Source organism: Lysobacter arseniciresistens ZS79 (assembly GCF_000768335.1).
Taxonomy (GTDB): domain Bacteria; phylum Pseudomonadota; class Gammaproteobacteria; order Xanthomonadales; family Xanthomonadaceae; genus Novilysobacter; species Novilysobacter arseniciresistens.
On sequence record NZ_AVPT01000005.1, the window covers coordinates 56844 to 112109 of the forward strand.

A 55266-nucleotide genomic window follows, 5' to 3' on the forward strand; every position below is an offset into this window, starting at 1 on the left:
TTTCCTGCCCGTCGCGCAGCAGCTCGGCGATCGGCGGCGTCGGCGTCGGCGGCAGCGCGGCCGCCTCGTCCCCGGTGTTGCCGACCGGCGGCGGCCGGGCGATGTCGGCCGCATGCAGGAACGCCGCGCGCTCCAGCCCGACGTCGACGAAGGCCGCCTGCATGCCGGGCATCACCCGCTGCACGCGGCCCTTGTAGATGTTGCCGACCACCCCGCGCCGCCAGCCGCGCTCGATGTGCAGCTCCTGCAGCATGCCGTTCTCGACCACCGCCACGCGGGTCTCGCGGGGGGTGACGTTGACCAGGAGCTCCTCCGTCATGCCGGCACCGCCAGCGGCCCGAGACCGACCCGCGCCAGCAGCCCCGCGGTCTCGCGCATCGGCAGGCCCATGACCGCCGAATGGCTGCCGTCGAGCCGGGTGACGAATGCTTCGGCGACGCCCTGGATGGCGTAGGCGCCGGCCTTGCCGAAGGCGTCGCCGCCGGCGACGTAGGCCGCGATCACCGCGTCGTCGAGTTCGGCGAAACCCACCTGCGACACCGCGACCGCATGGTGGCCGCCGTCGTGCGACAGCAGCGACACCGCCGACACCACCTCGTGCGTGCGGCCCGACAGCCGGCGCAGCATCGCGGCCGCGTCGTCGGCGTCGGCCGGCTTGCCGAACACCTCGTCGTCGAGGATCACTTCGGTATCGGAACCGAGCACCAGCGCGTCGCGGTCGCCGGCCACGCCGGCCAGCCCGGCCTGCGCCTTCTCGCGGGCGACGCGCGCCACGTAGTCGCGCGCCGGCTCGCCGGGACCGCGCTGCTCCGGGATGTCGAGGTCGATCAGCCCGAACTCCACGCCCAGGCGGGCGAGCAGTTCGCGACGACGCGGCGATTTGGAAGCGAGGTACAGCATCGGGTCGCGGGTCCGGTGGGTGGCGACGGCGGGCATCGGATGGGCGGCATGCGCGCGGCGCGACATGCGGCCCGGCGACACCGCCCCCACGCGTCGCCGGTGCACTGTTCAGGTAGCCGAAAGCATAACCCGCACTGACTGAGCGCCAGCCGACGCCAAGCCGCCCAACCCCGACCTGGCTCACGGTTCGTTCACCCCGATCGCCAGACCCTCACGGCGCCCACAAAGGACCCCTTCATGCGTCTTCCCAACACCCGCTCCATCCCCTCGCACGGCCTGCGCGCGCTGGCCCTGGCCACCGCCCTCGCACTCGGAGCCGCCGCCATGCCGACCCACGCCCAGTCCCTGCCCGCCGCCGCGATGAGCACCGACGGCACCCTGCTTTCAGTGTCGGCGCAGGCCGAAACCACCCGCGTGCCGGACATCGCCCACCTGTCGACCGGCGTGGTGACCCAGGCCGCCGACGCCAACGCCGCGATGCGCGCCAACGCCGAGCAGATGACCCGCGTGGTCAAGGCGATCCGCGACGCAGGCATCGCCGAGCGCGACATCCGCACCAGCGGCGTCAACCTCAGCCCGCAGTACCGCTACGCCGACAACCAGCCCCCGGCCATCACCGGCTACGAGGCGCGCAACACGGTCGACATCACCGTGCGCGAGATCGGCGAGCTGGGCGAGATCATGGACGCGCTGGTCGCGGTCGGTGCCAACCAGATCCACGGGCCGACCTTCGAGGTCGACGACACGGAGGGCGCCTACGACGAGGCCCGCCGCGCCGCGATCGAAAAGGCCCGCGCCCGCGCCGCGATGTACGCGCAGACACTGGGGATGCAGGTGCGCCGCATCGTCAGCATCAGCGAGGGCAACGGCGGCTTTGGTCCGCCGGTGCCGATGATGGCGATGGCGCGGATGGAGAAGGCCGACGCCAGCACACCGGTCTCGCCCGGCGAAAGCACGCTGTCGGTCAACCTCGACGTCGTGTTCGAACTCGGGCGCTGACGACCGTCCGTCGTCCCCCGCGCGCCGCTCTTCCGCCCGCGCTTGCCGTGCGCATGCGTACGGAGCAGGTTCGAGGCGTGGGCGCGGGGGACTTCCTCCACCAACCAACACCCGCAACCCCGCCCGCCGCGTCCGCACGTTTGCATCCCACAACGGCTGACTGAGGAGGTGGACCATGACCCATGCAATGGCTTCCCGTTCGCGCGGCAATGGATTGTCCGGGCGACTGGACGGACCGCGGATCGCCGCCGGCGCCGGCGCGATCGCGCTCAACGTGGTGCTGCTGATGCTGTTGATGGTGCCGTTGCGGATCGTCGCCCCGACGCCGGACACCACCCGCACCGAAGTCGACTGGCTGCCGACGGTGCCGGAGAAGCGGGTCGAACCGGTACCGGTGCCGGTCGAGCAACCGCGCACCGTCCCCCGGCCGACCACCGCGCCGACGCCACGGGTGCAGCAGCCGCCATCGCCGCAGCCGGTGGTCGAACCGCTGGCGGGCGACCTGCCGGCGACGCCGCCGGTGGCGGTCGCGCCCCGGGACGCCGCCGTGGCCGGGCCGGTCGAGGTGATGACCGGCGCGGTGCTGCGCTACGCGGCCGCCCCGCCGCCGCCCTACCCGCGCCGCGCCCTGCGTGCCGGCATCGAGGGCACGGTGCTGCTGGAAGTGCTGGTCGACATCGACGGCCGCCCACTCACGGTCGACGTGATCGGCAGCAGCGGCGACCGCGAGCTGGACCGGGCCGCCCGGCGCCAGGTGCTGGAGCAGTGGCGGTTCCAGCCCGCGGTGCGTGAAGGCCGGCCGGTACAGGCGATCGGCCGGGTGCCGGTGTCGTTCTCGCTGGAGTGAGGTGGCGGCGGCGTCGCGGTCACCGCCGCGGCGCCGCCAATTCGTGTGACACCGCCCGCGACAGGCCGGCGGGGTGACGTCAGGCGCGGTGGTACGGGTGGTTGGCCAGCATCGCCGCGGCGCGGTACAGCTGCTCGGCCGCGACCAGCCGCACCAGCATGTGCGGCAAGGTGAGCGGCCCCAGCGACCAGGACTCGTCGGCGCGCGCCAGCACCTCGCCGGCGTGGCCCTCGGGGCCACCGATCAGCAATGCGAGGTCGCGGCCTTGGCCACGCCAGTGTTCCAGCCGCTGCGCCAGCTGCTCGGAACTCCACGGCTTGCCGCGGCCGTCCAGCGTCACCACCAGCGGCGACTTCGGCAGTGCCGCCAGCACCCGCGCACCCTCGTCGGCGGTGGCGCGGGCGACGTCGCGGTTCTTGCCGCGCACACCCGGCTCGACCTCCACCAGCTCCAGCGGCAGCCAGTGCGACAGCCGCTTGCGGTACTCCTCGAACCCTTCGGCCACCCAGTGCGGGGCGCGCTCGCCCACTGCGATCAGCTTCGCTTTCATCCGCGCATGGTACCGGCAGGGTCGCGCCGGCCGCCGCGACGGTTTGTCATCCGCCGGTTACGGTCGCCCCCCAGCATCGGGCACTCCCCCGACAAGGAGTTGCACGATGGACCAGCTCGACCTTCCCCGTCGCCAGGTGCTCAAGGGCGCGGCCGCCGCGATGGCGGTCGGCGCGATCGGCAGCCTCGGTGCCCTGTATTCGCGCCAGAGCCTCGCCGCCGTCGGCCACCCGATCCGGACCGGCCCGGTCGCCGGCCCCTACGGCCCGCTGGCACCCGTCGCCGACCGCGCCACCGGGCTGGCGCTGCTGCAATTGCCGGCAGGTTTCAGCTACGAGTCCTTCGGCTGGTCCGGCGACCTGATGGACGACGGCCAGCCCTGCCCCGACCGCCACGACGGCATGGCCGTGCTGCCGCAGGCGCCGGGCCGACACGGTCGCGGACGCGGCGGCGAGCGCGGACGCGGCCACGAACTGGTGCTGATCCGCAACCACGAACGCGGTGCCGGCCAGGCCTTCCGCGCGCCGGCCATGTACGACACCGGCGACCTCGGCGGCGGCCGCGTCGCCGGCGGCGGCACCACCACCCTGACCTGGCGCAAGGGCCGGCTGGAAGGCATCGAGGCCAGCCTCGGCGGCACCCTGGTCAACTGCGCCGGCGGCCCCACGCCGTGGGGCACCTGGCTCAGCTGCGAAGAGATCAAGAGCAACCAGGTCTCGGCCAGCGGCCGGCGCCACGGCTACGTGTTCGAGGTGCATCCCGACCCCGCGCGCACCACCGGCCAACCGCTGGTGGCGATGGGCCGGTTCAGCCACGAGGCGGTGGCGGTGGATCCATCGACCGGCGCGGTCTACCTGACCGAGGACGACCGCAACAAGTCCGGCCTCTACCGCTTCATCCCCAATGACCGCAGCGACCGCCACGGCGCGCTGGAGAACGGCGGCCGCCTGCAGGCCGCGCGCGTGCGTGGCCGCCCCAACGCCGACCTGACGGTGCCGCAACCCGGTGCGGCCTACGCGCTGGAATGGGTCGACATCGCCGATCCCGACCTCGACAACCTGCCCGCACCCGCCGGTTTCCCCGACATCGGCGAGGGCGACACCCTCAGCGGCCCGTTCGCGCAGGGCTGGGCCGCCGGTGGCCTGCGCATGAGTCGCGGCGAGGGGATCTGGCAGGCGGCCGGCAAGATGTTCATCGTCGACACCTCGGCCGGGGTCGATGCGCGCGGCCGCCGCGGCCGCGGCAACGGTGCGGTGTGGGTGCTCGACCTCGCCAGCCAGCACCTGTCGCTGCTGTTCGCCAGCGGCAACCAGCTGGCCGCGCACAACCCCGACAACATCACCGTCAGCCCGCGCGGCGGCGTGGTGCTGTGCGAGGACGGCGGCGAAAGCCCGGACCACTACGGGCCGGGCTCGCGGCTGCTCGGGCTGACCCGCGGCGGCGAGTCGTTCTACCTCGCCAAGAACAACGTCGAGCTGCACCGCCAGCAGATCGCCGATGCGGGCAAGGTGATCGACGAGGGCGACTACCGCGGCAGCGAATTCTGCGGCGCCTGCTGGGACCCGCGCGGGGAAACGCTGTTCGTCAACATCCAGTCGCCGGGCATCACCGTCGCGATCACCGGTCCGTGGGTGCGCGGGCGGCTGTAGCGCGTTACCGGGTTGCGGATGCGACAACGGCGCCCCCGGGCGCCGTTGTCGTTGCGTCCGCCGCGAGCCTCAGAGCTCGTCTTCGGCGTCGGTCTCGCCGCGGTGGTCGTCACCGTACTCGTCGATCGCGTCCGGCGGCTGGTCGCCGACCGTCCACAGCCGCTCCAGCGCGTAGAACTCGCGCACCCGCGGCAGCATGACGTGGACCACCACGTCGCCCAGGTCGACCAGCACCCACTCCGCTTCGCGCTCGCCCTCGACACCCAGCGGCATCACGTCGAGCTTCTTGGCGAACTTCACCACCTCGTCGGCGATCGACTTGACGTGGCGCGACGAGGTGCCCGATGCGACCACCATGAAATCGGTGACGCTGCTCTTGCCGCGCACGTCGATCTCGACCGTGTCCTTCGCCTTCAGCTCCTCGACCGCTTCGCGCACCGCTTTCAGCAGGTCCTCCACGGCGGGCGGGGGGCTGGGCAGGCGGGTCTTGATGACTTGGGCGGGTGTGGTCAAAGGGCAGCTCTGGGACGGGGGCAAGGGGCGGATTATAGCGAAGCCGAGGATGCGGCCCCGCCTGCATACAGCCAGTGACGGGCGATGTAGGCGGCGACGGCGTCCGGCACCAGCCCGGCCAGCGGCCGCCCGGCCGCGACGCGGGCGCGGATGGCGGTGGCCGAACCCTCGTGCAGCGGCTGCCGCAACCGCAGCACTCGGCCGCCCGGCGCCCGGTTCAGGGCGGCGACCGAATCGGTCCAGCGGCCGTCGAGCCAGCCGGCCAGCGGCCCGGGCAACACCGACGGTGACAGGTCGATGCCTGGGCGCTCGGCGACGACGAAGTGCGACAACTCGAACAGCGCCTGCCAGTCCTTCCATTGCGGCAGGCCGAGCAGGCTGTCGGCACCGACCAGCAGCGCCACCGGGGCGGCATCGCCGAGCTCGCGGCGGATGCCTTGCAGGGTGTCGATGGTCCACGAGCGGGTCGTGCGCGACAGTTCGCGCCGGTCGACCTTCAGCCGCGGCTCGCCGGCCACGGCGAGGTCGAGCATGCGCGCGCGGTGGATCGCGCCGGCGCCGGGAGTGTCGCGGTGCGGCGGGTCGGCCGCCGGCATCAGCCGGATCGTGGCGTCGAGCCGGTCGCGCGCGTGGCGGGCGACGCCGAGGTGGCCGTTGTGGACGGGGTCGAACGTACCGCCGTAGAACACGGTCAGCGGTGCGGTCGCGGTGGCGACCTCAGGCACGCGCCAGCATCCGGGTCGCGCGCGGCTCGGCGACCGCCAGCAGCAGCCGCTCCAGCGCCAGCCAGGCGTCGGCCGGGTCCTCGCCGCGGACGCCGCGGCCCTTGGCGATGCGGTCGACCCGCCCGGCCTGCGAGACGAACGCGTCCCAGCGCGCGGCGGGGTGGCGCTGCAGCGCGCGCTGGTACATCGGCTGCTTCGAGTCCCAGATGCGCTGCGCCTTGAACTCGGCCGACAGGTTGCCGCCGCCGGCCTTGATCCGGGCCAGCGCCGCGGTGCGCTGCAGCTCCATCACCACCATGCCGAGCAGCGCCGGCACCGCCTCGCCCTCGGCGCGCAGGCCGGCCAGCATCCGCGCCACCTGCGCGGGCTGGCCGTTCATCGCCGCATCGAGCACGCGGAACACGTCGAAGCGCGCGGCGTCGGCGACCAGCGCATCCATCCGCGCCGCATCCAGCCGGCCGCCATCACTGAGCAACGCGAGCTTGTCGACTTCCTGCGCGGCCGCCAGCAGGTTTCCGTCGACCCGCTCGGCCAGCCGCAGCACCGCCTCGCGGTCGGCCTGCAGGCCACGCGCGTGCAGGCGCCGGCTGATCCAGTCGGGCAGTTCGTGCGGCTTGACCTGCCAGCCGACGGCGACCCGGCCGACCTTGCCGATCGCCTCGCTCCACTTGCCGGCGTGCTTGCGGCTCCACTCGGTGGTGGTGACCAGCAGCACCACGTCGGCCGGCGGCGACTGGCAGAAGTCGACGATCATCTGCGCGCCCTGCTTGATCGGCTTGCCCGACGGGATCCGCAGCTCGATCAGGCGACGGCTGGCGAACAGGCTCGGCGCCGCGAGGCTGGCGTGCAGCGCGTTCCAGTCGTCCTCGCTCTGCTTGCCCTCGAACTCGAACACCTCGCGCTCGGTGATGCCCTGCGCGCGCGCGGCGGCCCGGACCGCGTCGGCGGCCTCCAGCACCAGCAGCGCCTCGGCGCCGGCGACGAGGTAGGCCGGCAGCAGCGGGCCCGACTCGAGCTGGGCCGCCAGCTGTTCCGGCTTCAGTTCCATCTCAGGGGACGGGCTCGGGCGCCGGCTGGGGGTCGTCCTGCGCCGGCTCGGGCGCGGGTTCCGCGGCGGGTGCCGGCTCCGCGTCCGGCACCGGGTCGGCGCCCGGCAGCGGCATCGCGTTGGCCGCCTCCATCGCCGCCTCGGCAGCATCGGTCAGTTCGATGAAGACCTTGTCGGCACCGACCACGCCGCCCTCGGACGAGGCCGCGTCGATCCGGCGCAGCACCGAGGCCGCCATCTCGCGGCGCATCTCGCGCACCAGGATGTCGCGCTCGCCCTCGGTGCCGATCGAGGCTTCCGGGACCGAGATGTAGTCGCGCGACAGCTCGATGTTCTGGCGCGGTACCAGCAGCGTGCCGTCGCCGTTGCGCAGCTCGAACACCACCGCGTAGCGCAGGCTGAACTCCTGCGCGCGGCCGCGCTCGTCGACGCTGACCGGGGTGCTGCCCCAGCGCTCGGCCAGCAGTTCCAGCACCGCCGGGTTCTCGGTCGCGGCCGTGGCCGGCGTCGCGCCGGCGCGGGTCAGCGCCTCGGCCAGCGTCGCCGCCAGCGGACTGTAGCGGTCGGTCGAGACCACCTTCACCGGGTCGAGGTTGGACGGCAGCGCCATCGCGCCGCGCAGGTGGAAGCCGCAGGCCGACAGGGCCAGCACGAGGAAGACGGCCGTGAGCCGGGGAATCGTCAGGCGAAGTGTCATGCCGGGAGTCTGTATGAGGGGGATGGGGGCGGCAAGCAGCAGAACCGGGCCCGGCTGAACCGGGTGCGAAGCTCAGCTCGCCTCGCCGCCGCGCGCCGGCGTGCCGAAACGGCCCAGCGGCGCGCCGGCCAGCAGGTGCAGGTGGATCTGGAACACGGTCTGCCCGCCATGCTCGTTGCAGTTCATGACGACGCGGTAGCCGTCGTCGGCGAAGCCCTGCCGTTTCGCGTACGCGGCGGCGGCGACCGCCAGCCGCCCGACCACCTCGGCCTGCGAGGGCTTCAGGTCGTTGAGCGTGGCGACCGGCGTCTTCGGCACGAACAGCACGTGCACCGGCGCCTGCGGGGCGATGTCGCGGAACGCGATCAGGTGCTCGTCCTCGTAGACGATGTCGGCGGGGATCTCGCGGCGGATGATCTGGTCGAAGATGGTCATGGCCGGCTCCGTGGTGGTGTGCCTTGTTGTAGGAGCGACGTCAGTCGCGACCTGTACATCGTTTCGGGCGCTCGGCGGGTCGCGACTCACGTCGCTCCTACCAGGCGCTAGGTCATTTCGCTGCGGGTGCCGAAGGCGTGCGACAGGGTCCCGCGGTCGACGTATTCGAGCTCGCCGCCCAGCGGCACGCCGTGGGCCAGCCGGCTCGGGCGGACGCCGTGCTGGCGCGCAAGCTGGCCGAGGTAGTGCGCGGTGGCCTCGCCCTCGACGGTCGGGTTGGTGGCGATGATCATCTCCGACACCTCGCCCTCGCCCAGCCGCGCACCCAGGCGGTCGAGCCCGAGTTCGCCCGGGCCGATGCCGTCGAGCGGGCTCAGCCGGCCCTGCAGCACGTAGTACAGGCCGCGGTAGCCGGTCGCCTGCTCGATCGCGAGGCGGTCGGCCGGGGTCTCGACCACGCACAGCTGGTGCACGTCGCGCGCGGCGCTGGCGCAGGTGGCGCAGACCTCGTCCTCGCTGAAGTCGCGGCAGCGCGCGCAGTGGCCGATCTTCTCGACCGCCGCGGCCAGCGCATCGGCCAGCCGCCGGCCACCGGCGCGCTCTCGTTCGAGCACGTGGTAGGCCATGCGCTGGGCCGACTTCTGGCCGACCCCGGGCAGCACCCGGAAGGCTTCGACCAGTTGTTCGAGCAGGGGCGAGGTCATCGCGACGCGGCGCCGATCAGAACGGCATCTTCATCCCGGGCGGCAGCTGCATGCCGGCGGTGGCCGCGCCCATCTTCTCCTGCGAGGCGGCGTTGACCTTGTTGACCGCGTCGTTGATCGCGGCGGCGACCAGGTCCTCGGTCATCTCGGCGTCGCTGATCACGCTGGGGTCGATGCGGACCTTGCGGCACTCCATGCGGCCGGTCAGGGTCACGCTGACCATGCCGCCACCGGCGTTGCCGGTGACCTCGATGTTGGCCAGTTCTTCCTGCGCACGCTGCATGTTTTCCTGCATCTTCTGCGCTTGCTGCATGAGTTGGGCGATGTTTCCGCGCATGTCGTCTACTCGGTTCGGATTGAAAGGTGCGTCAGGCGTCGTGGGGCCGGATCGAGTCCGGCACAAGGCGGGCGCCGTGCTGGTGGATCAGGCGCTGCACCTCGGGGTCGCCGAGGAAGGCGTCCTCGGCCGCGGCCTGGCGTTCGTCGCGCGCGCGCTCGTTGCGCTGGCGCAGGGATTCGGACGGCGCGCCGGCGCTTTCGAAACGCAGCTGCGGGCGGGCGCCGAACAGCGGCGTGAGCGCTTCGGCGATGTCGTCGACCAGCGCAGGCAGCTTCAGCATTTCGTCGTCGGCCGACAGGCTCAGGCGCAGCAGGCCGTCCCCGCAACCGACAAAGCCGGCGTGCTCGGCCAGCATCCGCGCGGGGCCGCGCAGCGGGCTGCGGGCGACCCAGTCGAGCCAGTCGTCGGCGGTGTCGAGGCCGGGGTTGGCGTTGGCATGGGTGGACGGGGCCGGCGGCGAAGGTGGCGTGGGCGTGGCCGGGACTGCGACTGCGGCCGGCTTCGATGCGGGTTCCCGCTCCAGCTCGGGTTCGGGTTCCGATACCGCGATCCGCACCGGTTCACGCACATGCTCCCGGGCGGGCGTCGCAACCGCCGGTGGTTCCATGCCGGCAGCCGGGCCACCGGTCGATCCGTGCGGCTCAGCGGCGCTGGCCGCGGCAGCCGCCGGCGCACCGGTCGCCTCGCGCCGGGCATCGCTCCGCGACGGGGCAGCACGCACGCCCTCCCCGCCCGCCGGACGGAACGCGAGCATCCGCAGCACCGCCATCTCGAAACCGGCGCGCGGGCTCGGCGCCAGCGGCAGGTCGCGGCGGCCGTGCAGCGCCATCTGGTACCACAGCTGCACCAGCTCGGGCCGCAACGCGTCGGCCAGCCCGTCGAGGTCCACGCCCTCGGCTTCGTTCGCGGCGGCCGGCACCAGCTGGCGCACCTGCACGCGGTGCAGCGCGTCGGTCAGGGCCTCCAGCACGCTCGACCAGTCCGGCGAGAACTCGGCCAGCCCGGCGACTTCCGCCATCAGCGCCTCGCCGTCGCCGTCGGCCAGCGCCTGCAGCAACGCGCCGACGCGGGTGCGGTCGACGGTGCCGAGCATGGCCGCGACCGCGGCGTCGGTCAGCCCCCCGCCGGCGGTGCCCGACCCGGTGTAGGCGATCGCCTGGTCCAGCAGCGACAGCCCGTCGCGCAGGCTGCCGTCGGCGGCGCGGGCCAGCTGGCGCACCGCGCCCGGCTCGGCGACGATGCCCTCGGCCGCGAGGATTTTGTTGACCTGGCCGGTGATCTGGTCCTCGTCCAGCCGCTTGAGGTTGAACTGCAGGCAGCGCGACAGCACCGTCACCGGCAGCTTCTGCGGGTCGGTGGTGGCCAGCAGGAACTTCACGTGCCCCGGCGGCTCCTCCAGCGTCTTCAGCAGCGCGTTGAACGCCGCCTTGGAGAGCATGTGCACCTCGTCGATCAGGTACACCTTCATGCGCCCGCGCGACGGCATGTACTGGGCGTTCTCGATCACCTCGCGGACGTCGTCGACACCGGTGTTGCTGGCCGCGTCGATCTCCAGCAGGTCGAGGAAACGGCCGGCGTCGATGTCGCGGCAGGCGCTGCACTCGCCGCAGGGCTCGGCCGAGGTGCCGCGCTCGCAGTTGAGCGACTTGGCGAAGATCCGCGCGATGGTGGTCTTGCCGACGCCGCGGGTGCCGGTGAACAGGAACGCGTGGTGCACCCGGCCGGTGTCGAGCGCGTTGGTCAGCGCGCGCACGACGTGTTCCTGCCCGACCAGTTCGGCGAAGCGCCGGGGGCGCCATTTGCGGGCGAGGACGAGGTAGGACATCGGGATCCCTGGTTGCTGCGTGGTCTGCGGCGCCGGCGCGTCGGGCGGCCCCGGGCGGGCCGCCGGACCGGCTCGGGGCATTGTGCCACGCCCGTCCAGACGGCCCGTGCCCGGGGCCGCCACGTATCCGCGACCGCGGCGTCGCCCTTGTCCACAGCCCCCGCGACCGCTAGAATTTGCGGCCCTGTTGGCGGCCGGATGCCGCGCTCGGGGTTGCGTGACCCAGGTGCGGAGAGGTGTCCGAGTGGTTGAAGGAGCACGCCTGGAAAGTGTGTAAGCGTCTAAACCGCGCTTCGGGGGTTCGAATCCCCCTCTCTCCGCCAGATTCACCGCAAGATTCCATGGTGGCCCCGTCGGCCCCTCGCGACGCTAGGTCGAAAACCCCGCCAGGGCCGGAAGGCAGCAACGGTATCGACTGACGCGGGTGCCGAGGCCAGCCGGCGGGGTCATCGCCATTTCGGGCGCCGCCCGCACCTACGTCTGCGCCGAGCCACGCCGTGTCGCACCGCTCAGCGGCCGGTACCGACCTGCATCGAGGTCGTCGCGCGCAACTCGACCCTCTCGCCCGGCCGGCCGATCCGGTAGCCGCGCGCTTCCAACTGCCGCCCTTCTTCCTCGCTGGCGTAGTGGTATAGCAGGCAGCGCGCGAGCAGTTCGCGCGGGTACTCGTGCTCCAGGTCCTCGATGCCGCTGTGCGACGGGTTGCCGTGCAGCGCGCAGTCGTGCGCGACCAGTTCGCCGTCGTCGGCAACGCGGGCCAACACCTCGGGGATCGGCCGGGTGTCGCCGGTCCACACCACGCTGCCGCGCAGGCGCAGGCCGAACGAGGTGTCGGGCCAGTGGTGGCGGGTCGGGAACACCTCCAGCCGCACGCCGTCGTGCCAGAACGCATCGCCGACCGGGATCACCTGGAACGCGTCCCAGAAGTTGGCGCCGCCCTCGGCCAGCGGATTCGGGTAGTCGCCGACACGCTGGTGCAGCAGCGGCACCAGCTTGGCGGGTACGTACAGGCTCACCCGCCCGCGGCGGGACTCGTCGAAGTAGCTCTCGACGAACAGCCGCTCGAAACCGGCGACGTGGTCCAGGTGGGTGTGGGTGATGAACAGCGCGCGCGGCGCCTCGCCGTATTCGCGCAGGCAGGCGGTCAGGCCCTCGCCGCCGCAGTCGATGGTCAGCCACGGCCGGCCGTCGCGCTCGAGCGTCGCCATCGCCGAGCCAAGCTCGACCGCCGACGCGTTGCCGACCCCGTGCAGTCGCAATGCCCACGCCATCTCAGACGCCCCTCGCCCAGACGCGGTCGTAGGCGTCGCGCAGCCGCGCGAAATCGCGCTCGACCGCCTCGACCGTACGCTCGCCGCGCAGCTTCAGCAGTGAGCGCTTCAACCGCACGAGGTTGCGCTCGCGCCAGCCGGTCGCGGGGATGCGCAGCCGGCCGCGGTCCAGGTCGATCACCCAGCCACGCCCGGTCGGGTCGAACATCAGGTTGTGGGCGTTGAGGTCGGCGTGGTCCAGCCCGGCACGGTGGGCGCGCGCGACCAGCCGGCCGGCCTCCTCCCACGGCGCGCCATCGCCGGCGACCGCGGCGCGGTCGGCCAAGGTGCGGACGCCAGGCAGCCGCTCGATCAGGATCGCCGCGCGGTAGTGCGCGCCCTCGCGCCGGTAGTACGCGGCGATCGGCGCCGGCACCGGCACGCCCTTCGCGGCGGCGGCGCGGGTCAGGCGGAACTCGGCGAAGCTTCGGGTGCGCGTCGCCCCGTGCCACAGGTAACGGTCGTGGTTGAAATGCGCCACGAGGCCGCCGCGCAGGTAGCGCCGCAACACCGCCTCGCCGAAGTCGGCATCGATGAACCAGGCGCCGCCGCGGCCGCCGCTGGCCACCGGGCGCGCGCGGTCTTCCCACCACGCAGGCGAAAACCACTCCGGCTCGACTTGCCGCACCCGAGTCTGGTCGAACAGAATCGCGCCGAACCCGCTGTCGTCGCGGAACGGCGTCAGTCCTTCAGCGGCGTCATACCCCGTCATCCGCCGGAGCATAGCAATTCACATCCCGCCCGCACCTGCTTCCATCTGCCTGCTGCGGCTTTCCGCGCTGGGCGACGTGACCCACGTGGTGCCGCTGGTGCGCACCCTGCGCGCGGCATGGCCCGACGTGCCGCTGACCTGGGTCATCGGCAAGGGCGAACACCGCCTGCTGCAGGGGCTGGAAGGGGTGGAGTTCGTCGAATACGACAAGAAGTCCGGGCTGGCCGGCATGCGGGCGTTGCGTCGCGAACTGCGCGCGCGGCACGGGCGGTTCGACGTGCTGCTGCAGATGCAGGTGTCGGCGCGTGCCAACCTGCTGTCGGCATTCATCCCGGCGCGGCTGCGGGTGGGCTACGACCGCAGCCGCTCGAAGGATGGCCACGGGCTCTTCATCAACCGGCGGATCGCCGACCGCCCGGGCATCCACGTGCTCGACGCGATCGGCAGCTTCAGCGAGCCGCTCGGCCTGCGGCAGGAGCACGTGCGCTGGGACCTGCCGGTGCCGGACGACGCCCGCGCCTGGGCCGCGGCGCAGTGGCCCGCCGACGGCGCTCCGGTGCTGATGATCTCGCCGTGTTCCAGCCACGTCCGCCGCAACTGGATGGCCGACCGCTACGCCGCGGTGGCCGACCACGCCGCCGACCGGGGCTGGCGCGTGGTGCTGTGTGGCGGCCGCAGCCAGCTGGAGCGCGACACCGCCGACGCGATCATCGCCGCGATGCGCGGACCGGTGCTCGACCTGGTCGGCAAGGACACGCTCAAGCAGTTGCCGGCGCTGCTGGAACGCGCCGACCTGGTGATGACGCCGGACTCCGGCCCGATGCACATCGCCAACGCGATGGGCAGCAAGGTGCTGGGGCTGCACGCGGCCAGCAACCCGGCCCGCAGCGGCCCGTACTCGGACCGCCGCTACTGCGTCGACCGCTACGACGACGCCGCCCGCCGCTACCTCGGCAAGCCCGCGGCGGAACTCGCCTGGGGCACCAAGATCGAGCACGACGGGGTGATGGAACTGGTCACGGTCGACGACGCCGTCGCCGCGTTCGAGCGCTACCGCGCGGACCACCCCGCACGGCCACCGGCCTAGCGCCGGCGCTGCGCGTCAGGGCGCGTCGCCACCGGTGTAGTCCTCGTACGACTTCTCCTCGACGTACGCCGAGCCAAGCGCGGTGTTGATCTCGCGCTTGAGGCGGGCGCGCTCGTCGTTCTGGAAGTACACGCTGCGGGCGAGCTTGACGAAGCCCTCGTCGAAGGCCTGGGCCTTCTCCTTGAGCCGGATGTCGTCCTCGATGTCCCACAGCCGCTCGTTGACGGCCTTCAGGTCCGCACGCAGGCGGACGATGTCGGTGCCGGCGGCCGGGTGCGCCAGCCAGGTCTTCTCCAGCGCGGAGAGTTCGTTGCGGACGTTGGCCAGCTTGGCCGGATCGCTCATGCGCTCGGACTTGATCTGCAGGATCGCGATCTTGTCGAGCAGTTCGCCAAAGGACACCGGGACCAGGATTTCGGACATGACGCCGCCGTTCAGCCAAAGGGGGTGGGCAGTGTACCGCCGCGGCGACGGCGTGCGTCCGGGATATTGCCGGGGCGGCCGGTCACCCGTATCATTCCCGGCTCGACTGCAACCGGAGAGGTGGCAGAGCGGTTGAATGTACCTGATTCGAAATCAGGCGTACGTTAATAGCGTACCGGGGGTTCGAATCCCCCCCTCTCCGCCAGATCGCAAGGGCTGCTCCGGCAGCCCTTTTTTCGCCCGGTGCTTTCGCCGCACCCCGCCGGCCGCGACGCGACGCCGCGCGCGCCTTGCCTCGCGGCCGCACGGCCCCGATGATTCCGTTCTACGCATTGGAAGAGCCGACGCCGCGACAGGCATGACCGACCCATGATCGAATTCGGACACCTGACGCACGTCGGCCTGCGCCGCGAGCTCAACGAGGACAGCTATTACGGCGACAGCGAACTCGGGCTGTGGCTGGTGGCCGACGGCATGGGCGGCCACGAGTACGGCGAAGTGGCCAGCGCGCTGGCACGCGAGACGATCGTCCGCGAGGTCCGCGACGGCACCCCGCTGGCGCAGGCGATCCGGATCGCCGACGAGGAGATCATGCGCACCTCGCGCCGCCGCCACGACGCGCTGCCGATGGGCACGACCGTGGTCGCCGCGCGGATCAGCGGCAACCGCTTCGAGGTCGCCTGGGTCGGCGACAGCCGCATCTACCTGTGGCGCGACGGCCAGCTGGCGCAGCTGTCGCAGGACCACAGCTACGTGCAGGAGCTGATCGCCAATGGCGCGATCACCCACGAACAGGCGCGCAGCCACCCGCACCGCAACGTGGTCACCCAGGCACTGGGCGTGACCGACCCGCGCAACCTCAACGTCGAGACCATGACCGGCGAGTTGCGCCCCGGCATGCAGCTGCTGCTGTGCAGCGACGGCCTGACCGAGGAGGTCGACGACCGCAGCATCGCGCGGGTGCTGGAGCACGACGACTGCAGCGCGCAGGAGTGCGTCGACCGGCTGGTGGCGGCGGCACTCGATGGTGGCGGCTCCGACAACATCACCGTGGTGCTGGTGCGCCGTCACTGAGCGACACTCCGGCGGGCACTGACCACCCCGCCGCGGCGCCTCAGCCTGCGACCGCCTCCGCTTCGCCGTCCGCGAAGGCACGGTCCCACAGCGCCACGCCGGCCTTTTTGCGCAGCGTCGCCAGGCGTGCCTCGTGCGCCGCCAGGTCGGCCGCTTCCACCTCGACCCGCGGCCGCGGACGACTGGTGTCGAGCTTGAAGCGCGGCACCGCGACTTCCTCGACCTGCGCCTCGGCGGCGTCGAAGCCGATCTCCTCCTGGCCCGAGGTCAGGCCGATGTAGACCTCGGCCAGCAACTGGGCGTCGAGCAGCGCGCCGTGCAATTGGCGGTGGGCGTTGTCGACGCCGAGCCGGCGGCACAGGGCGTCCAGCGAGTTGCGCTGGCCCGGGAAGCGCTGGCGCGCCAGCAACAGCGAGTCCTCCACCCGGCAGCGGTCGCCGAGACAGCCGTACTGCGCGCCCGCCATCCGCAGCTCGTTGTCGAGGAAGCCGACGTCGAACGCGGCGTTGTGGATCACCAGCTCGGCGCCGTCGATGAACTCGAGGAACTCGTCGACCACCTCGGCGAAGCGCGGCTTGTCGGCGAGGAACTCCAGCGTCAGCCCGGTGACCTCCTGCGCGCCCTGCTCGAACTCGCGGTCCGGGTTGAGGTAACGGTGGAAGGTCCGCCCGGTCGGCCGGCGCTCGACGAACTCGACGCAGCCGATCTCGACCACGCGGTTGCCGCGCTCCCAGCTCAGGCCGGTGGTTTCGGTATCGAGGATGACCTGGCGCATGGCGGTCAGTGTAAGCGAGCGCGGCGCAGCGGCTGCGACTCAGCGCGCATGGACCGCGGCGGCGGTGCGCAGCTTGATCGCCTCGTCGCGCGCGAGCACGTCGACGCGCTCGTTGTCGGGGTTGCCGGAGTGGCCCTTCACCCAGCGCCAGTCGACCGCGTGGCGCTGCGCGGCCGCGTGCAGGCGCTCCCACAGGTCGCGGTTCTTGACCGGCTCGCCGGCGGCGGTCTTCCAGCCGCGACGCAGCCAGTTGGCCATCCACGTGGTGATGCCCTGGCGCACGTACTGGGAGTCGGTGTGCAGGACCACCTCGCATGGCGCGGTCAGCGCCTCAAGCGCGGCGATCGCCGCCATCAGCTCCATCCGGTTGTTGGTGGTGTCGACTTCGCCGCCGACCAGTTCGCGCTCGCGTTCGCCGTAACGCAGCAGCGCGGCCCAGCCGCCGGGTCCGGGATTGCCGAGGCAGGCGCCGTCGGTGTGGATCTCGACCTGTTTTTTCGCATTCGTCATCCGCGCATTATCGGCGTTGCCGGCTGGCGGTGCGCGTCGGCGTGGGCCGGGTTCCGCCCGGCCTGCCAGCGCAGGCGCTGCAGGCGCGCGGGCGGCACCACGGCGCGCTCGCGCTTGTTGACCGTCAGCGCGAAGCTCGCGCGCAGGCGGTCGGTCGCGCCGACGCCGGCACCGCCTGAACCCTCGCGCCAGTGCGAGCCGATCCACTGCAGGCTGACCGCACCGGCCGGGAAACCGGAGCGCCGCAGCGCCGCCTGCCAATGGCCCGGGTCGCGCGCACGCAGGCCGCTGCGGGCCCAGCGCAACCGGTACGGCGTCCACGGGTTGAGCGCGGCCAGCCACAACGTGCCGCCGGGCGCGAGGATGCGGGCGCATTCGCCCAGCAATTCGTCGGGCGCCGCGGCGTCGTCGAGCACGTGCTGCAGCAGTACCGCGCCGAACGCCTCGCTGGCCAGCGGCAACGGCAACCGGCAGTGCAGTGAGCCGTTCCACCGGTCGGGGCCGTGCCGCAGCAGCAGTCCGCGCGCGCCCGCGTTCGGCAGCGGCGCGGCATCGACGCCGAGCCAGATCCGCGGCAGCGCCGGGCAGCCACTGATGACCCGCTGCACCGCGCGCGCCTCGTCGTCGAGCAGACGCTGGCCGGCCACGCCGGCGAACCAGTCGAAGGGCGAGCCGGTGGGCCCGGTTTGACGATCGGACAGGGTCAGGGGCATGGTCGCGAAGCCTCGCCACCGATGGCGACCCGGCCATTCTGCGCCAGACCCGGCGCGCCCCCAAGGAGCCGCCATGCAACTGCAAGCCTTGCCCGCGCTGGCCGACAACTACATCTGGTTGCTGCGCACCGGCGACGGCGCGCTGGTGGTCGACCCCGGTGACGCGGCGCCGGTGCTGGCGGCGGCCGATGCCGGAGGGTTCGCGGTCGACGCGGTCCTGCTGACCCACCACCATCACGACCACGTCGGTGGCACTGCTCAACTGCACGCGCGCTGGCCCGGGCTGGAGGTCCACGGCCCGCACGACACGCGTATCACGACCACGACCCGCCGGGTCGGCAACGGCGATACCGTCCGTGCCGCCGGCCTCGCTTTCGACGTGATCGAGGTCCCGGGCCACACCACCAGCCACATCGCGTTTTTCCACGAGGCGGGCGCGGAAAGCCTGCTGTTCTGCGGCGACACCCTGTTCAGCCTCGGTTGCGGCCGTCTTTTCGAGGGTAGCGCGGCGCAGATGCACGATTCACTATCGCGCCTGGCCGCCCTGCCGGGCCCCACCCGGGTCTGCTGCGGCCACGAATACACGTTGTCCAACGCCGCCTTCGCGCGCGTGGTCGACCCCGACAACCCGGCGCTGCGGCGCCGAACCGAAGAGGCCAAGGCCATGCGCGACGACGCCCGCCCCACCCTGCCCGGCACGCTTGCCGAAGAACTCGCGTGCAATCCGTTCCTGCGTTGCGACCAGCCGGCCGTGGTCGCCGCGGTCGAGCGCCACGCCGGCCAGCCGCTCGCCGACGCGACGGCGGTGTTCGCCGGGCTGCGTCGCTGGAAGGACGGGTTCGCCGGATGACCCGGCGCACACGCGGGTTCCCGTTGGCGGCCGCATGCGCGTTGGCGATGTTGCTGCCGGTGGCGGCGGCCAGCGATGCCCCGGCAGGCGCCACCGCCAGCAGCACCGCCCCCGGCAGCGCCGTCATCGAAACGCCGCCGCAGCCCCGCAACGGCCACGACATCTACCGCCAGTTCCGCGAAGGCCTCTCCGGCCCCGCCTGCACCGCCGGCGTGAGCGAGCGCTGGCGCAAGCACTTCGCCGGCGCGCCGGGCCGCCTCGCCGAAGCCGACGAGGGCACCCTCGCCCTGTTCGGCTACGTCGTCGACGCCCTGCAGGAGGCCAGCCTGCCGACCGAGTACGCGCTGATCCCGTTCGTCGAAAGCGGCTACAAGCCCGACGCCCGCAGCCCGCTCGGCCCGACCGGGCTGTGGCAGATGATCAAGCTCACCGCGCGCGCCCAGAAGGTGCCGATCCGCAGCGGCTACGACGGCCGCCTGTCGCCGATCGACTCGACCCGCGCCGCGGTGCGCTACCTCAAGACCCTGCACGGCATGTTCGCCGGCGACTGGCGCCTGGCGGCAATGGCCTACAACGCCGGCGAGTACCGGATCCTCGGTGCGCTCCGGAAGGCCGGCCAGGTCGCGCGCGACGCCCGACCGGAGGAGTTGCCGGGCGTCTCCGGCATCACCCACGCCTACGTGCGCAAGCTGCAGGCGCTGGCCTGTTTGCTTGAGGAAGCCGAGGATGGCGAACAGTGGATGCGAGCGCTCGACCGGCCGGTGCCGCGGCTGGTGCCGGTCGACGTGGCACCCGACGTCACCCGCGTCGAAGGCTGGGCGCAGGCCAACGGCCGCGACCCCAGGCACCTGCGACGGCTGAACCCCGCCTTCGTCGCCGGCCGTATCCGCCACGACGGCAACATGGTCCGGCTGCTGGTGCCCACGCCGGCGTACGCGGCGCTGGAACCGGTGGACGCTCAAGGGCAAGGCACCGGCGACGCCCCGGCCGCCGTCGCCCAGACGCGGGGCCCGGCCCCCGTCGCCGACGATCCGCGGGGGCGCGGCGCCGGCAGCGACTGACGGCCGCCGCGGCCCATCGATCCCTCGCCGGGTGGTTAAACTAGCGGATTGCCGGCCACGCCCGGCCGCAACGAGCATCGAGGAGCAACCATGGGTTTCCTGCAAGGCAAGCGCGCACTCATCACCGGCATCGCCAGCGACCGCTCGATCGCCAGCGGCATCGCCGAGGCCATGCACCGCCAGGGCGCGGAACTGGCCTTCACCTACCTCAACGACAAGCTGCGCCCGCGGGTCGAGAAGGCCGCGGCCGCGCTGGGCAGCGACATCGTTCTGCCGCTGGACGTCTCCAGCGACGAGCAGATCAACGCCTGCTTCGAGCAGCTCGGCCAGCGCTGGGACGGCTTCGACATCCTCGTCCACGCGATCGCCTACGCCCCGCGCGAGGCGATCGAGGGCGAATTCCTCGATGGACTGACCCGCGAGAACTGGAACACCGCGCACGAGATCTCGGCGTTCTCGCTGGCGGCGATGGCCAAGGCCGCGCGCCCGCTGATGAAGGACCGCAACGGCTCGATCCTGACCCTGAGCTACCTCGGTGCCGAGCGCGCGCTGCAGAACTACAACGTGATGGGCGTGGCCAAGGCCAGCCTCGAGGCGACGGTTCGCTACCTCGCGCTCAACCTCGGTCCGGAGGGCACCCGCGTCAACGCGATCTCGGCCGGCCCGATCAAGACCCTGTCGGCCGCGGGCATCGCCAACTTCCGCAAGATGCTCGGCCACTTCGAGCAGTACGCGCCGCTGCGCCGCAGCGTGACGATCGAGGACGTCGGCAACACCGCCGCGTTCCTGTGCTCGGACCTGGCCGCCGGCATCACCGGCGAGGTCACCTACGTCGACTCGGGCTACAACATCCTCGGCATGACCGGCATCGGCGACGAGGACTGAGCGGCAGTCAACCTCCGCCCACGAAAAAGCCCGGCGCGAAGCCGGGCTTTTTCGTGTCCGGGGCGAATCCGGTCGGTGGATCAGAGGTTCGCCTCGACCACTTCGATCTTCATCCCCGCGCGCAGCGCCGACACCAGCGCCTGCACGTCGTTCATGCCGGCGAACTGGGCGATCTGCCCCGCCAGCATCTCGCGCTGGGCGGCCGGCACCTCGGCGACGTCGCCCGGCACCACCTTCTCCACCGCGAACAGCACGATGGTGCCGTCGTCGAGGATCCGCACGCCGTGGGCCGGCTTGCCGTCGGCGGCGGGCCGGGTGGCGAAGATCGCCTGCGACACCGACTCGTCGATCAGCGGTGCGCCGCGCGGCACGCCGGGCACCGACTGCGGCGCCGGCAGCGATTCGGCCTCCGCCAGTGCCGCCAGGGTGGTGCCGCCGTCGAGCTTCGCCAGCAGCGCGTCGGCGCGCTCGCGGGCGGCCGTGCGGGCGCGGTCGGAACGCAGGTCGGCCACCACCTGCTCGCGGACCTCGGCCAGCGGCCGCGCGGCGGCCGGCAAGTGCTCGGTGACGCGGATCCAGGCGGTGCGGCCCGGCGCGATCTCGATCGGGTCACTGACGGTCCCGTCCTCGATCAGCACATCGGAGAACGCCGCCTGCCGCAGTGCCGGATTGGCCGCCAGCCCGTCGCTCGCATCGCGCGGGAACGGCCCGAGTTTCTGCACCTGCACCCCTGCGACCTCGGCCGCCGGCGCCAGCGCACCCGGGTTGGCGAGGACCGCGTCGACCACCTGCGAGGAGATGTCGTTGAACGCCTGCTCACGGTCGGCCTCGGCCTGCTCGGCGGCAAGGGTCTCGCGCACCTGCTCGAACGACTCGCTCGCGCCGGCCTTGACCTCGCGCAGCTGGATCACGTGCCAGCCGAAGTCGCTCTTGACCGGTTCGCTGACCTGCCCCGGCTCGAGCGCGAACAGCGCCTCGGAGAACGGGCCGGGCATCATGTCGCGGCTGATCCAGCCGAGGTCGCCGCCGGCGGTGCTGGAACCGGTGTCGTCGCTGTACTCGGCCGCCAGCGCCGCGAAGTCCGCGCCCTCGGCGCGCGCCAGCCCCGCGACCTTCGCCGCTTCGGCCTGGGCCGCCTGCTGCGCGGCGGCATCGGCGTCGGCCGGCACCTCGATCAGGATGTGCGAGGCCAGCCGCTGCTCCTGCGACGCGAACTTGTCCTGCTCCTCCTGATAGCGCGCGCGCAGGGTCGCCTCGTCGGCCGGCTGCGGCGCCGGCAGCGCCGACATGTCCAGCTCGATGTACTCGATCGCGACGCGCTCGGGCGCCCGGTAGTCCTCGAGGTGGGCTTCGTACCAGGCCTGCACCTCGGCAGCGGCCGGCGCGGCCGCGGGATCGGTCGCCGGCGGCGGGACCACCATCAGGCTGACATCGCGGCGCTCGCCCATCAGGCGGATCAGGCGGTCGAGTTCGGCGTCGGTGACGAAGTTGCTGTTGGCGATCGCGGTCGACACCAGGCTCTGCTGCAGGCCCTCGCGCACCAGCTGGTCGAACTGCGCCGGGCTCTGCGCCGGCACCTGCGAGGCGAGCGCGAGCTGGTAGCGCTGCGGGTCGAAACGGCCGTCGACCTGGAACGCGGGGATCGCCTGGATCGCATCGCGCACCATCGCGTCGCTGACCACGACGCCGGCCTGCTCGGCCGCCATCGCCTGCACGCGCTGGTCGATGAGCGTCTCCAGCACCAGGCGCTTGTTCTCCACGCTCTCGAACTCGCGCGCGTCAAACGCGTCGCCCAGTTCGGCGCGTTGCTGCTGGCGCACCTGCTCGAAGCGCTGGCGGAACTCGTCGACGTTGATCTCTTCGTGGCGCCAGAACACCGACACCGGCCAGAACGACGGCGCGCCCGCCCACCAGGTCGGTGGCGCCTGGATCGTCGCCACCGTGGTGTTGCTGCGCTGGACCATGTACTGCTCAAGCCCGAAGAAGGCGAACGGAACGATCAGCAGCCCGAGGATCACCGTGGCGATCCATCCGGAGGTCTTGTCGCGGAGTTTCTGCAGCATGGGAACGGTCAGTCGTCAGGCGGAAGCCGCACAGTCTAGCGCGGTTGCCGGGTCGGCTGGCTGGACCATAAAAAAAGGCGCCGTTTCCGGCGCCTTGGACAACTCGACGATGGCGGAGCGGACGGGACTCGAACCCGCGACCTCCGGCGTGACAGGCCAGCATTCTAACCAACTGAACTACCGCTCCACGTCGTGCAACCATGTTGCCGGCGGCGCTGCAAGGCAGCAACCGCGGCGGCAACGAGCCATGCGAAAAACGACGGCTCTCATAAAAAGAGAAGCGCCGGACGGATCCGGCGCTTCGGTGTTACTGGCGGAGTGGACGGGACTCGAACCCGCGACCTCCGGCGTGACAGGCCAGCATTCTAACCAACTGAACTACCACTCCGCACTTCGAACACTTTGGAACGTTACCCGGTGCTGGTGGGTGCTGAGGGTTTCGAACCCCCGACCCTCTCCGTGTAAAGGAGACGCTCTACCACTGAGCTAAGCACCCTGTATCACAGGACCGGCGCGATGTTCAGCGTCGGCGGGTGAGCTGCTTAGTTTACAGCGTCCTTCAGGGCTTTGCCAGCCTTGAACGCAGGATTCTTCGACGCCTTGATCTTGATGGTCTCGCCGGTCTTCGGGTTGCGGCCCTGGCGGGCGGCGCGCTTGCGGACCTCGAAGGTGCCGAAGCCGACCAGCGTCACGGTGTCGCCCTTCTTCAGTGCCTTGGTGATGACACTCACCATCGCGTCGACGGCACCGGCGGCATCGGTCTTGGACAGCTCTGCAGCGTCGGCGACGGCGCTAACAAACTCACCCTTGTTCATTCGTGTGGACTCCCTGTGCGGATTGGTACCGCGGTGTGCTGAGAATCGAAGTGCCACCGCGCACGGTGGACCTTCGACCGACTTTGCCGCATCTGCAACCTACCCCCCGGCTGCGATGCGGTTGCCTGCGTTATACCAGCGGCATTTTTGGGGTGCAAGCCGGAAACCCAGCAATGACGCGGGTTTCAGCCGATTTTGCGCAAATCCGGCCGTTCCCTGCGATCAGTGCTTGACGCCGGCCTGCGCAAGCGGTTCGTTCTTGCCCCGCACCGGCACCTGCCCTTCACCGGGCGCTGGCGAGGGCGTCACCGGGCGCTCCAGCGCGACATCGAGCACTTCGTCGATCCACTTGGCCGGGACGATCTTCAGGCCTTGGGTCACGCTCTTCGGCAGGTCGACCAGGTCCTTCTCGTTCTCCTCGGGGATGATCACCGTGGTGATGCCGCCACGCAGCGCCGCCAGCAGCTTTTCCTTGAGTCCGCCGATTGGCAGGACGCGGCCACGCAGGGTGATCTCGCCCGTCATCGCGACCTCGGCACGGACCGGGTTGCCGGTCAACATCGAGACCAGCGCGGTCGCCATCGCGATGCCGGCGCTGGGGCCGTCCTTCGGGGTCGCGCCCTCGGGCACGTGGACGTGGATGTCCTGCTTCTGCAGGAACTCCAGGTCGATGCCGAGCCGCTCGGTGCGCGCGCGGACCACGCTCAGCGCGGCCGAGGCCGACTCCTTCATGACGTCGCCGAGCTGGCCGGTCAGCATCAGCTGGCCCTTGCCCGGCACCATGGTCGACTCGATCTGCAGCAGGTCGCCGCCGACCTCGGTCCAGGCCAGCCCGGTGACCAGGCCGATCTCGTTCTGCTCCTCCGCGCGGCCGAAGTCGAAGCGGCGCACGCCGAGGTACTTGTCGAGGTTGCGCGGGGTGACGTTGACGGTCTTCGTTTTCTTCTGCGGGCCGGCCAGCGCGATCTCCTTGACCACCTTGCGGGCGATCTTGGAGATCTCGCGCTCGAGGTTGCGCACGCCGGATTCGCGCGTGTAGTAACGCACCACGTCGCGCACCGCCGCCTCGCTGATCTTCAGCTCCTCGGGCTTCAGTCCGTTCGCCTTGATCTGTTTGGGCAGCAGGTAGCGCATGGCGATGTTGAGCTTCTCCTCCTCGGTGTAGCCGGGGATGCGGATCACTTCCATGCGGTCCAGCAGCGGACCCGGGATGTTGAGCGAGTTGGAGGTGGCGACGAACATCACCTCCGACAGGTCGAGGTCGACCTCGAGGTAATGGTCGTTGAAGCTGTGGTTCTGCTCGGGGTCGAGCACCTCCAGCAGCGCCGAGGACGGGTCGCCGCGGAAGTCCATCGACATCTTGTCGATTTCGTCGAGCACGAACAGGGGATTCTTCGTGCCGACCTTGTTGAGGTTCTGCACGATCCGCCCCGGCATCGAGCCGACGTAGGTGCGGCGGTGGCCACGGATCTCGGCCTCGTCACGCACGCCGCCGAGCGACATCCGGATGAACTTGCGGTTGGTCGCCTTGGCGATCGATTGGCCCAGCGAAGTCTTGCCCACGCCCGGCGGGCCGACGAGGCACAGGATCGGGGCCTTCATCGTCTTGACCCGGGTCTGCACGGCCAGGTATTCGAGGATGCGCTCCTTCACCTTCTCAAGGCCGAAGTGGTCGGCGTCAAGCACCTCCTGCGCGGCACGCAGGTCCTTGCGGACCTTGCTGCGCTTCTTCCACGGCACGCCGAGCAGCCAGTCCAGGTAGTTGCGCACCACCGCGGCTTCGGCCGACATCGGCGACATCTGCTTGAGCTTGTTGAGCTCGTTGCGCGCCTTGGCCTCGACCGGCTTGGGCATGCCGGCCGCGGCGATCTTGCGGGTCAGCTCTTCGATGTCGTTCGGCGCGTCGTCGATCTCGCCCAGCTCCTTCTGGATCGCCTTCATCTGCTCGTTGAGGTAGTACTCGCGCTGGCTCTTCTCCATCTGCGACTTGACCCGGCCGCGGATGCGCTTCTCCAGCTGCTGCACGTCGATCTCGCCGTCGACCAGGCCAACCAGCTGCTCCAGCCGGGCGCCGATCCCGTGGGTTTCCAGCAGCTTCTGCTTGTCGCCGATGCGCACGCCCAGGTGCGCGGCGACGGTATCGGCGAGGCGACCGGGCTCGTCGATGCCCGACAGCGTCTGCATCAGCTCCGGCGGCAGCTTGCGGTTGGTCTTCACGTACTGCTCGAACAGGCCCATCAGCGAACGGGCGATCGCGTCGAGTTCGCGTTCCTCGCGGTCGGCCTGCGGCTCGATCACCTCGGCCCGGCCGGTCAACGCGCCGTCGTGTTCGGCAACCTCGCTGACGCGCGTGCGCGCGACGCCCTCCACCAGCACCTTGATGGTGCCGTCGGGCAGCTTGAGCAGCTGCAGCACGTGGGCCAGCGTGCCGACCTCGTACAGATCGTCGGCGACCGGGTCGTCGGTCTCGGCCGACTTCTGCGCCACCAGCAGGATCTGCTTGTCGGCCTCCATCGCCGCGTCGAGGGCGCGGATCGACTTGTCGCGTCCGACGAACAGCGGGATCACCATGTGCGGGAACACCACCACGTCGCGCAGCGGCAGCACCGGCAGTTCGAGCGGCTCGTGGACCGCGGTGCGGGGGGATTCGGTCCGGGTGGATTCGGTCATGGAGTGCTCCGGCGGTCGGGCCGCCGGACGGGAGCCGCCCGGCGCATGGAAACGGGAAGCCGCCGGGCATCGCCCGGGGCCTTGGAAGGGTTATGGGGGCCCGCGCAGGGGGATGCAAGCCAGCATCGCGGGCGCTTCAGGCCGCGCACGCAATTCCCAAACAAATCAGCCGCTTGCCCGGGCAAGCGGCTGGGGACTGGAGCGTCCGGTCCGGCCCGGTTCAGTCGCCGGAGGCGGCCTTCTGCTGCGGCGCCGCAGGTGGCGTCTGGTAGATCAGGTACGGGTCGGTCTTGTGGTCGATCACCGACTCGTCGACCACCACCTTGCTGACGTTCTCCAGCGACGGCAGCTCGTACATCGTGTCCAGCAGCACAGACTCGACGATGGTCCGCAGGCCGCGCGCACCGGTCTTGCGCTTGAGCGCCTTGCGCGCGATCGCGGCGAGGGCGTCGGGCCGGAACTCCAGCTCGACGTTCTCCATCTCGAACAGCTTCTTGAACTGCTTGGTGATCGCGTTGCGTGGCTCGGTCAGGATCGTGACCAGCGCGGCCTCGTCGAGCTCCTCGAGCGTGGCGACCACCGGCAGGCGGCCGACGAACTCGGGGATCAGGCCGAACTTGATCAGGTCCTCCGGCTCGACCTCGGCCAGGACCTTGCCGATCTCCGCCTTGCGCTCACTGCTCTTGACCTTGGCGCCAAAGCCAATCCCGCCGGCCTCGGTGCTGCGCTGCTGGATGATCTTGTCCAGCCCGGCGAAGGCGCCGCCGACGATGAACAGGATGTTGCGGGTGTCGACCTGCAGGAACTCCTGCTGCGGGTGCTTGCGCCCGCCCTGCGGCGGCACCGAGGCGACCGTGCCCTCGATCAGCTTGAGCAGCGCCTGCTGGACGCCCTCGCCCGACACGTCGCGGGTGATCGACGGGTTGTCGGACTTGCGCGAGATCTTGTCGATCTCGTCGATGTAGACGATGCCCTGCTGCGCCTTCTCGACGTCGTAGTCGCACTTCTGCAGCAGCTTCTGGATGATGTTCTCGACGTCCTCGCCGACGTAGCCGGCTTCGGTCAGCGTGGTCGCGTCGGCCATCGTGAACGGCACGTTGAGCATGCGCGCCAGCGTCTCGGCCAGCAGCGTCTTGCCCGAGCCGGTCGGGCCGACCAGCAGGATGTTGGACTTGGCCAGCTCGACGTCGTCGTTCTTCTGCCGGCTCTCGATCCGCTTGTAGTGGTTGTACACGGCGACCGCGAGCGTGCGCTTGGCGCGGGCCTGGCCGATCACGTACTGGTCGAGGACCTCGAGGATCTCCTTCGGCTTGGGCAGGTGACTGCGCGCCGACTGGGCCTTCTCCTCGAGCTCCTCGCGGATGATGTCGTTGCACAGCTCGACGCACTCGTCGCAGATGAACACGCTCGGGCCCGCAATCAGCTTGCGCACCTCGTGCTGGCTCTTGCCGCAGAACGAGCAGTACAGAATCTTGGTGCTGTCGCCGGTACTGCGGCCCTGTCGATCGTCGGTCATGCGCTTGCCTGAGGTTCCATGTGCGGCCCCGGTCGCGCAGGGTCTGTGCGCGCGGGTACCGGATAATGCGGCCCGAGAATAGCACAGCGTCCCGGCAAGCCCCGCGGGCCTGCCGGAATCGCCGAAAGCGTCACGGAATCAATAACTTGTAGATGAATTTGCTGGCGTTCCGGAGGGCGCTCAGCCGGCCTGGATCGACTCGTCCGGACGCCGCTCCAGCACCTGGTCGACCAGTCCGTACTCGCGGGCGGCCTCGGCGCTCTTGAAGTTATCGCGCTCGGTGTCGCGCGCGATCGTCTCCAGCGGCTGGCCGGTGTGGTGCGACAGCACCTCGTTCAGCTTCTGCTTGAGCGAGAGGATTTCGCGGGCGTGGATCTCGATGTCCGTCGCCTGGCCCTGGAAGCCGCCGAGCGGCTGGTGGATCATGACCCGCGAGTTCGGCAGCGCGTAGCGCTTGCCCTTGGCGCCGGCGGCCAGCAGCAACGCGCCCATCGAGGCGGCCTGGCCGACACAGATCGTGCTCACGTCCGGCTTGATGTACTGCATGGTGTCGTAGATCGCCATGCCCGCGGTGACCACGCCACCGGGCGAGTTGATGTAAAGGCTGATGTCCTTCTCGGGGTTCTCGGCCTCGAGGAACAGCATCTGCGCGACGATCACATTGGCTACGTGGTCGTCGACCCCGCCCACCAGGAAAATCACCCGCTCCTTCAGCAGGCGCGAATAGATGTCGTAAGCGCGCTCACCCCGGCTGGTCTGTTCGACCACCATCGGCACTAGGTTGAGGGCTTTGGTTCGGTTATCCATCCGGCAGGACCTTCGGGTTGGCGTTGGGGGCGACCGCTAAATCTGGGGCCGGCACTACCGCGGCGCAAGGGCCGCGACCGCCGCCAGGCCGCGAGGCCGACGGCGGTTCAGCGATCCTTACTGGCGGATCGCTTCGGAGAACGACAGCGGCTGCTCGGTGTGCTGGGCGCGCTCGGCGATCCAGTCGATCACCTGCTCCTCCATCACCCGCCCCTGCAGGCCCTGCATCAGCTGCTGGTCCTGGCGGTACAGGTCGATCACCTGCTGCGGCTCCTCGTAGGTGGAGGCGATCAGGTTGAGGGTCTCGCTGACGCGCTTGGGATCGAGCTTGAGCTCGTTGCGACGGGCCACCTCGCCGACCAGCAGGCCGACCAGGACGCGCTTGCGGGCGGCGTCGGTGAACTGCTCGTGGGCGTTGGCCGGCAGCTCGACCTGGCGGCCCTGGCGACGGGCCTGCTCGGCGGCCTGGCGGGCCATGTCGCGGGCCTCGTTCTCGACCAGCTTGGGCGGCATCTCGACCGAGGCGTACGCGGCGATCAGCTGCTCGCCGACCTCGCGGCGCAGGCGGGTCATCAGCGCACCCTTGAGCTCGCGCTCGAGGTTGCTGCGGATGTCCTTGCGGAACTGCTCCGGCTCGCCGCTCTTGATGCCGAAGCTCTTGATGAAGCCCGCGTCGACCTCCGGCAGCACCGGCTCGGAGACCTTGGTCGCCTTGACGGTGACGTCGACCTTCTTGCCGGCGAACTGCGGCACGCGCCAGCTGGCCGGGAACTCGACCTCGACGGTCTTCTCGTCGCCGGCCTTCATGCCGACCAGCGCCGACTCGATCGCCGGGAACATCGCGGCCGAACCGACCACGGTGGCGCCGCGCTCGGCACCCTCGGCCGGCAGGCGCTCGCCATCGACGTTGGAGAAGGTCTCCAGCTCGACCGCGTCGCCTTCCTTCGCCGCGCGCTCCACCGGGTTCCAGGTGCGGCGCTGCAGGCGCAGGTTCTCGATCATCGCGTCGATGTCCTCGTCCTTCACCTCGGACGTGTGACGCACGACGTTGAGCTTGGCGACGTCGATGTCGCCGAAGTCCGGCACCACCTCGAAGGTGGCGGCGTAGGCGAGCTCCTCGCCCTCGACCGGCTCGATCCGCGGGTTGCCGGCGATCTGCAGCGACTGCTCGCGCACGGCGTTGCCGAAGCTCTCGCGCAGCAGGCCGTCGAGCACCTCGGCACGGACCTGCTGGCCGAAGCGCTGCTCGATCACCTTGGCCGGCACCTTGCCCGGGCGGAAGCCCTTGATCTTGGCGCCGCGCGCGATCTCGCGCAGGCGGCCACCGACCGTGCTCTCCAGCCGCTCGGCCGGGAGGTTGAAGGTCATGCGGCGTTCCAGGTTACCGAGCGTCTCGACCGACACGGGCTTTTCTACGGCTGGCATATCCACTCCTGCGACCGCGGCCGGTGCCGCGGCAAGATGTTTGGTGAGCGTGTCGCCGCGACCCGGGCACGGGGCCGGCCGCTGGCGGAACGACGTATTTTGGCTGATTCCGGGCGCAGCTGCCAGTTGGGCGGCTGTCGGCCGGGCTGCTGTCGCGTTGCGGATGCGGGCATCACACAAAAGCCGGCCGCGACGGACGGAACGACGCTCGCGAACGCTCGCTGGGGGTGAGCGGGCTTTTGGTTTGCTGCCCGGGTTGGTGCGAAAGGGGGGACTCGAACCCCCACGCCTTGCGGCACTGGAACCTAAATCCAGGGCGTCTACCAATTCCGCCACTTTCGCGATGCTGCGTGCCGGCACCGCCGGCGGCGCGATTCTACGGGCGCCCGCCTGCCGCGCGCCACGCCTGCGACCCGTGTCGCGGGTCCGCGCGCCGGGCAAGAAAAAAGCACCTGGCGCGAACCAGGTGCTTCCGTCTTGGTGGGCCGTCAAGGATTCGAACCTTGGACCTATTGATTAAGAGTCAACTGCTCTACCAACTGAGCTAACGGCCCGTTAGCGCTGAAATTGTAACAGGAAGGCACCGCCGTGAGGCAACACTTCCGATGAACTGGGGTGGAAGACGGGATTCGAACCCGCGACCCCCGGAATCACAATCCGGTGCTCTAACCAGCTGAGCTACATCCACCACTGCAAACCACAACAACCTCAAACATCATCGCATCGACTGGCGCGCCCGGCAGGACTCGAACCTGCAACCACCGGCTTAGAAGGCCGGTGCTCTATCCGGTTGAGCTACGGGCGCCTGCAGACATCTTGCCAGCGCCGCCGAGTGGTCGGGGCAGAGGGATTCGAACCCCCGACCCTCTGGTCCCAAACCAGATGCGCTACCAGACTGCGCTATGCCCCGATCCGGGCTCCCGTTGCGCGCCAGCGCCGCGAAAGGCCGGTCATTTTGGGCGCGACCGCCGGGGCTGTCAATGATCCGCTGCCCACGGCGCGTTGTATGCTCGCCGGATCGCCCACGACGGGCACGCGACTCGACTCAGGGGAGAGCAACACATGATCCGCAGCGGCAACCCGACCCTCAAGGATTCCACCTTCCTCGACCTTGGCAGCGGTGCCATCGTGCGGGGCGGCGACGACGTGATGACCCTCGCCGGCACGGTCAACAAGACCGGCATGCTGTTGCTGATGGCGGTGCTGACCGCCGCGTTCACCTGGTCGCAGGTGTCGACCCCGGCCGGCATCGTCGGCGCCGGCCCGTACCTGTGGGGCGGCCTGATCGGCGGCCTCGTGCTGGCGCTGGTGACGGTCTTCAAGAAGGAATGGTCGCCGGTCACCGCGCCGCTGTACGCGCTGGTCGAGGGCTTCTTCCTCGGTGCGATCTCCGCGATGTTCAACCACATGTACGAAGGCATCGTGATGCAGGCGGTGCTGCTGACCTTCGGCACCCTGTTCGCGCTGCTGTTCGTCTACCGCACGGGGCTGATCAAGGCGACCGAGAACTTCAAGCTCGGCGTCGCCGCGGCCACCGGCGGCATCTTCCTGGTCTACCTGGCCAGCATGGTGCTGGGCTTCTTCGACATCCGGATCCCGTTGATCCACGAGTCGGGCCTCGTCGGCATCGGCTTCAGCCTGTTCGTGGTGGTGATCGCCGCGCTCAACCTGGTGCTGGATTTCGACTTCATCGAGACCGGTGCCGAACAGGGCGCGCCGAAGTACATGGAGTGGTACGGCGCGTTCGGCCTGATGGTTACGCTGGTGTGGCTGTACATCGAGTTCCTGCGGCTGCTGGCCAAGCTGCGCGACTGACGCATGCGGCCATGCCGATGAAGAAAGGCGCCCCTGCGGCGCCTTTCTTTTTGACCGCGTCGACGGTCATCGCGCGGCGGCGTCGCGACGGCCGGGCCAGAGCATGAAGGCGACCGCCGCCACCGCCAGCAGCCAGCAGTACCAGACCTTGCCGGCGATCAGCAGGGGCGACAGGCCGGCCAGCGATCCGGCCAGCAGGATCTGCGCGCCGTACGGCAGCACGCCCTGGACCACGCAGGAGAAGATGTCGAGCACGCTCGCCGCCCGGCGCGGGCTGATGCCGTGGCGAACCGCGATGTCGCGCGCGAGGCTGCCACCGACCAGGATCGCGACCGTGTTGTTGGCGGTCAGCGCGTCGCCGCCGGCGGCCAGCGCGGCGATGCTGAACTCGCCCGGACGCCGCCCGCTGTGGCCGCGGGCGAAGCGCGCGATCACCGCCGCCAGCCAGTCCAGCCCGCCACCGGCGCGGATCAGGGCGGCCAGCCCGCCGATCAGGATCGACAGCAGGGTGATCTCGACCATGCCCTCGAAGCCGGCGTAGATGTCGTTGGCGTAGCTGACCACGTCGTAGCCGTCGGCCAGCACGTAGCCGAACACGCCGGCCAGCACCAGGCCGATGCCGAGCACCAGCACCACGTCCAGCCCCAGCAGGGCCAGCGCCAGCACCGCGAGGTACGGCAGCACCAGCCACGCCGACGCCGCGTCCGGCGCCTCCACCGGCGCCGCCTCGCCGAGCCACGCCAGCAGCACCAGCGTCACCAGCGCGGCCGGCAATGCGATCTTGAAGTTCTCGCGGAACTTGTCGGCCATCCGCGCGCCCTGGCTGCGGGTGGCGGCGATGGTGGTGTCGGAGATGATCGACAGGTTGTCGCCGAACATCGCGCCGCCGACCACGGCGCCGAGCACCAGCGCCATGTCCAGTCCCGCGGCGTCGCCCAGGCCGGTGGCGATGGGCACGACCGCGGCGATGGTGCCCATCGACGTGCCGATCGCAAGGGAGACGAAGGCGGCCACCAGGAACAGTCCCGGCAGGATCAGCCCCGGCGGCAGCGCGCCCAGCCCCAGCGCCACCACCGCGTCGACCGCGCCGATCGCGCGCGAGACGCTGGCGAACGCGCCGGCCAGCAGGAACACCAGCACCATCAGCATCACGTTGGAGTGCCCCATGCCGGCCAGCAGCGTCTCGACCGGGCGGATGCCCCGCCGGTGCGCCAGCCAGGCGCCCAACGCCAGCGCCGGCAGGATCGCGACGGGTGCGCGCAACTGGTAGAAACCCATTGCCTCGCCCTGCGCGGTGAAATACAGGCCCGCGCCGAAGAACAGCGCCAGGAACAGCAGCAGCGGCGTCAGCGCGAGCGCGCTGGGGCGGACCGCCGGTTCGGCGGACGGCTCGGGCGATTCATTCATCGCTTTATCGGGATGCAGGAATAAGGCGCGAGTGTGCGGTCTGGCCGGAACGGTGTCGAGCGCCACCGGTGGAACGCTGTGCGACGGGTGATGGCACCCGCGCGCGATGCCGGCTCCCGGCGCGCCAAAAGAAAAGGGCGCCGTGGGGCGCCCTTTCCGGTCGAACCGATGCCGATGCTCAGACCCGGCTGGCGATCGCCTTGGCGAACGACATGGTGTCGCTGCTGCCACCGAGGTCGCCGGTCAGGCTGTCCTTGGCTTCCAGCGTGGCGACGATGGCCTGGCGCAGGCGGGTTGCCTTGTCGCCCATGCCGAGATGGTCGAGCATCTGCGCGGCGCCCAGCAGCAGCGCGCAGGGGTTGGCCTTGCCCTGACCAGCGATGTCCGGCGCGGTGCCGTGGACGGCCTCGAAGATCGCCGCGTCGGTGCCGATGTTGGCACCCGGCGTCAGGCCGAGGCCGCCGATCAGGCCGGCGCACAGGTCGGAGATGATGTCGCCGAACAGGTTGGTGGTGACGATCACGTCGAACTGCTCCGGCCGCATCACCAGCTGCATGCAGCAGTTGTCGACGATCATCTCCTCGCAGGTGATCTCCGGGTACTCGGCCGCCACTTCACGCGCGGTCTTCAGGAACAGGCCCGAGGTCGACTTCAGGATGTTGGCCTTGTGGACCACGGTGACCTTCCTGCGGCCGGTCTTCTTCGCCAGCTCGAAGGCGTAGCGGACGATCCGCTCGGAGCCGCGGCGGGTGGTCCTGGTGATCGAGGTGGCGGTCTCGCCATCCTCCGACACCGCCTGCCCCTCGGCGCTGTAGGCGCCCTCAGTGTTCTCGCGCACGGTGATCAGGTCGACCCCGGACGGGAAGCGCGACTTGGTGTTCGGGAACGAGGTCGCCGGGCGCACGTTGGCGTACAGGTCGAAGCGCTTGCGCAGCTCGACGTTGATCGACGAGAAGCCGCCACCAACCGGGGTGGTCAGCGGGCTCTTGAGGGCGACGCGGTTCTTGCGGATCGAGTCCATGGTCGCCGCCGGCAGCAGCTCGCCGGTCTTCTCCAGCGCGACCAGGCCGGCATCGGCGAACTCGTACTGCAGGCCAAGCTGCATCGCGTCCAGCACGTGCAGGGTGGCGTCCATGATTTCCGGGCCGATACCGTCGCCGCGGATGACCGTGATCGTTTGCGTCATTGGGGGGATTTCCAGCTGGGGCCACCGCACGGAAGGCCGTACGGCGGCGTGTGTGAACCGTGGAATTATGCCGTGCCGGCGCACGACTTGACAGCCCGGCCGCCCGTGCGGGTCGCCGCGTCCGGGCCCGGGGACAGCCCAGCCAAGCGCCGGCGATCAGCCGTGGGCGTGGTTTTCCGGTGCCGCGGCGGCGCCCTGCTCCAGCCGGTCGAGGAAGTCGACCGCACGGCGCAGGTGCGGGATCACGATCGAGCCGCCGACCACCAGCCCGACCGAAAACGCCTCGAACATCTCGTCGCGCTTCACCCCGGCGTCCCGGCACTGCGCGACGTGGTAGCTGATGCAGTCGTCGCAGCGCAGCACCAGCGAGGCGACCAGGCCCAGCAGCTCCTTGGTCTTCAGGTCCAGCGCGCCGGGCTGGTAGGTCTGGGTGTCGAGCGCGAAGAAGCGGCGGACGACCTGGTTGGGTTCGGCCAGGATCCGCTCGTTCATGCGCTTGCGGAAGGCGGTGAACTCGGCGACGCGATCGGCCTCGCTGTCGCCCCCGGCGACCCCGCCCTGCCCGTCGCCGGAAGCAGTGCTCATGCGGCGCCCTCGAGCAGCGGCTCCAGCTTGCCCTCGCGGTGCAGCGCGATCATGTCGTCGTAACCGCCGACGTGGGTGTCGCCGACGAAGATCTGCGGGACGCTGGTGCGGCGCGCCAGCGCGACCATCTTCTGGCGCTCGGCCGGGTCCAGGTCGACCCGCACCTCGGTCCACTCCTGCCCCTTGCTCTTGAGGAAGTTCTTGGCCGCCACGCAGTACGGGCAGACCGCGGTGGTGTACATGGTGATGCGGGGCGCGGGGGCGGAAGGGCTGCTCAAGGGGTTCTCCTGTGAACTCGGGGGGACGGCCGTTGTCGAACGACTGCACCGGACATGGGGCCGGCCCGGCGATTTTCCCACGGCCGCGGATCGCGAACGACGCGGCACCCGGGACGCTGCAATCCACCGCCGCGGCCGATACCCTCGAACCCGACCCGATTAACTGCATGTTCACGCCCGCGCGCCGGCCACCGCGCATGCTGCCGGCAACCGGCGCCCGCCAGGAGCCCCCATTGCGTCGCATCCTCCCGATCACCGCCGCCCTCACCTTCGCCCTCGCCAGCCTTGGCGCGCCGGCGCAGGACGCGCTGCCCGACATCGGCTCGTCGGCGGGCCAGCTGCTCACCCCGCACCAGCAGGAGCAGTACGGCGCGATGATGCTGGCGCAGCTGCGCCACTACGACTACCTGCTGGAGGACCCGCTGGTCGACGGCTGGCTGGACACCCTCGGCGCCCGGCTCGCGGCCAACAGCGACATGCCGCGCCAGCCCTTCACCTTCTTCATGATGGGCGACCGCCGGATCAACGCGTTCGCGACCCTCGGCGGCTACATCGGTGTCAATGCCGGCCTGGTGCTGGCGGCCGAGCGCGAGGACGAGGTGGCCGCGGTGATGTCGCACGAGATCGCCCACGTCACCCAGGAGCACGTGCTGCGCGGCGTGGAACGCGCCCAGCGCGACCAGGTGCCGATCCTGCTGGCGATGCTCGGCGCGGTGGTGCTGGCGCAGTCGTCCGGCGGCAACTCGAGTGACGACGCCGCGCAGGCCGCCATTGTCTCGGCGATGGGCCTGGCCCAGCAGCGCCAGATCAACTACACCCGCTCCAACGAGCACGAGGCCGACCGGCTCGGCATCCAGACGCTGTCGCGCAGCCATTACGACACCGACGCGATGGCGGATTTCTTCGGCACCATGCTGACCCGCTCGCGCGCCAACGCGGCCGGCGCCTACGACACCCCCGACTACCTGATGACCCACCCGGTCACGACCACCCGCATCAGCGAGGCGAAGGCGCGCGCCGAGCAACTGGGTCGCTCGCCGGGTGGTTTCAGCGTCGGCCCCGGCAGTACCGACAACCCGTTGCTGCCGGAAGGCCTGGTGATCGGCGGCGATGCGCTGCAGTCGGGTGGGACCGGCCAGTTCGAGCTGGCCCGCGAGCGCCTGCGCGTGTTGAGCGCGGAAACCCCGCCGGCGGCCGTGCGCGAGTACGAGCGGATGGCCGCCGGCGGCAAGCTCACCGAGGCCCAGCGCTACGGCCTTGCGATCGCCCGGCTGCGCGCCAACGAGCCCAAGGCCGCCGCGAAGGGGCTGGCGGAACTGCTCGATGACCGCCCGGGCGACCTGTGGATCGAGCTCGGCCTGGCCGAGGCGCAGTCCCGCAGCGGCAACCGCGAGGCGGCCGACGCGCGCTTCGCCCGCCTGCTCCAGCGCGCGCCGCGCAACCGCGCGATCGCCCTGACCTACGCCCGCGTGCTGTCGGAGCGCAATACGGTGGAGGCCGGCAAACGTGCCCAGGCGGTGCTGCGGCCGCTGCTGGCGCGCTCCTCGCAGGACCCCGAGTTCCAGCGCACCTACGCCCGCGCCAGCGAGATCGCCGGCGAGCCGATCCGCGCCGGCGAGGCCTACGCCGAGGCGACCCTGCTCAGCGGCCGCGCCGAGCAGGCGCTGGTCCAGCTCAACATCCTGAAGAAGCGGCCGGAAGTCGACTATTACGCCCGCCAGCGGATCGAGGCGCGGATCGCGCAGATCACGCCGATGGTGCTGGAGCTGCACCGCCAGGGCATCCACGACGAGGTGCTGGACCGCCGCTAGCGGGGCCGCGCCGGCATGTGACAACGGTGGCGCCGTTGTCACCGAAGTGTCACGCAACGGTAGTGTACTGGGCACCATCGGGCCACCGGATGGCCCGCCATGGTCCCTATGACCCCGGTGTCCCGTGCATAAACGCATCCTGATTGTCGAAGACGAACCCGCCATCCGTGACATGGTGTCCTTCGCCCTGCGCAAGGGTGAATACGAGCCCGTCCACGCCGGCGATTCCCGCGAAGCCCAGGCGGCCATCGCCGACCGCGTGCCCGACCTGATCCTGCTGGACTGGATGCTGCCCGGCACCAGCGGCCTGGAACTGGCCCGCCGCTGGCGCAAGGAGTCGCTGACCCGCGAGGTCCCGATCATCATGCTGACCGCGCGCGGCGAGGAAAACGACCGCGTCGGCGGGCTGGAGGCCGGGGTCGACGACTACGTGGTCAAGCCGTTCTCGGCGCGCGAACTGCTGGCGCGCATCCGCGCGGTGCTGCGGCGCTCGCGCGAGGACGACGAGGACGGCAGCATCACCACCGGCGCGCTGCGGATCGACGGCGCCGCCCACCGGGTATTCGCCCGCGGCGAGAGTGGCGAGGAGCCGGTCCAGATCGGACCGACCGAGTACCGCCTGCTGCATTTCTTCATGACCCATCCCGAGCGCGTCTACTCGCGCACGCAGCTGCTCGACCACGTGTGGGGCGGCAGCGTGTACGTCGAGGAACGCACGGTCGACGTCCACATCCGCCGCCTGCGCAAGACGCTGGAGCCGCACCAGCTGGACGGCATGATCCAGACCGTGCGCGGTGCCGGCTACCGGTTCTCGGCGTCGGCCTGAACCGCCGCGCGCGGTAAACATCGGATACTGCCGCCATGCCCCCGCGCGCCCGCTCCGCCTGGTTCCGCACCCTCGGCCTGCTGATGCTCTGCATGGCCGGCGCGGCTTTGCTCGGCCTCGCCATCGGTCATCCGTGGCCGGTGGTCACGCTGGCCGCGTTCGGCGTGCTGGCCTGGCACTACTGGCGGCTGCGGCGCGTGCTGCAGCGGCTGACCGCCCGGCGCCGGCTGCCGCCGCCGGAGGGCGTCGGGGTCTGGAACGAGATGGACCGGCTGCTGCACCGCGGCCAGGTCGAGATGCGGGGCCGCAAGCGGCGCCTGGTCGAAATGCTGCGCGCCTACCGCGCAGTCGCCGCGGCGCTGCCCGACGCCGTGGTGGTGGTGGAGCGCAACAGCCAGCGCGTGCAGTGGTTCAACCAGGCCGCCGGGCCGCTGCTGGGCCTGCGCTACCCGGGCGACATCGGCGTGCCGCTGGTGCAGCGCCTGCAGCCGCTGCCGCTGGCCCACTGGCTGGCCGCGGGGCGCAATGCGGAGCCGCTGGAGACGGCGTCGCCGCTGGACCCGTCGGTGACCCTGAGCCTGCGGCTGATCCCGTACTCGGAGAACCTGTGGCTGCTGGTCGCGCGCGACGTCAGCCGGCTGCTGCAGCTGGAGCAGATGCGCCGCGACTTCGTCGCCAACGTCTCGCACGAGCTGCGCACGCCGCTGACGGTGGTGCACGGCTACCTCGACCTGATCGACGACGGCCAGTACCCCGAGCTGACCCCGATGCTGGCCGAGATGCAGCGCCAGTCGCAGCGCATGGCGCAGCTGGTCGAGGACCTGCTGACGCTCTCGCGCCTGGAATCGCAGGACGGCCTGCCGGCTGAGGAGCAGGTGGCGCTGGCGCCGATGCTCAGCACCCTGCGGCGCGAAGCCGCCGCGCTCAGCCAGGGCCAGCACACGATCACCGTCGAGGACATCGCCGGGGTCGACCTGGTCGGCTCGGGCAAGGAGCTGCACAGCGCGTTCTCGAACCTGGTCGCCAACGCGATCCGCTACACGCCGGCCGGCGGCGAGGTGTCGGTGCGGTTCCGGCCGGACGATGCGAAGGACAACCCCGGCGGCGTGGTGCTGGAGGTGCGCGACAGCGGCTACGGCATCCCCGCCGCGCACCTGCCGCGCATCACCGAGCGCTTCTACCGCGTGTCCACGAGCCGCTCGCGCGAGTCCGGCGGCACCGGGCTGGGGCTGGCGATCGTCAAGCACGTGCTGCAATTGCACCAGGCGCGACTGAAAATCCGCAGCGAGGTCGGCCGGGGCAGTACCTTTGCCTGTCACTTCAGCCGCGACCGGGTGCGCCCGCGCAGCCGGGCCGAAGCCGATACCGGCACCGATACCACCGGGACGCACGCATGAGGGATACACGACGATGAACCGTTCCAGCGAAATCGACCCGGTCGGCCGCGCCCCGCTGGACGCCGGCCTCTACAGCGACACCTCCGCCGTCGATCCGCTGCGCGACCCGTCGCTGTACGCCAACCGCGAGCTGTCGCAGCTCGACTTCAACTTCCGCGTGCTGGCCCAGGCACAGGACCCGCAGGTGCCGCTGCTGGAGCGGCTGCGCTTCCTGTGCATCAGTTGCACCAACCTCGACGAATTCTTCGAGATCCGCGCCGGCACGCTGCGCCACGCGCAGGACCTGGGGCTGGTGGCCGGGCCGGACGGGCTGCCGCCGGCGGCGGTGCTCTCGCGCATCCACGACCGCGCCGCCGAGCTGGTCGACGCCCAGTACGAATGCTGGAACACCGTGCTGCGGCCGGCGCTGAACGAGTCCGGCGTGCGGGTGCTGGCGCGCGACAACTGGAGCGCGCCGGTGGCCGCGTGGCTGCGCGACTACTTCCGCGACGAGATCATGCCGGTGCTGTCGCCGCTGGGGCTGGACCCGGCGCACCCGTTCCCGAAGATCCTCAACAAGTCGCTCAACATCGTGGTGGTGCTGCACGGCCGCGACGCCTTCGGGCGCGACGGCAACCTCGCCATCGTGCGGGCGCCGCGCTCGCTGCCGCGCATCATCCAGGTACCGGAGGAGGTCGGCGGCGGCCCGACCGACTTCGTGTTCCTGTCGGCGGTGCTGTCGGCCTTCGTCGACGAGCTGTTCCCCGGGATGGAGGTCAGGGGCGCCTACCAGTTCCGGGTCACCCGCAACTCCGAGCTGCTGGTCGACGAGGAGGAGGTCGACAACATCGCCCTCGCCCTGCGCGACGAGCTGGTCGGCCGCGGCTACCTGCGCGCGGTGCGGCTGGAGATCGCCGAGCAGTGCCCCGAGCCGATCGTCCGCACCCTGCTCGAGAACTTCGACCTGACCGAGAACGCGGTCTACCGGATCAACGGCCCGGTCAACCTCAACCGCGCGGTGCAGGTGTACGACCTGGTGCAGCGCGCGGACCTGAAGTTCCCCCCGTTCCAGCCGCGCCCGCTGCCCGGCGCCGACAGCATGTTCGAGACGGTCGCGCGCGGCGACGTGCTGCTGCACCACCCGTTCGACGCTTTCACCCCGGTGCTGGAGATGCTGCGCCAGGCCGCCGACGACCCGAACGTGCTGGCGATCAAGCAGACCCTGTACCGCTCGGGCAAGGACTCGCAGATCGTCGACGCGCTGGTGCAGGCCGCGCGCAAGGGCAAGGACGTGACGGTGGTGGTGGAGCTGCGCGCGCGCTTCGACGAGGAGGCCAACCTCGGCTTCGCCGATCGCCTGCAGGAGGCCGGGGTGCAGGTGGTGTACGGCGTGGTCGGCTACAAGACCCACGCCAAGATGCTGTTGATCGTGCGCCGCGAGGGTGCGCGCCTGCGCCGCTACGTGCACCTGGGCACCGGCAACTACCACGCCGGCACCGCGCGCCAGTACACCGACCTGGGCCTGATCACCGCCCATCCGGACATCGGCAACGACGTCCACCTGATCTTCCAGCAGCTGTCCGGGCTGGCCCCGCAGCTGCAGCTCAAGTGCATGCTGCAGTCGCCGTTCACCCTGCACGGCGGCGTGCTGCGGCGGATCGAGCGCGAAATCGCGCACGCGCTGGACGGCCGTCCGGCGCGGATCGTCGCCAAGATGAACGCCCTCAACGAGGAGCGCGTGATCCGCGCGCTCTACCGCGCCTCGCAGGCCGGCGTACAGATCGACCTGATCGTGCGCGGCGCCTGCACCCTGAGGCCGGGCGTGCCGGGGGTCAGCGAGAACATCCGCGTGCGCTCGATCGTCGGCCGTTTCCTCGAACACAGCCGGGTCTACTGGTTCGGCAACGACGGCGAGCCGGAGCTGTTCTGCGCCAGTGCCGACTGGCTGGAACGCAACCTGCTGCGCCGGGTCGAGACCTGCTTCCCGATCCTCGACCCGTTGCTGGCAACGCGCATCCGCGAGGAGGCGCTGGACAACTACCTGGGCGACAACCTCAACGCCTGGCTGCTGCAGGCCGACGGCGGGTACGTGCGCGTCGAACGCGCCGACGGTGCCGAGCCGCACTCGGCCCAGGCCTGCCTGCTGGCGAAGCTGTGCGCATGAGCGAGCTGTCGCTGCCCGGCGAGGACTTCCCGACCTCGGCGCTGGCGCTGCGCGACGGCGACCTGCTGGCCGCGGTGGACCTGGGTTCCAACAGCTTCCACATGGTGGTCGCGCAGTACCTGCTGGGGCAGTTGCGGGTGGTCGACCGGCTGCGCGAGCAGGTCCGGCTGGCCGAGGGCCTGGACGGGCGCGGCGGGCTGTCGGCGGAGGTGCGCACGCGCGCGTTCGAGTGCCTGTCGCGCTTCGGCCAGCGCATCCGCGACATCCCGCCGCAGCAGATCCGCGCGATCGCGACGAACACCGTTCGCCGGCTGGCCTCGCCGCAGTCGTTCCTGATGCCGGCCGAGAGCGCACTCGGGCACGCCATCGAGGTCGTCTCCGGCCGCGAGGAAGCGCGCCTGATCTACCTCGGCGTCGCCCACGCGCAGCCGTCCAGGCCCAACGAGCTGCGGCTGGTGATCGACATCGGCGGCGGCTCCACCGAATGCATCATCGGCAGCGGTTTCGAGGCGATCGAGCGCGAGAGCCTGCAGCTGGGCTGCGTCGCCACCACCCGCCGGTTCTTCGGCGACGGCAAGCTGACCCGGCGCCGCTGGCAGGAGGCGCTGACCGAGGTCACCGCCGAGTTCCAGCAGTTCGCCGCGGCCTACCGTGCGCTGGGCTGGGACGACGCGATCGGCGCATCCGGCACCAACAAGGCGATCGGCGAGATCTGCGCGGCGATGAAGCTGACCAAGGGCGCGGTGATCGCCGACGCGCTGCCGCAGGTGCGCGACCGCCTGCTCGGCGCGGGGCGAATCGACGCGATCGACCTGCCGGGGCTGTCGGCCGACCGCCGCCCGGTCATCGCCGGCGGCCTGCTGATCCTGGAGGCGGCGTTCGACGCGCTCGGCCTGCAGCGGATGATGGTCAGCAAGGCGGCGATGCGCGAGGGCATGCTGCACGACATGCTCGGCCGCGGCGGCGCCGATGATCCGCGCGATGCATCGGTGGCCGCGCTGATGCTGCGCTACGGCATCGACAAGCCGCAGGCGGCACGCGTCGAGGCGACCGCGCTGCGGCTGTTCGACGACGTCGCCGGCGCGTGGAACCTCAGCATCGACGACCGCCTGATGCTGAGCCGCGCCGCGCGCCTGCACGAGCTGGGACTGACCATCGCCCACAGCCAGTACCAGGTGCACGGCGCCTACGTGGTCGAGCACACCGACATTTCCGGCTTCTCGCGGCAGCAGCAGCAGTTCCTCGCCGCGCTGGTGCGCACGCATCGCCGCAAGGTGCCGAAGTCCGCCTTCGACGCCCTGCCCGACCGCCTGCTGCCGGCGGTGCGCCAGCTGTCGGCACTGCTGCGGCTGGCCGTGCTGATGCACCGCGCGCACGAGGCCGACCCGATCCCCCGGCTGGACGCGAGTGCCGACGGCGACCGCCTGACCGTGACCCTCGACCGCCGCTGGCTGGCCGCGCGGCCGCTGCTCAACGCCGACCTCGACGGCGAGCCGGCCGACATGGCCGCACTGGGCGTGCGGCTTCGCATCGCTGCGGACTGACGCCGGCGCGGCCGTCGCGCGCCGCTGTCATCCCGCAGTCACCGCCCTGCCATCCGCGCTTCATCGGCCCCGCGCATCCTCTGCGGAACCGGAGAACGCGCATGCGCTACGCGATCGTCACCGAGACCTACCCGCCCGAAGTCAACGGCGTCGCATTGACGGTCCACGGTTTCGAGCAGGGTCTGCGCGCCCGCGGCCACGCGATCGACCTGGTCCGCCCGCGCCAGCACGACGACGCCGGTGGGGACACGCGCGAAGGCGATGACGCGATGCTGGTCCGCGGCGCGCGCCTGCCGCGCTACCCCGGCCTGCAATTCGGCCTGCCGGCGCGGCACCGGCTGCTGGCGCACTGGCGCGCGCAACGCCCCGACGCGGTCTACATCGCCACCGAAGGTCCACTGGGCTGGTCGGCGCTGGCGGCGGCGCGGCGGCTGCGGATCCCGGTCGCCAGCGGCTTCCACACCCGCTTCGACCACTACATGCGCGACTACGGCGCGGGCTGGCTGGAGCCGGTGGCGCTGGCGTGGATGCGGCGCTTCCACAACCGCGGTGACGCCACCCTGGTGCCCACCGGCGAGCTGGCCGACGACCTGCGCACGCACGGCTTCGCCCACGTCCGCCGGCTGCCGCGCGGCATCGACCTGGACCGCTTCCACCCCGACCTTCGCGATGCCGGCATGCGATCCCGCTGGGGCGTTGGCGAAACCGGCCTGGCGGTGATCCACGTCGGCCGCATCGCCGCCGAGAAGAACCTCGCGCTGGCCGTACGCGCGTTCCGGGAACTGCAGGTCGTCCGCCCCGACGCCCGCTTCATCTGGGTCGGTGACGGACCCGAACGCGCCCGGCTGCAGGACGCCAACCCCGACTTCGTGTTCGCCGGCGTGCAGCGGGGCGAGGCGCTGGCGGCGCACTTCGCCAGCGCCGACCTGTTCCTGTTCCCGAGCCTCAGCGAGACCTTCGGCAACGTGACGCTGGAGGCGATGGCCAGCGGCCTGCCGATCGTCGCCTACGACTACGGCGCCGCGCGCGAGCACCTGCGCGACGCCGCCCCGGACGCGGTGGTCGCGCCCGGCGACGAAGCGGGCTTCATCGCCACCGCGCTGCGGCTGGCCGCCGACGACGACGCGCACGCGGCGACCGCTCGCGCGCTGCGCCCGGCGGTGGCACCGCTGCAACCGGACCGGGTGGTCGCCGACCTCGATGCACTGCTGCAGTCACTGGTGGAGGGCCGACGTGATGAACCGCAGTCCGTGGCACAAGCGCCTGGCGCTTGACGAGTCGTCCTGGTGCCTGCGCGCCAACCGCGTGTGCGAACGCGGGCCGTCGCGGGCCTACTTCGCCGCGATCAGCCGTCTCGGCGACGGCGTGTTCTGGTACGCGCTGATGGCGGCGATGGTGTTGCTGGACGGCTGGCGCGGGCTGGCCGCATCGGCCCACCTGGCTGCCACCGGCGCGATCGCGCTGGCGCTGTACCGGCTGCTCAAGCGCTGGACCCGGCGTCCGCGTCCGTTCGCCTCCGACCGCCGCATCCAGGCCTGGGTGGCGCCGCTGGACGAGTTCAGCTTCCCGTCCGGCCACACCCTGCACGCGGTCGCTTTCAGCCTGGTCGCGGTGGCGCATTACCCGGCGCTGGCGTGGCTGCTGGCGCCGTTCACCGCCAGCGTCGCCGCCTCGCGGGTGGTGCTGGGGCTGCACTACCCCAGCGACGTGCTGGCCGCCAGCGCGATCGGAACCGCGCTGGCGGCGTTGTCCCTCTGGCTGGTCCCGCTGGGACCTGCCATGGGCTGAGGCTACGGCCGCACCCGCGGCAGCGCCCCGCCCAGCTGGTACCAGTCGACCTTGCGGGTCACCGTCATCAGCGCCGCGAGGATCACGAACAGCAGCCCGGCCCCGAGCACCAGCGCGTTGTCCTCCGACACCAGCAGGCCGTACAGGCAGGCGTACAGCGTCGCCAGCATCGCCGCGAAGCCGAGCGCCCGCCAGACGCTGCGCAGCACCGCGCTGAGGTAGAACGCGATCAACCCGATGCAGGCCACCGCCGCGGCGAGGTAGGACCAGCCGAACGGGAAGTGCTCGCCGAGGCTGAGCAGCAGCAGGAAGAAGATCGCCAGCGCCAGCCCGACCAGTCCGTACTGGATCGGGTGGATCGGCAGCTGCTTGACCAGTTCGAAGATGAAGAAGCCGACGAAGGTCAGCAGCACGAACAGCAGGCCGTACTTGGTCGCGCGGTCGGTCATCGCGTAGGCGTCGACCGGATCGACCAGGGTGACGCCGACCGTCTCGGCCATGGCGACCTCGCGCGGGCCGTCGTTGCCGCCTTCGCGGACGGCGTGCAGCAGGAAGTCACGCGCGTTGGTGGCGAGGCCGGGGATATCCCACTCGGCGCGGAAGCCGTCCCGGCCGATCTCGCGGCGCCGCGGCGAAGCACCGCCGAAGCCCGGGTGCGGCCAGCTGGAGGACAGCACGATGGTGTTGCTGTCACCCAGCGGCAGCACCGAGAGACGCTCGGTACCGGCCAGCACGAACCCCAGCCGCGCATCGATGCGGTGGGTCCGGCCCGGGCCGAGCGCCGCCAGCCGCACGTGCATGCCCTCGCCGGGGCGGTAGCCCTGGCCCGGCTCGGGTGTGCGCGCGGTGCCGTCGACCTCGAGGGTGGCCCGGCGCAGGCCGCTCACGTCGCCGATCGCGTAGCTCAGGTACGGCTCGCCGATGCGCCGGTCGGCCGCGGGGCCCGGATCGGCCGGGATCTCGACCTCGAACCGCGCCATCGCGGTGGCGTCCCACTCGTACACGCGCACCTGGTGCAGGTTGCGCCGCCGCACGTCGGGTCGCAGCTCGCCGTCGACCTCCAGCGCGGTCGGGAAGAACGTCCACGCGTCCTCGCGCACCCGGCTGGCAGTGCGAACGATGCCCTGCGCGTCGGCTTCCTCGACCTCGACCCGCTCCCGGTACGGCACCACCAGCACCGGCCCGGCGAACGTCTGCGCCCGGCCGTGGCTGGCGGCGACGTCGCGCACCACCTGCTGCCGGTACTCCTGCCGCTCATGCACGACGCCGCGCACCATCGCCAGCGGCACCAGGATCGCCAGCGTCATCCCGATCACCACCACCATCTTCATCCACAGCCGCACGTCACGTCCCTCCGTCATCGCAATGGACGGCAGGATCGGAGCCGCGGGTGCGGGGACGATGTGGCGTCGGTGAAGCGGGTGCGAAGTCGGCCGGGGCGCCAAGTCAGGGCGCCGCGGGCAGCACGAGGCGCGCGAGCGTGCCGCCGCCGTCGCGGCTCTCCAGCGCCGGGCTGCCGCCGTGCAGCGTCGCGACTTCGGCGACGAAGCACAGGCCCAGCCCGCTGCTGCGGCTGCCGCCACCGGGCCGGGGCAGCGAGTAGAAGCGCTCGAACACCCGCGGCAGCGCGTAGTCCGGCACACCGGGACCACGGTCGCGGACCTCGACCACGACGTCGCCCCCGCGCGCCTGTGCCGCCAGTTCGACCACGCTGCCGTCGGGCGCGAAGTCCAGTGCGTTGTCGACCAGGTTGGCCAGCGCCTGCCGCAGCAGGAAGCGGTCGCCGGCCACCGGCGCGGGCGCGTCGGCCTCGACCTGCAGCGACACGCCGCGCTGCGCCAGCGGCGTCGCACCGGACTCGACCAGCTCCGCCGCCACCTCGCCGGCCAGCGCGGCCAGGTCGACGGTCTCGGGCCGGTCGATCCGCTGGCGGTACTCGACCGCGGCCAGCGCCAGCAGCTTGTCGATCATCTGCGCCAGCCGCTCGCTCTGGGCGCGGATGCTGGCGGCGAAGCGCGCGCGGTCGGCGTCGGGCAGCGGCGCCTCCAGCAGTTCGGCGCTGCCGCGGATCGCCGCCAGCGGGCCTTTCATCTCGTGGGTGAGCGCGTGGACGTACTGCTCGACGTACTGCTTGCCTTCCAGCCGCGCGCGCATCGTCTCCAGCGCGTCGCCCAGCTCGCCGAACTCGCCGGCGGCGCGCGGCGGGCTGGCGCGCTCGCCGGCGGTCACCGCATGCGCGTAGCGGCGCAGGCCGCCGAGCTGCCGGGCAAGCCACCACGCGGCGAGCAGGCCGACCAGCAGCGCCGCACCCATCAGCACCGCACCCCAGCGCAGGATCACGCCCTGGCTGCGTTCGATGAACGGCTGCAGGGTGCGGTTGGGCTTGGCCACCGTCAGCACGCCGACGATGGCGCCGCCGGCATCGCGGATCGGCGCCGCCACGTGCATCACGGTCGAATCCGGGTCGTCGGCGCTGGCCGCGGTGGAGCGCGCGCCGTACTCGCCGCGCAGGGTCAGGTAGACGTCGTTCCAGCGCGAGTAGTCGGCGCCGGTGGCCTCGCCGGCGCTGTCGAACACGACGATGCCGCGTGCGTCGGTGACGTACACGCGGTAGCTGCCGGCACGCTTGTCGAACCCCCAGATGTCGGCGCCGAAGTCGCGCCCGGCCAGCGCGCGCACCCGCTGCGCGAACCGGCCGTCTGCAATGCGGCCGGCGAGGAAGTCGTCGGTCGCAAGCTCGGCCAGCAGGTTGGCGGTGTCGACCAGGCTGTCCTCCATCGCCTGCCGCACGCCGGGCTTGACCTGCTGCACGAACACCTGCGCCAGCAGCAGCGCGGCCAGCGCCACGATGACGAAGTAGCCGAGGAAGATCCGCAGCCCGATCTTCACCGCCGACCGCCTTCCGCCCCGGTGCCGGTTCCGGGGTCGATCGAGTAGCCCAGCCCGCGGTGGGTGCGGATCGGGTCCGTGCCGGGCGCGGCCTCGTGCAGCTTGGCCCGCAGCGTCTTGACGTGGGTATCGACGGTGCGGTCGCCGCTGCCGGGCGCGTCGCTCCAGACCCGGTCCATCAGCTGCGCGCGCGACAGTACCGCGCCGGGGCGACGCAGCAGGGCCGCGAGCACGCCGTACTCGTAGCGCGTGAGTTCCAGCAGGCGGCCGTGGTAGCGGAAGCGCAGGCCCTCGGCGTCGTGCTCGAAGCCGCCGTGGACGGTCGTTCCGGCGACATCCCCGGCCTGGCCGGCGCGGCGCAGCACCACCCGCACCCGGGTCGCCAGCTCGCGCGGGGAGAACGGCTTGGTCACGTAGTCGTCGGCGCCGATCTCCAGGCCGAGGATGCGGTCGGCCTCGGCGCCCTGCGCGGTCAGGAAGATCACCGGCAGCGCGCGGTCGCGCCGCAGCTCACGGCACAGCGCGAACCCGCCGATGTCGGGCAGGCCGACGTCGAGCACGGCGAGGTCGAAGGATTCGGCGCGCGCGCGGCGCAGCGCCTCACCGCCGGTCAGGCAGTGGACCGCCTCGAAGCCCTCCGCGCGCAGCGCGTACGCCACGGTGTCGGCGATGGCCGGCTCGTCTTCGACAATGAGGATGCGGGGCATGGCGTGCGCGGTCGCGAATGTCGTCCCCGCGGAGGATAGCCGGCGCCGCGGGTCGCGCCGCGGGTCGCACCGCAAGTCAGCGGGTGCGCTCCAGCGGCCGCAGCCACGCGGTCAGCGTGTGCGCCACCTCGCCGGCACCCGGTTCGGGCCAGTCCAGCGTGACCGTGACCGTCTCGCGCGGGGCATAGCCTCGCTTGCGCCAGAACTCGGTACGGTCGCGCCCGAACGGCGGCCGCAGCGGGTGTGTCGCCGGCCGGTCGACCGCGAGGAACGCGGTGCAGTCGAACCCGCCCAGTCCGCGCGCGTGCGATTCGCGTTCGTCGAAGAAACGGTGCCCGAGGCCGCGCCCGCGCCACGGCGCCGCGAGCATCGAATCGCGCAGCAGGAACACCCGCGACGGGTCGAGCCCGGCCGCGCGGAACGGTTCGCGGATCGCCTCGCACTCGTCCGCCAGCGGCAGTCCGGTCGACGCGCCGACCAGGGTGGCGCCGTCGGACACCAGCACCGCCACGCTGCGCCACGACGCCACGCATGGCGCGATTGCCTGCAGCGCGTGCAGCTCGTCGCCCGCATACAGGCTCGGCCATTCCCGCAGCACCTGCTGGCGAAGACGCGTGATCGCACCGACGCGGGGACCGATCGCCTGTCCGACAGACAGCTGCACGCTGGCGGTGCGCGCGGCCGGATGGTCGTGGTGCCCGGCGGCAACGGTGAGTGGCGTCATGGCAGGCGGCATCGTCGATCCCTGGCGTAGTGGGTCACCCGGGACATACCCGGCTGGGTCGGGAGTTTGAACGCAAACCACTCCGGGCGCCGGCCGCCGCGCTACCCTTCCGCGATGAACTACCGCCACGCCTTCCATGCCGGCAACCACGCCGACGTGCTCAAGCACGTCGTGCTGCTGTCCCTGTGCGACGCGCTGACCGCCAAGCCGGCACCGCTGTTCGCGATGGACACCCACGCCGGCCGCGGCCTGTACGCGCTCGACAGCGCATCGGCGCAGCGCACCGGGGAGGCCGAGGGCGGCATCGCCCGGTTGATCGCCGAGGCGCCCCGGCACCCCGCCATCACCCGCTACCTGGCCGCGGTGCGCGCCTGCCGCAACGGGCATGGCGGCACCGCCTACCCGGGCTCGCCGTGGCTGCTCGCGCATGCGCTACGCGAGCAGGACCGCATCGCCGCCTGCGAGCTGATGCCCGAGGAGGCCGGCCAGCTGAAGGCCAACTTCGCCGCCGACCCGCGCGTGGCGACGCATGCGCGCGACGGCTACGCCGCGATGAAGGCGTTGCTGCCGCCACGCATCGGCGAGACCCGCTTCGCCCGCGGACTGGTGCTGGTCGACCCGCCGTACGAGGCGCAACTGGAGGAATTCGACCGCATCCTCGCGGCACTGCGTGACGCACTCGGCCGCTGGCCGCAGGGCACCTACGCCGTGTGGTACCCGATCAAGCGGCGGCGGTCGCTACAGCCGTTCTTCCGCCGCGCCGCGACGCTGCCGGGGAAGGGCGTGCTGGTGGCCGAACTGATGGTCCACCCCGACGACTCGCCGCTGCGCATGAACGGCAGCGGCATGCTGCTGGTCAATCCGCCGTGGCAGTTCGACCAGCTGCTGGGCGAGGTGTCGCCACGGCTGCAGCACGCACTCGCCGGGACCGGTGCCTCGTCGCGGGTGGAGTGGCTTAAGCAGCCGGCCTGAACGAACCCGCTCGCACGCCCGTCAGCCGCCCTTCGCTCCGAGGCGCGCGGCCAGCGACACATCCTTGTCGCGCAGCCAGGCCATGGCCACGGCCGCGCGTTCGCGCAGCCACTCCGGCGGCTGCGGCAACGACGGCAACCGCAGCGACTGCGGCGACGCCCACGGGTTGCCACGCAGGCCCTGGGCCCGCGCCAGTACCGGCGGTGGGGTCGATTCCTCCGGCGTGCGGAAGATGCCGGCGCGCCGCAGCCAGCGGCTCGGCGACGGCGCCGAAGTCAGCGCCACCAGCGGGATCGACAGGATCATCCCGCCCAGCACCGGACTCATCCACAGCGCCAGCGGCGGCGACACCAGGGTGGCCGCGACCGCCAGCAGCACGCCGCAGAGGGTCACGCCGCCGTACTGGCGCACCAGCCCCCACCACGGCAGCGTGCCGTCGTCGCGACGCTGGCTTTCCCAGCCCGAGTCGCGCCCCGCCAGCACCTCCAGCACCCCGCGCGACTGCACGTACATCGTGATCGGCGCCATCAACGTGGTCAGCGCGGTCTCCAGCAGCAGGCCGCCGAGCATGCGCCGGGCGCCGCCGCAGCCGCGCCGCGCCCACGGGTCGAAGAAGGTCAGCAGGAAGCCGAGCAGCTTGGGCCCGATCAGCAGCAGCATGGTCAGGCCGAACACCCACAGGAACCGTGCCTGCGCCTCCCGCCCCACAGTTTCGGGGACGGAACCGACCGCGGCCCACTCGCCGGACATCGTCATCAGCAGTCCGATCACGATCAGCATCGCCCAGATCGGGGCGGTGATGTAGTGGCCGATGCCGGTCACCAGGTGCCAGCGGCTGAGCCAGTGCAGGCCGCGCGCGGGCAGCACGCCGGCGTGCTGCAGGTTGCCCTGGCACCAGCGACGGTCGCGCACCAGCATGTCGGTCAGCGACGGCGGCCCTTCCTCGAAGCTGCCGCCCAGGCCGGGCACCAGGTGCACCGCCCAGCCGCCACGGCGCAGCAGCGCCGCTTCGACGAAGTCGTGGCTCAGGATCGCGCCGCCGAACGGCTTGCGCCCCGGCATCGCCGGCAGCCCGGCACAGCCGGCGAAGGCCGCGGTGCGGATGATCGCGTTGTGGCCCCAGTAGTTGCCGTCGGTGCCGTGCCACCAGGCATTGCCGGTGGCCAGCACGCGGCCGTACACCCGCCCGGCGAACTGCTGCATGCGGGCGAACACGGTGTTGCCGTTGACCACGACCGGCAGGGTCTGGATCAGGCCGACGCCGGAGTGGCGCTCCATCGCCATCGCCAGCCGCACGATCGACTTGCCGGTCATCAGGCTGTCGGCGTCGAGGATCAGCATCTGCGGGTACGCGCCGCCGAACCGCCGCACCCACTCGGCGATGTTGCCGGCCTTGCGTTCGTGGTTGTCGGCGCGCAGGCGGTAGTACAGCGGCGAGCCGCCGTCGATGCGCCGCCGCAGCGCCGCGAACGCACCGGCCTCGCGGATGCGGATTTCGGGACGGGTGGTGTCGCTGAGGATGAAGAAGTCGAAATCACAGGCGCGGCCGGTGCGGGCCAGCGACTCGTGGATCGCCTGCACGCCGGCCATCAGCCGCTCGGGGTCCTCGTTGTAGGTCGGCACCAGCAACGCGGTACGGGTGCGCAACGCCGGCAGCGGTCCGCCGTCGATCAGGCCGAGCCTGCCGCGCCGGCGGTAGCCGTGGACGATGATGGCGAAGCCCGCCAGCGCACTGGCGAAGCTCTGCGCGACGAACACGAACAGCACCGCGAACAGCGCCAGGCCGAGGTACTCCAGCGCGTACAGGCCGTTGCTGGCCAGCGCCCAGGCCAGTTGCCCGGTGGCGGTGGCGGTGAGCACGGCGGTGCCGCCGAAGACCCACGCGCGGCGCCAGCGGATGTGCACCGGCGCGCCGGGCAGCGGCGGTGCCGGCGCGGCGTCGTCGAAGGATTGCACCGGCATCGCCAGTGGCGCCTCGGCCGGCAGCAGCGGCGCGCCCAGGTCGTGGCCGGGGGAAGGGGTCATCGCAGCCATCGGTACAGCCAGGTCTCGGAGAGGGGTTTGCCGTCGCGGCCGAGCACGCGCGCCTGCAGTTCGGACACGTCGGCGGCGCCGGGTTCGAGCAGAAAGGCCGCGCGCCAGCCGCCGGCCTCGGGGTTGGCGTGGACCACCGCGCTGCCGATCGTGCCGGCACTGGCGGTGACATCGAGGCGGGCCGACGCCGGGTCCAGCGTCGCCAGCGCGTCGCCTTCGAGGTCGAGCACGAACTCACGCCCGCGGCCGCCCGGCGCCGCACCGGCGCGCGTGCGCGCGACGCGTGCCAGCGCCGGTTGCCACCGGTGCCCGTCGCCCCAGTGCAGGCGGTAGCCGAAGCGGTGCTCGCGGCCGGCGCGCAGTGCGCGGTGCGGCCGCCAGAACGCGACGATATTGTCCTGGTACTCGTCGGCGGTGGGGATCTCGAACAGATGCACGCGGCCGTCGCCCCAGCCGTCGCCGGGCTCCACCCACAGGCCCGGACGCTGGTGGTAGCGCGCTTCGCTGTCGCCGTAGTCCGCGTAGCGGCGCTTGCGCTGCATCAGGCCGAAGCCGCGGACATCGTCGAAGGTGCTCTCCTGCAGTGTGCGCGGGTTCTGCAGCGGCCGCCACGCGGGCGAGCCGTCGCGCCCAAGCAGCGCCAGGCCGTCGGAGTCGTGCACCGCGTCGCGGTAGTCGTCGATGCCGGCGCGGTCGCCGGCGTCGAAGTAGTACATGCTGGTCAGCGGCGCGATGCCGACGGTGTCCAGCGCCACCCGCGGGTACAGCCGCGCGTCGACCTCCATCAGCGTCTCCGCGCCGGGGTGCACGACGAACCGGTAGGCGCCGGCCACCGAGGCGCTGTCGAGCAGCGCGTGGATCACCAGCGCCTCGGCACCGGGTTGCGGCCGCTCGATCCAGAACCGGGTGAAGCGCGGAAACTCCTCGCCCGCCGGGTCGCCGGTGCCCAGCGCCAGCCCGCGCGCCGACAGCCCGTAGACCTGTCCGCGGGCAACCGCGCGGAAGTAGCTCGCGCCGAGGAAGGCGCAGACCTCGTCGAGGTAGTCGGGCGTGTTGATCGCCGCATGCGCGCGGAAGCCGGCAAAGCCGATGTCGCCAGCCGACGCGGCTTCCTCCGCGCTGCGGCCGAAGTCGAACTGCCCGGCCCGGTACGGCACCGGCACCGCCTGTCCGTCGACCACCTGGTCGATGCGCACGCGCTCGCGGTGGACCGAGCCGCGGTGGAAGAACTGCAGCTCGAAGCCGCGCCCGTCACCGCGCCACAGCGACTCGGCGGGACGGAAGCGGATGTCGCGCCAGCGGTCGTAGTCGGCGCCGGCCAGCCACGCCGGCAGGTCGCGCGACGGCGGCACGAACGGCGCCGCCGCCAGCGCGCGCGCCAGCCGCGCGACGGTGCGATCGTCGAAGGGCTCGGCCTCCGCCACCGCGCCCCGGGCAACGCCCGGCAGGGCGCAGGCGAGCGGGAGCCACAGCGCGGCCTTCAGCAGCTGGCGTCGGTGCAAGGGGGAACCTGCAGTGCAAACAAACGCGCGACCTTACGGCCGCGCGCGTCAAGGGGGCGCGAAAGCGCGCCGGCCGTCTCCGGGGTTCAGGCCAGCGGCTGCGGGGCGTCGTGGCTGTCGGTGCAGTCGGGCTCGAAGAAGCTCCAGCGCACCTCCGGGAAGGCCTGCTTCAGCGCCTTCTCGACCACGTTGATCTCCGCCACCATCGCCTGCACGTCGCGCGCGGGACGCATCCGCGCCTTGGTCGCGACCATCGCCTCGTTGCCCAGTTGCAGGGTGATCAGGTTGAGCACCTGCTCGATCTCCGGGCGGCCATCGAGGAACTGCTTGATCTGCGCCTGCCGCTCGGGGTCGACGCTCTGGCCGATCAGCATCGCCTTGACCTCGATCGCCACGAACACCGCCACCACGATCAGCAGCGCGCCGATGCCGATGGTGCCGATTGCGTCCCACAGCGGGTTGCCGGTGACCATCGTCGCGACCACCGCGATCAGCGCGAACACCAGGCCCAACAGCGCCGCGAGGTCCTCGCCGAAGATCACCACCAGTTCGGCCTGGCGGCTCTCGCGGAACCAGCGCCACATGCTGCGCTCGCCGCGGGACTTGTTGACCTCCTGGATACAGGTCCGCATCGAGATCCCCTCGACGATGATGCCGAAGGTCAGCACGCCGACCGCCCACCACAGGCTGCTGCCGGCGCCGACCTCGTCCGCCTGCAGTTTGTGGATGCCCTCGTACAGCGAGAACATGCCGCCGACGGTGAACAGCATCACCGCGACCAGGAAAGACCAGAAGTAGATCGCCTTGCCGTAGCCCAGCGGGTACTCCGGTGACGGCGGCGCCTTGGCCTGCTTGAGGCCGAGCAGCAGCAGGCCCTGGTTGCCGCAGTCGGCCAGCGAGTGGACGGTCTCGGCGAGCATCGCGCTGGAGCCGGTGAAGAACGCCGCGGTGCCCTTCGCGACGGCGATCGCGAAGTTGGCGCCCAGGGCGTAATAGATCGCGCGCGAGGAATTGCCTGCCATGGTCGATCCCGGGTGAGTGCTGTTCGAAGGCGGCGGAGTCTAGCACCGCTCCCCGTGTCGACCCGGTGGGCGGCCCGGCGTTACGCGGTCGTGAGTGTTGAATGAAGAAGGCGCAACGGGGGCCTATGCCACTATCTCCCCATGGCCACGCGCGAACGCCTTCCCCCCTGGCACGAACGCCAACGTCTGCCCAACGGCCGCGAGGTGCTGATCCGTCCGATCCGCCCGGAGGATGCCGAACCGTTGCGCGCCGGCTTCGCCCTGCTGGAACCGGAGGAGGTGCGCCAGCGCTTCCTCAGTTCACTGCGCGAGTTGCCGGCCGAGGACGCCGAGCGGTTCACGCGGATCAACCCCAAGAACGAGTTCGCGCTGGTCGCGGCCGAGCCGCTGCCCCCCGGCGAGGCGCTGGTCGGCGCGGTGGCGCGGATCTCGGTCGACCCGGACGGCCGCGCCGGCGAGTTCGCCATCCTGGTCAGCCACTACATCGCCAACATGGGCCTCGGCCGCTACCTGATGACCCGGCTGGTGAAGTGGGCCAAGGGCAAGAAACTCGAACGGATCTACGGCGACGTGTTCGAGCACAACCACCCGATGCTGTCGCTGGCCGAGTCGCTGGGTTTCGAGCGCGAATCGCAGGACGACGCACTGGTGCGGGTGGTGCTGCGGCTCAAGCCGGCCGCGGCGTAGCCGGTTGAAACGACCCCGGCCG

52 protein-coding genes, 10 tRNA genes and 1 other RNA gene (1 of these 63 cut by a window edge) are annotated in these 55266 nt (G+C 71.3%); 21 read left to right on the forward strand and 42 right to left on the reverse strand.

The annotated features are described in order from the left end of the window. Nucleotides 1-319: the start of a ribonuclease G gene (gene rng, locus N799_RS04305; RefSeq protein ID WP_036208420.1), read on the reverse strand. It extends 1169 nt beyond the left edge of the window; the window shows 319 of its 1488 coding nt (coding positions 1-319); its start codon is at nt 317-319; its stop codon lies beyond the left edge, outside the window. Next, nucleotides 316-900 (reverse strand): Maf family protein, encoded by a 585-nt coding sequence (locus N799_RS04310; protein ID WP_036208561.1) that lies wholly within the window; start codon nt 898-900, stop codon nt 316-318. The genes rng and N799_RS04310 overlap by 4 nt, the downstream gene beginning before the upstream one ends. A gap of 237 nt (nt 901-1137) precedes the next feature. On the opposite strand from N799_RS04310, the gene N799_RS04315 reads away from it, so the two are divergent. Next, the gene (locus N799_RS04315; RefSeq protein ID WP_152597808.1) at nt 1138-1899 is read left to right on the forward strand and encodes an SIMPL domain-containing protein; all 762 of its coding nucleotides are present in this window, start codon (nt 1138-1140) and stop codon (nt 1897-1899) included. Between the two features lie 175 nt (nt 1900-2074). Further along, nucleotides 2075-2746 (forward strand): energy transducer TonB, encoded by a 672-nt coding sequence (locus tag N799_RS04320; RefSeq protein ID WP_081974688.1) that lies wholly within the window; start codon nt 2075-2077, stop codon nt 2744-2746. A gap of 79 nt (nt 2747-2825) precedes the next feature. On the opposite strand, the gene rlmH is transcribed toward N799_RS04320, so the two are convergent. Beyond that, nucleotides 2826-3296 carry a 23S rRNA (pseudouridine(1915)-N(3))-methyltransferase RlmH gene (gene rlmH, locus N799_RS04325; protein ID WP_036208426.1) on the reverse strand — a complete coding sequence of 157 codons (471 nt, stop codon included), beginning with the start codon at nt 3294-3296 and terminating at the stop codon, nt 2826-2828. Between the two features lie 106 nt (nt 3297-3402). On the opposite strand from rlmH, the gene N799_RS04330 reads away from it, so the two are divergent. Further along, complete coding sequence (locus N799_RS04330) at nt 3403-4944, forward strand: alkaline phosphatase PhoX (RefSeq protein WP_036208428.1); 1542 nt, start codon at nt 3403-3405, stop codon at nt 4942-4944. Nucleotides 4945-5013: 69 nt separating this feature from the next. Here the strand turns inward: N799_RS04330 and rsfS are convergent, their stop codons facing one another. The 8 genes from rsfS to dnaX form a co-directional block, all read right to left on the reverse strand. Further along, nucleotides 5014-5457 (reverse strand): ribosome silencing factor, encoded by a 444-nt coding sequence (rsfS, locus tag N799_RS04335; protein WP_036208431.1) that lies wholly within the window; start codon nt 5455-5457, stop codon nt 5014-5016. Nucleotides 5458-5489: 32 nt separating this feature from the next. Then, nucleotides 5490-6182, reverse strand: a complete 693-nt coding sequence (gene nadD, locus N799_RS04340; RefSeq protein ID WP_238978737.1) for a nicotinate-nucleotide adenylyltransferase — start codon at nt 6180-6182, stop codon at nt 5490-5492. Beyond that, nucleotides 6175-7230: a DNA polymerase III subunit delta gene (gene holA, locus N799_RS04345; RefSeq protein WP_036208433.1), complete on the reverse strand. Its 1056-nt coding sequence runs from the start codon at nt 7228-7230 to the stop codon at nt 6175-6177. The genes nadD and holA overlap by 8 nt, the downstream gene beginning before the upstream one ends. A 1-nt stretch (nt 7231) precedes the next feature. Beyond that, complete coding sequence (locus N799_RS04350; protein WP_238978740.1) at nt 7232-7927, reverse strand: LPS-assembly lipoprotein LptE; 696 nt, start codon at nt 7925-7927, stop codon at nt 7232-7234. A gap of 72 nt (nt 7928-7999) precedes the next feature. Continuing rightward, entirely contained in the window at nt 8000-8362 is a 363-nt protein-coding gene (locus N799_RS04355) for a histidine triad nucleotide-binding protein (RefSeq protein ID WP_036208434.1), read from the reverse strand. Between the two features lie 107 nt (nt 8363-8469). Then, a complete protein-coding gene (gene recR / locus N799_RS04360) occupies nt 8470-9066 on the reverse strand; it encodes a recombination mediator RecR (RefSeq protein WP_036208437.1) in 597 nt (198 codons plus the stop codon). A gap of 16 nt (nt 9067-9082) precedes the next feature. Further along, nucleotides 9083-9403: a YbaB/EbfC family nucleoid-associated protein gene (locus N799_RS04365; RefSeq protein WP_036208441.1), complete on the reverse strand. Its 321-nt coding sequence runs from the start codon at nt 9401-9403 to the stop codon at nt 9083-9085. A 31-nt stretch (nt 9404-9434) separates the two neighbouring features. Continuing rightward, a complete protein-coding gene (gene dnaX / locus N799_RS04370) occupies nt 9435-11231 on the reverse strand; it encodes a DNA polymerase III subunit gamma/tau (RefSeq protein WP_036208444.1) in 1797 nt (598 codons plus the stop codon). 230 nt (nt 11232-11461) lie between these two features. Between dnaX and N799_RS04375 the strand changes: the two genes are divergently transcribed. Together N799_RS04375 and ffs are read left to right on the forward strand one after the other, a co-directional pair. Continuing rightward, a tRNA-Ser gene (locus N799_RS04375) sits at nt 11462-11554 on the forward strand. Nucleotides 11555-11581: 27 nt separating this feature from the next. Then, nucleotides 11582-11678, forward strand: an RNA gene (ffs, locus tag N799_RS14620) — signal recognition particle sRNA small type. Nucleotides 11679-11740: 62 nt separating this feature from the next. On the opposite strand, the gene N799_RS04380 is transcribed toward ffs, so the two are convergent. Both N799_RS04380 and N799_RS04385 read right to left on the reverse strand, forming a co-directional pair. Beyond that, the gene (locus N799_RS04380) at nt 11741-12502 is read right to left on the reverse strand and encodes an MBL fold metallo-hydrolase (RefSeq protein WP_036208446.1); all 762 of its coding nucleotides are present in this window, start codon (nt 12500-12502) and stop codon (nt 11741-11743) included. A gap of 1 nt (nt 12503) precedes the next feature. Then, on the reverse strand, nt 12504-13253 hold the full coding sequence (locus N799_RS04385; protein WP_036208571.1) for a 3-deoxy-D-manno-octulosonic acid kinase: 750 nt from the start codon (nt 13251-13253) through the stop codon (nt 12504-12506). Between the two features lie 22 nt (nt 13254-13275). Between N799_RS04385 and N799_RS04390 the strand changes: the two genes are divergently transcribed. Further along, nucleotides 13276-14340 carry a glycosyltransferase family 9 protein gene (locus N799_RS04390; protein WP_152597814.1) on the forward strand — a complete coding sequence of 355 codons (1065 nt, stop codon included), beginning with the start codon at nt 13276-13278 and terminating at the stop codon, nt 14338-14340. Nucleotides 14341-14355: 15 nt separating this feature from the next. Here N799_RS04390 and N799_RS04395 read toward each other — a convergent pair whose 3' ends face one another. Then, nucleotides 14356-14763, reverse strand: coding sequence for a DUF6165 family protein (locus tag N799_RS04395; RefSeq protein WP_036208448.1), 408 nt, complete (start codon nt 14761-14763; stop codon nt 14356-14358). Between the two features lie 114 nt (nt 14764-14877). On the opposite strand from N799_RS04395, the gene N799_RS04400 reads away from it, so the two are divergent. After that, nucleotides 14878-14968: transfer RNA gene (locus N799_RS04400), tRNA-Ser, on the forward strand. 164 nt (nt 14969-15132) lie between these two features. Further along, a complete protein-coding gene (locus N799_RS04405) occupies nt 15133-15837 on the forward strand; it encodes a Stp1/IreP family PP2C-type Ser/Thr phosphatase (protein WP_036208450.1) in 705 nt (234 codons plus the stop codon). A gap of 40 nt (nt 15838-15877) precedes the next feature. Here N799_RS04405 and dnaQ read toward each other — a convergent pair whose 3' ends face one another. From dnaQ to N799_RS04420, 3 genes are read right to left on the reverse strand one after another with little or no spacing between them, the layout of a single operon-like run. Further along, nucleotides 15878-16612: a DNA polymerase III subunit epsilon gene (gene dnaQ / locus N799_RS04410; RefSeq protein WP_036208452.1), complete on the reverse strand. Its 735-nt coding sequence runs from the start codon at nt 16610-16612 to the stop codon at nt 15878-15880. Between the two features lie 39 nt (nt 16613-16651). Next, entirely contained in the window at nt 16652-17122 is a 471-nt protein-coding gene (gene rnhA, locus N799_RS04415; RefSeq protein WP_036208453.1) for a ribonuclease HI, read from the reverse strand. After that, nucleotides 17119-17835: a methyltransferase domain-containing protein gene (locus N799_RS04420; RefSeq protein ID WP_052101208.1), complete on the reverse strand. Its 717-nt coding sequence runs from the start codon at nt 17833-17835 to the stop codon at nt 17119-17121. Before N799_RS04420 ends, rnhA begins: the two co-directional genes overlap by 4 nt. A gap of 73 nt (nt 17836-17908) precedes the next feature. Here N799_RS04420 and gloB point away from each other — a divergent pair, with 73 nt between their 5' ends. The 3 genes from gloB (at nt 17909) to N799_RS04435 (ending at nt 20631) form a co-directional block, all read left to right on the forward strand. Further along, on the forward strand, nt 17909-18685 hold the full coding sequence (gene gloB, locus N799_RS04425; RefSeq protein ID WP_036208456.1) for a hydroxyacylglutathione hydrolase: 777 nt from the start codon (nt 17909-17911) through the stop codon (nt 18683-18685). Beyond that, on the forward strand, nt 18682-19746 hold the full coding sequence (locus N799_RS04430) for a lytic transglycosylase domain-containing protein (RefSeq protein ID WP_081974690.1): 1065 nt from the start codon (nt 18682-18684) through the stop codon (nt 19744-19746). The genes gloB and N799_RS04430 overlap by 4 nt, the downstream gene beginning before the upstream one ends. Before the next feature lie 90 nt (nt 19747-19836). Further along, on the forward strand, nt 19837-20631 hold the full coding sequence (locus N799_RS04435) for an enoyl-ACP reductase FabI (protein ID WP_036208460.1): 795 nt from the start codon (nt 19837-19839) through the stop codon (nt 20629-20631). 80 nt (nt 20632-20711) lie between these two features. Here N799_RS04435 and N799_RS04440 read toward each other — a convergent pair whose 3' ends face one another. The 14 genes from N799_RS04440 to N799_RS04505 all read right to left on the reverse strand — a co-directional run bounded on the left by N799_RS04440 (nt 20712) and on the right by N799_RS04505 (nt 30837). Continuing rightward, nucleotides 20712-22694 carry a peptidyl-prolyl cis-trans isomerase gene (locus N799_RS04440; protein ID WP_036208463.1) on the reverse strand — a complete coding sequence of 661 codons (1983 nt, stop codon included), beginning with the start codon at nt 22692-22694 and terminating at the stop codon, nt 20712-20714. A gap of 110 nt (nt 22695-22804) precedes the next feature. Continuing rightward, a tRNA-Asp gene (locus tag N799_RS04445) sits at nt 22805-22881 on the reverse strand. Between the two features lie 124 nt (nt 22882-23005). Then, nucleotides 23006-23082: transfer RNA gene (locus tag N799_RS04450), tRNA-Asp, on the reverse strand. A gap of 33 nt (nt 23083-23115) precedes the next feature. Continuing rightward, nucleotides 23116-23190, reverse strand: a tRNA-Val gene (locus N799_RS04455). Nucleotides 23191-23236: 46 nt separating this feature from the next. Continuing rightward, nucleotides 23237-23509 carry an HU family DNA-binding protein gene (locus N799_RS04460; protein ID WP_036208465.1) on the reverse strand — a complete coding sequence of 91 codons (273 nt, stop codon included), beginning with the start codon at nt 23507-23509 and terminating at the stop codon, nt 23237-23239. Nucleotides 23510-23731: 222 nt separating this feature from the next. After that, on the reverse strand, nt 23732-26179 hold the full coding sequence (gene lon / locus N799_RS04465; protein WP_052101210.1) for an endopeptidase La: 2448 nt from the start codon (nt 26177-26179) through the stop codon (nt 23732-23734). A gap of 220 nt (nt 26180-26399) precedes the next feature. After that, nucleotides 26400-27695 carry an ATP-dependent Clp protease ATP-binding subunit ClpX gene (clpX, locus tag N799_RS04470; RefSeq protein WP_036208466.1) on the reverse strand — a complete coding sequence of 432 codons (1296 nt, stop codon included), beginning with the start codon at nt 27693-27695 and terminating at the stop codon, nt 26400-26402. A gap of 180 nt (nt 27696-27875) precedes the next feature. Then, nucleotides 27876-28502: an ATP-dependent Clp endopeptidase proteolytic subunit ClpP gene (clpP, locus tag N799_RS04475; protein ID WP_036208469.1), complete on the reverse strand. Its 627-nt coding sequence runs from the start codon at nt 28500-28502 to the stop codon at nt 27876-27878. Nucleotides 28503-28619: 117 nt separating this feature from the next. Beyond that, the gene (gene tig / locus N799_RS04480) at nt 28620-29927 is read right to left on the reverse strand and encodes a trigger factor (RefSeq protein WP_036208472.1); all 1308 of its coding nucleotides are present in this window, start codon (nt 29925-29927) and stop codon (nt 28620-28622) included. A gap of 257 nt (nt 29928-30184) precedes the next feature. Continuing rightward, a tRNA-Leu gene (locus N799_RS04485) sits at nt 30185-30269 on the reverse strand. A 136-nt stretch (nt 30270-30405) separates the two neighbouring features. After that, nucleotides 30406-30481: transfer RNA gene (locus N799_RS04490), tRNA-Lys, on the reverse strand. Between the two features lie 57 nt (nt 30482-30538). Then, nucleotides 30539-30615 (reverse strand) — tRNA-His (locus N799_RS04495). A 40-nt stretch (nt 30616-30655) separates the two neighbouring features. After that, nucleotides 30656-30732: transfer RNA gene (locus tag N799_RS04500), tRNA-Arg, on the reverse strand. Nucleotides 30733-30760: 28 nt separating this feature from the next. Further along, nucleotides 30761-30837, reverse strand: a tRNA-Pro gene (locus N799_RS04505). A gap of 155 nt (nt 30838-30992) precedes the next feature. Here N799_RS04505 and N799_RS04510 point away from each other — a divergent pair. Next, complete coding sequence (locus tag N799_RS04510) at nt 30993-31742, forward strand: Bax inhibitor-1/YccA family protein (protein ID WP_036208583.1); 750 nt, start codon at nt 30993-30995, stop codon at nt 31740-31742. A 66-nt stretch (nt 31743-31808) separates the two neighbouring features. Here the strand turns inward: N799_RS04510 and N799_RS04515 are convergent, their stop codons facing one another. The 4 genes from N799_RS04515 to grxC all read right to left on the reverse strand — a co-directional run bounded on the left by N799_RS04515 (nt 31809) and on the right by grxC (nt 35162). Next, a complete protein-coding gene (locus N799_RS04515) occupies nt 31809-33149 on the reverse strand; it encodes a Na+/H+ antiporter NhaC family protein (protein WP_052101212.1) in 1341 nt (446 codons plus the stop codon). A 178-nt stretch (nt 33150-33327) separates the two neighbouring features. Continuing rightward, the gene (locus N799_RS04520) at nt 33328-34335 is read right to left on the reverse strand and encodes an isocitrate dehydrogenase (RefSeq protein ID WP_036208475.1); all 1008 of its coding nucleotides are present in this window, start codon (nt 34333-34335) and stop codon (nt 33328-33330) included. Nucleotides 34336-34491: 156 nt separating this feature from the next. After that, nucleotides 34492-34920: a carboxymuconolactone decarboxylase family protein gene (locus N799_RS04525; RefSeq protein ID WP_036208478.1), complete on the reverse strand. Its 429-nt coding sequence runs from the start codon at nt 34918-34920 to the stop codon at nt 34492-34494. Further along, a complete protein-coding gene (gene grxC / locus N799_RS04530; RefSeq protein ID WP_052101216.1) occupies nt 34917-35162 on the reverse strand; it encodes a glutaredoxin 3 in 246 nt (81 codons plus the stop codon). The genes N799_RS04525 and grxC overlap by 4 nt, the downstream gene beginning before the upstream one ends. 233 nt (nt 35163-35395) lie before the next feature. Between grxC and N799_RS04535 the strand changes: the two genes are divergently transcribed. The 7 genes from N799_RS04535 (at nt 35396) to N799_RS04565 (ending at nt 44707) form a co-directional block, all read left to right on the forward strand. Next, complete coding sequence (locus N799_RS04535) at nt 35396-37009, forward strand: M48 family metalloprotease (protein ID WP_052101218.1); 1614 nt, start codon at nt 35396-35398, stop codon at nt 37007-37009. Between the two features lie 124 nt (nt 37010-37133). Next, the gene (phoB, locus tag N799_RS04540) at nt 37134-37835 is read left to right on the forward strand and encodes a phosphate regulon transcriptional regulator PhoB (protein ID WP_036208485.1); all 702 of its coding nucleotides are present in this window, start codon (nt 37134-37136) and stop codon (nt 37833-37835) included. Between the two features lie 35 nt (nt 37836-37870). Continuing rightward, the gene (phoR, locus tag N799_RS04545; RefSeq protein WP_052101220.1) at nt 37871-39232 is read left to right on the forward strand and encodes a phosphate regulon sensor histidine kinase PhoR; all 1362 of its coding nucleotides are present in this window, start codon (nt 37871-37873) and stop codon (nt 39230-39232) included. A 13-nt stretch (nt 39233-39245) separates the two neighbouring features. Next, nucleotides 39246-41375 (forward strand): polyphosphate kinase 1, encoded by a 2130-nt coding sequence (gene ppk1, locus N799_RS04550; RefSeq protein WP_081974691.1) that lies wholly within the window; start codon nt 39246-39248, stop codon nt 41373-41375. Next, the gene (locus tag N799_RS04555) at nt 41372-42919 is read left to right on the forward strand and encodes a Ppx/GppA phosphatase family protein (protein ID WP_052101223.1); all 1548 of its coding nucleotides are present in this window, start codon (nt 41372-41374) and stop codon (nt 42917-42919) included. Before ppk1 ends, N799_RS04555 begins: the two co-directional genes overlap by 4 nt. A gap of 101 nt (nt 42920-43020) precedes the next feature. Continuing rightward, nucleotides 43021-44193, forward strand: coding sequence for a glycosyltransferase family 4 protein (locus N799_RS04560; RefSeq protein WP_052101225.1), 1173 nt, complete (start codon nt 43021-43023; stop codon nt 44191-44193). Beyond that, nucleotides 44156-44707: a phosphatase PAP2 family protein gene (locus tag N799_RS04565; protein ID WP_052101227.1), complete on the forward strand. Its 552-nt coding sequence runs from the start codon at nt 44156-44158 to the stop codon at nt 44705-44707. Before N799_RS04560 ends, N799_RS04565 begins: the two co-directional genes overlap by 38 nt. A gap of 2 nt (nt 44708-44709) precedes the next feature. Here the strand turns inward: N799_RS04565 and creD are convergent, their stop codons facing one another. The 4 genes from creD to N799_RS04585 all read right to left on the reverse strand — a co-directional run bounded on the left by creD (nt 44710) and on the right by N799_RS04585 (nt 49027). Continuing rightward, a complete protein-coding gene (creD, locus tag N799_RS04570) occupies nt 44710-46068 on the reverse strand; it encodes a cell envelope integrity protein CreD (RefSeq protein ID WP_036208488.1) in 1359 nt (452 codons plus the stop codon). 85 nt (nt 46069-46153) lie between these two features. Beyond that, nucleotides 46154-47596, reverse strand: coding sequence for a two-component system sensor histidine kinase CreC (creC, locus tag N799_RS04575; RefSeq protein WP_036208489.1), 1443 nt, complete (start codon nt 47594-47596; stop codon nt 46154-46156). Further along, a complete protein-coding gene (gene creB, locus N799_RS04580) occupies nt 47593-48303 on the reverse strand; it encodes a two-component system response regulator CreB (RefSeq protein ID WP_052101231.1) in 711 nt (236 codons plus the stop codon). Before creB ends, creC begins: the two co-directional genes overlap by 4 nt. A gap of 76 nt (nt 48304-48379) precedes the next feature. After that, complete coding sequence (locus N799_RS04585; protein ID WP_052101233.1) at nt 48380-49027, reverse strand: hypothetical protein; 648 nt, start codon at nt 49025-49027, stop codon at nt 48380-48382. Nucleotides 49028-49141: 114 nt separating this feature from the next. Between N799_RS04585 and N799_RS04590 the strand changes: the two genes are divergently transcribed. Next, nucleotides 49142-49999, forward strand: a complete 858-nt coding sequence (locus tag N799_RS04590) for a 23S rRNA (adenine(2030)-N(6))-methyltransferase RlmJ (RefSeq protein WP_036208491.1) — start codon at nt 49142-49144, stop codon at nt 49997-49999. A gap of 21 nt (nt 50000-50020) precedes the next feature. Here the strand turns inward: N799_RS04590 and mdoH are convergent, their stop codons facing one another. The 3 genes from mdoH to N799_RS04605 form a co-directional block, all read right to left on the reverse strand. Then, nucleotides 50021-52033, reverse strand: a complete 2013-nt coding sequence (mdoH, locus tag N799_RS04595; protein ID WP_081974692.1) for a glucans biosynthesis glucosyltransferase MdoH — start codon at nt 52031-52033, stop codon at nt 50021-50023. Further along, a complete protein-coding gene (locus tag N799_RS04600) occupies nt 52021-53535 on the reverse strand; it encodes an OpgD/OpgG family glucan biosynthesis protein (RefSeq protein WP_152597809.1) in 1515 nt (504 codons plus the stop codon). The genes mdoH and N799_RS04600 overlap by 13 nt, the downstream gene beginning before the upstream one ends. An 86-nt stretch (nt 53536-53621) precedes the next feature. Further along, nucleotides 53622-54557, reverse strand: a complete 936-nt coding sequence (locus N799_RS04605; protein ID WP_036208493.1) for a cation diffusion facilitator family transporter — start codon at nt 54555-54557, stop codon at nt 53622-53624. 141 nt (nt 54558-54698) lie between these two features. On the opposite strand from N799_RS04605, the gene N799_RS04610 reads away from it, so the two are divergent. Beyond that, nucleotides 54699-55244, forward strand: coding sequence for a GNAT family N-acetyltransferase (locus N799_RS04610; protein WP_036208495.1), 546 nt, complete (start codon nt 54699-54701; stop codon nt 55242-55244). Nucleotides 55245-55266: the final 22 nt, after the last annotated feature.

Excerpts from the sequence above, each read along its gene's own strand:
- grxC (WP_052101216.1), bottom strand. The coding sequence starts at position 35,162 with ATGTACACCACCGCGGTCTGCCCGTACTGCGTGGCGGCCAAGAACTTC.
- N799_RS04420 (WP_052101208.1), bottom strand. The coding sequence starts at position 17,835 with ATGCCCCTGACCCTGTCCGATCGTCAAACCGGGCCCACCGGCTCGCCC.
- lon (WP_052101210.1), bottom strand. The coding sequence starts at position 26,179 with ATGACCGAATCCACCCGGACCGAATCCCCCCGCACCGCGGTCCACGAG.
- N799_RS04605 (WP_036208493.1), bottom strand. The coding sequence starts at position 54,557 with ATGGCAGGCAATTCCTCGCGCGCGATCTATTACGCCCTGGGCGCCAAC.
- N799_RS04430 (WP_081974690.1), top strand. The coding sequence starts at position 18,682 with ATGACCCGGCGCACACGCGGGTTCCCGTTGGCGGCCGCATGCGCGTTG.
- N799_RS04610 (WP_036208495.1), top strand. The coding sequence starts at position 54,699 with ATGGCCACGCGCGAACGCCTTCCCCCCTGGCACGAACGCCAACGTCTG.
- N799_RS04355 (WP_036208434.1), bottom strand. The coding sequence starts at position 8,362 with ATGACCATCTTCGACCAGATCATCCGCCGCGAGATCCCCGCCGACATC.
- N799_RS04320 (WP_081974688.1), top strand. The coding sequence starts at position 2,075 with ATGACCCATGCAATGGCTTCCCGTTCGCGCGGCAATGGATTGTCCGGG.
- creD (WP_036208488.1), bottom strand. The coding sequence starts at position 46,068 with ATGACGGAGGGACGTGACGTGCGGCTGTGGATGAAGATGGTGGTGGTG.
- holA (WP_036208433.1), bottom strand. The coding sequence starts at position 7,230 with ATGGAACTGAAGCCGGAACAGCTGGCGGCCCAGCTCGAGTCGGGCCCG.
- N799_RS04520 (WP_036208475.1), bottom strand. The coding sequence starts at position 34,335 with ATGACGCAAACGATCACGGTCATCCGCGGCGACGGTATCGGCCCGGAA.
- clpX (WP_036208466.1), bottom strand. The coding sequence starts at position 27,695 with ATGACCGACGATCGACAGGGCCGCAGTACCGGCGACAGCACCAAGATT.
- N799_RS04460 (WP_036208465.1), bottom strand. The coding sequence starts at position 23,509 with ATGAACAAGGGTGAGTTTGTTAGCGCCGTCGCCGACGCTGCAGAGCTG.
- N799_RS04315 (WP_152597808.1), top strand. The coding sequence starts at position 1,138 with ATGCGTCTTCCCAACACCCGCTCCATCCCCTCGCACGGCCTGCGCGCG.
- N799_RS04405 (WP_036208450.1), top strand. The coding sequence starts at position 15,133 with ATGATCGAATTCGGACACCTGACGCACGTCGGCCTGCGCCGCGAGCTC.
- phoR (WP_052101220.1), top strand. The coding sequence starts at position 37,871 with ATGCCCCCGCGCGCCCGCTCCGCCTGGTTCCGCACCCTCGGCCTGCTG.
- N799_RS04435 (WP_036208460.1), top strand. The coding sequence starts at position 19,837 with ATGGGTTTCCTGCAAGGCAAGCGCGCACTCATCACCGGCATCGCCAGC.
- N799_RS04515 (WP_052101212.1), bottom strand. The coding sequence starts at position 33,149 with ATGAATGAATCGCCCGAGCCGTCCGCCGAACCGGCGGTCCGCCCCAGC.
- N799_RS04525 (WP_036208478.1), bottom strand. The coding sequence starts at position 34,920 with ATGAGCACTGCTTCCGGCGACGGGCAGGGCGGGGTCGCCGGGGGCGAC.
- rnhA (WP_036208453.1), bottom strand. The coding sequence starts at position 17,122 with ATGACGAATGCGAAAAAACAGGTCGAGATCCACACCGACGGCGCCTGC.
- N799_RS04535 (WP_052101218.1), top strand. The coding sequence starts at position 35,396 with ATGCTGCCGGCAACCGGCGCCCGCCAGGAGCCCCCATTGCGTCGCATC.
- N799_RS04440 (WP_036208463.1), bottom strand. The coding sequence starts at position 22,694 with ATGCTGCAGAAACTCCGCGACAAGACCTCCGGATGGATCGCCACGGTG.
- N799_RS04380 (WP_036208446.1), bottom strand. The coding sequence starts at position 12,502 with ATGGCGTGGGCATTGCGACTGCACGGGGTCGGCAACGCGTCGGCGGTC.
- N799_RS04560 (WP_052101225.1), top strand. The coding sequence starts at position 43,021 with ATGCGCTACGCGATCGTCACCGAGACCTACCCGCCCGAAGTCAACGGC.
- N799_RS04385 (WP_036208571.1), bottom strand. The coding sequence starts at position 13,253 with ATGACGGGGTATGACGCCGCTGAAGGACTGACGCCGTTCCGCGACGAC.
- N799_RS04365 (WP_036208441.1), bottom strand. The coding sequence starts at position 9,403 with ATGCGCGGAAACATCGCCCAACTCATGCAGCAAGCGCAGAAGATGCAG.
- N799_RS04350 (WP_238978740.1), bottom strand. The coding sequence starts at position 7,927 with ATGACACTTCGCCTGACGATTCCCCGGCTCACGGCCGTCTTCCTCGTG.
- clpP (WP_036208469.1), bottom strand. The coding sequence starts at position 28,502 with ATGGATAACCGAACCAAAGCCCTCAACCTAGTGCCGATGGTGGTCGAA.
- N799_RS04330 (WP_036208428.1), top strand. The coding sequence starts at position 3,403 with ATGGACCAGCTCGACCTTCCCCGTCGCCAGGTGCTCAAGGGCGCGGCC.
- N799_RS04585 (WP_052101233.1), bottom strand. The coding sequence starts at position 49,027 with ATGACGCCACTCACCGTTGCCGCCGGGCACCACGACCATCCGGCCGCG.
- N799_RS04565 (WP_052101227.1), top strand. The coding sequence starts at position 44,156 with ATGAACCGCAGTCCGTGGCACAAGCGCCTGGCGCTTGACGAGTCGTCC.
- dnaQ (WP_036208452.1), bottom strand. The coding sequence starts at position 16,612 with ATGCGCCAGGTCATCCTCGATACCGAAACCACCGGCCTGAGCTGGGAG.
- gloB (WP_036208456.1), top strand. The coding sequence starts at position 17,909 with ATGCAACTGCAAGCCTTGCCCGCGCTGGCCGACAACTACATCTGGTTG.
- dnaX (WP_036208444.1), bottom strand. The coding sequence starts at position 11,231 with ATGTCCTACCTCGTCCTCGCCCGCAAATGGCGCCCCCGGCGCTTCGCC.
- ppk1 (WP_081974691.1), top strand. The coding sequence starts at position 39,246 with ATGAACCGTTCCAGCGAAATCGACCCGGTCGGCCGCGCCCCGCTGGAC.
- N799_RS04590 (WP_036208491.1), top strand. The coding sequence starts at position 49,142 with ATGAACTACCGCCACGCCTTCCATGCCGGCAACCACGCCGACGTGCTC.
- rlmH (WP_036208426.1), bottom strand. The coding sequence starts at position 3,296 with ATGAAAGCGAAGCTGATCGCAGTGGGCGAGCGCGCCCCGCACTGGGTG.
- mdoH (WP_081974692.1), bottom strand. The coding sequence starts at position 52,033 with ATGGCTGCGATGACCCCTTCCCCCGGCCACGACCTGGGCGCGCCGCTG.
- N799_RS04555 (WP_052101223.1), top strand. The coding sequence starts at position 41,372 with ATGAGCGAGCTGTCGCTGCCCGGCGAGGACTTCCCGACCTCGGCGCTG.
- N799_RS04310 (WP_036208561.1), bottom strand. The coding sequence starts at position 900 with ATGCTGTACCTCGCTTCCAAATCGCCGCGTCGTCGCGAACTGCTCGCC.
- creB (WP_052101231.1), bottom strand. The coding sequence starts at position 48,303 with ATGCCCCGCATCCTCATTGTCGAAGACGAGCCGGCCATCGCCGACACC.
- N799_RS04395 (WP_036208448.1), bottom strand. The coding sequence starts at position 14,763 with ATGTCCGAAATCCTGGTCCCGGTGTCCTTTGGCGAACTGCTCGACAAG.
- recR (WP_036208437.1), bottom strand. The coding sequence starts at position 9,066 with ATGACCTCGCCCCTGCTCGAACAACTGGTCGAAGCCTTCCGGGTGCTG.
- tig (WP_036208472.1), bottom strand. The coding sequence starts at position 29,927 with ATGCCAGCCGTAGAAAAGCCCGTGTCGGTCGAGACGCTCGGTAACCTG.